The sequence below is a fragment of the Streptomyces sp. NPDC086549 genome (genome assembly GCF_044746205.1).
Classification (GTDB): domain Bacteria; phylum Actinomycetota; class Actinomycetes; order Streptomycetales; family Streptomycetaceae; genus Streptomyces.
In genome coordinates this window covers 103030-160516 of sequence record NZ_JBIVBS010000019.1, presented here as the reverse complement: position 1 = coordinate 160516, position 57487 = coordinate 103030, and the positions used below count along the sequence as shown (strand labels likewise).

Here is a 57487-nt window from a genome sequence, read left to right as displayed (position 1 = left end):
AGAAGGGCGGGAGCCGGGGCGCGACGTCCAGGTTCGCTGCAGGGTCGCTTGAGTCGCTCAACTCGTTCGCGAGGAGCCTGAGTGGAGCGGGTTGTCGCCAGTGGGGCGCTTGAGTCGCTGGCAGCGACTGAAGGGGAGCGACCGAAGATCGCTGCGACCGTTTTCAGTCGCTGAGGAAAAGCCCAGGTCAGAGTGGGTCTGAGCATGGAAAAGCGACTGAAGCGACCGAAGGTCCAGGTATATGGAGACATTCGCGCGTGTGCGCGTGTGCGTGTGCGCGTCATATATAGGGAGCTTGAGTCGCTTCAGTCGCTGTCTGGGTATCTGCGTACCCTGTGACCTGCATGTTCGTTGAGCTACTGGGACAGCGACCGAAGGAGCTTCGGTCGCTGGGGGGTTCACGTTCGGTCGCTTGAGGGCCAGGAGCGACACGCGGGTGTTTTTTGTCTTTCCCTGTGTCCCCTTCTGTCCGTGTGGTTCGCTAATCTGTCTCAGTCGTTGAGTCGCTTCGGTCGCTGGTGGGGGATGTGGATGGCTGCTGAGCTGCGGGTTTCGCGCAGCGACTCAAGGCAGCCGACTCCCGAGCCGCAGGATGCCGCCCGGTCGCTGGCGACGGCACGGTGGTGTGTCGGGCGGGGCTGGCCCGTCCATCCGCTGGCACCGGGGCGCAAGACCCCCGCGGGCAACTGCGAGGCCTGCCGCGAGTCCGGGCACACTCACCGGGGCTGTGGCTGTCCGGCCGCCGGTCGCTGGTGTCACGGATTCCACGCCGCCACCCTCGACTACGCCAGGGTCGAGCAGTGGTGGGGGGCGAACCCCCGCTTCGGCGTCGGGATCGCCTGCGGTCCCGCGGGCCTGGTGGTCGTCGACATCGACGCGCACGCCCAGGCGCTGCCGGACCGGGACCGTCTGCTGCCGGGGATAGAGATTTCCGCCGGCGTCGACCTGACGGGCCTCGCCAACGGCTTCCACACCATCGGCGTGCTGGCCGCCCTGCGCGGCCAACGGAGCCCGGCGGACGACGAGACCACCCTGCGCGTGCGCACGCCCTCAGGGGGCCTGCACGTCTGGTACCGGGCGCACAGCGGGCAGCGCTGGCAGTGCTCCGCCGGTTCGGGTGGGGGCCGTTCGCTGGCCTGGCAGGTCGACATCAGGGCGCACGGCGGGTACATCATCGCCCCGGGGACCGTGACCGGGGCAGGGGTGTACGAGCCCGTCGGACCGGTACGGGAGCCCGCGCCGTTGCCCGGCTGGCTGGCGCGCGAGCTGGAGCGCACCGGGCATCTGCCGCCCGCGCACGTGCCCGTGCCGCGCCCGGTGCCACCGAGAGCCCGGCAGGCCGTGCTGGCCGCCGGGGGCGGGCGTGCCAGTGCCGACCGGGCCCTGACCGCAGTACTGGCCGAGGTGGCCGCCTGTGCTGCCGTCCCCGAAGGGGCGGGCTTCTCGGAGAAGCTCAACAGGGCCGCCTACACCGCCGGGGGACTGGTCGCCGGCGGGCACTTGACCGAGGAGGAGGCCGAGCGGGTGCTGGACCAGGTCGCGGAGCACGCCAGGCCGGGGCAGCAACGGCGCTACCGCGCCATCATCCGTGGAGGTCTGAGTGCGGGTCGGCAGCGCCCGCTGTCCCCGGGAGGCCGTGGGTGACCGCCGACGACAACGCGCTCTTCGACGCCCAGGCGGTAGCGGCGCAGATCCTTGCCCAGCGCAGTGCGCCGGTGCCCAGGCAGGCGGGGGAGAGCCGGCTCGGCGCGGGCGGAGACGGGGAGGCCACCGCCGACGGGCTGCTGCCCGACACCCTCAGCGACCGCGGCAACGCCAAGCTGTTCGTGAAGCTCTACTCCAACGACTACCGGCACGTGCCCGGGCTCGGCTGGTACCGCTGGGACAGCACCCGCTGGCAGATCGACGAGGACGACACGGTGATGTGGGCCGCGGGGGACCTGGCGGAGTCCTTGGCGACCGACGACCCGCGCGGCGCGCACACGTCCTCCGCGCTGCTGCAGCACCGTCGGCGCGCGCTGAGCACCAGTGGCATGAACGCGATGCTCGCGCAGGCCAAGTCCGCGCCCGGCATGGTCCTCAACGCCGCCCGGCTGGACGCCGACCCCTACGCGCTGTGCACTCCGGGCGGCATCGTCGATCTGCGCACCGGTCTGATCCGTACGCCCGACCCGGACAAGGACTTCCACTCCCGCTCCACCACGGCCGCCCCGCAGGCGATGCCGACCCCGCGCTGGGACCGGTTCCTCGCCGACACCTTCGGCGACGGGCCCGAGGGCGCGGAGATGATCGACTTCCTGCATCTGCTGCTGGGCTACTCCGTCACGGGGGACGTCGGCGGCCAGGTGATGCCGTTCCTGTTCGGCTCCGGCAAGAACGGTAAGTCGGTGCTGCTGGACGTGCTGATGAAGCTCGTCGGTGACTACGCGGATGCCGCGCCGCCGGGCTTCCTGATGGCCCGGCCGTACGAGGGGCACCCCACCGACCTGGCCGAGCTGCACGGCCGACGGGTCATCGTGTGCAGTGAGGTGAAGCCGGGGGACCGGTTCGACGAGGCGCGGGTGAAGCTGCTGACCGGTGGCGACCGCATCAAGGCGCGGCGCATGCGTCAGGACTTCTTCAGCTTCCAGCCGACCCACAAGCTCTGGCTGCTCGGCAACCACCGGCCCGAAGTCGGCACCGGCGGCTTCGCGTTCTGGCGCCGGATGCGGCTGATCCCGTTCGAGCGGGTCGTCCCCGACAACCGCAAGATCGACAACCTGGCGGACATCCTCGTCACCGAGGAGGGCCCCGGCATCCTCAACTGGCTCATCCTGGGTGCTCGCCGCTATCTGAGCGGTGAGAAGGACCTCGCCGGCCCCGAGCGGGTGCGCATCGCCACCACGGCGTACGCGGAGACCGAGGACCACACTGGGCGCTTCCTGTCGGAGTCGTGCTGTCTCGGGCCGGATCTGAGGGCAGAACAGGCCCAGCTCTACGCGGTCTACAAGACGTGGTGTCAAAATGAGGGGGCTCCGGCGATATCGTCCCGGGCCTTCGCGGCGCGGGTCCGAGAGGTGGTTGGGCTGGCGTCTCCGAAGGAGATGATCCTGTCCAACCAGCGCAAGTACTACCCGGGCATCGGACTGATCGCCGATGAGGAGACAGCATGAGTGCCCTCATAGAAGAGGACGAAATCATCCACGAGGTCGACTTCGTCTGGCTGGAGGACGTCAGCAAGCTGGACTACGTGCGCCAGAGCCTGGACCGGCTGCCCACCCGCAGGGGCAGGCCCGCCTACCACCGCGACGGCCGTATGGTCGGCTACGCACTGCTCGGCCCAGGGGCCAAGCCGTCCCGGTCCTCCGGCACCTTCCGCCGCCGGGTGTTCTGGTTGCTGCCGCACGACCGGGATGCCGTCCCCGACGGGCTGTACGCCACCGGGGCGCCGGCCGAAGCGGTGGACCCGCGCACATTGGCGCCGGGCAGCAAGGGGCGCAAGACGGAGCGGTCCGAGGGCGGGCCCACGTCGGCGCAGTCGCAGGAGTGCGGGGTGTCACTGCCGCTGTGACGGCAGCGGCAGTGACACCCTGGACGGTCTGTCACGGGAGGTCTTGGGGCACGACTGTCGGAAATCGTCCGTGTCCCCCGCCAGGGAGTCGTGTTCTGCGGTGCGGTGCCGACGCTTTTCCCGTGAGGGGGCGGGCGGTGCCGATCGGACTCGGACACACCGTCCGGTCGGCTCAGGGCGTGCCGTGCGCGCCCGTCCCACCGGCGCCCGGCAGACGCAGCGTTCCGGTGAGAAGGGATGTGAAGACCACGTCTTCGCCCTGGCGGCCGGTGACCAGCACGGTGGGTGAGCCGGCGGCCTGGGTGGGCGGCAGCGAGGCCTCGATCCAGCACGGCCTGTCGAACTCCGCGTAGCGGTGGAACTCGGTGTGGGCCGAGGACACGGTCAGTGTGGACGGCTGGAGCAGGGCGCTGGCCGCCTGCCGGGCCGCTTCCAGCAGCACCATGCCGGGGAAGTGGTCCCCGCTGTGGTCGAACAGGATGGGGTGGCGCGGGTCAGGGTTGAGCAGCCAGCGGCGGCCCTGTTCGGTGGGCGAGAGCACCACGTCGAAGGGCACGAGCTTGCCCAAGGTGTGCGGCCGGACCTCGGACGGCCACGGCTTGCGGTTGTGCCACTTGTCGCCGCCCGCCGACCCCCGCAGCCGGCGGTATGTGGCCGGTGACAGACATGTGAACCGTCCCCCGCCGACGGCACACAGCTGACCGGCACGAACGATGCCGATGTCCAGGGTGAACTCGGCGACCCGCGCGCCGCGTCGCCGCATCTCGGTGACGTTGGCGGTGAGCGTCAGATCGCTGGGCCCCGCGCCGATGTCCATGTGTTCCTGGTGTGTGGTGGTGTGGATGTCCCACAGCAGGAACTGGTGACCGAGCGGGACGTCGAACTCAGCGTGCGCCAGGAACAGTCCGACCTGGCGAATGGTTTCAGCAGCCTGCATCGGATCATGACTCAGGCCGTCCGGGCTGGTGAAGAACGTGTGCGCACGCGGCCATTGCCCGGCCAGGGTGTAGTGGGTGTCGCTGTGCTTCTCGCAGCCGGTGAGGAAGACCTCGGCGTGGGACGAGCGGTGGACGTACTCGCGCGGCACCGTGGTCGTGAGCTTTGGCGGGAGGTCGGTGTCGACCCGGGCTGCCTCCCTGCCCGGGATCGATATGGGTGGTTTTTCCTTCTGGAACGTCAAGGCAGTCATCTGGGATCTCCGCTCGTTGCCGAGAGGTTGTAGGCCAGTTGTCCATAAGATACGAACCTACCGGTTTTCTTTTCAAGGCTTATACGAGAGTGTTCGTCCGGCGAGTCGTCCCGTTCTCAAGCGAAGTTTGAGAACGGAACAATCTCTCCCGATACGCAAGTGATCCCAGTTGAAAGCGGGGGGAACCATTCCGTTCGCCGGGACATCTCGTGCAAAGGTTCGGGATCTGTGCCACTCTCTCTCCGGTAGGAGACGACCGCGTAGCGCAACTTTGAAGACTGTGATAATACCGGTCATGCGGTTTGCTGTGTGGCCGCTCCAGGTGCAGTTCCCGCCCTCTTGGAGACACCCTCATGCCCCGTCAGCAGGAATGCCCGTACGCGATCGACCCGTCAGGCCGGGACATCCACGGCGAAACGGCCCGTCTTGGTGAGCAGGGGCAGGTCAGCCGCGTTGTGCTGCCCGGCGGAGTGGAAGCCTGGTTCGTCACCGGCCAGGAAACGATCAAGCAACTGCTGACCGACCCTCGCGTCTCCAAGGACGCGTACCAGCACTGGCCGGCGTGGACCAATGGCGAGATCGGCGAAACCTGGCCGCTGGCGATCTGGGTGTCGGTGCAGAACATGGTCACCGCCTACGGGGAGGACCACAGACGCCTGCGCGGGCTCGTTTCCTCGGCGTTCACCGCGCGCAGGGTGCAGGAACTGCGCCCCCGCGTCGAGGAGATCACACGGCACCTGCTCGACGAGCTCGCGCAGGAGCCGCCGGAGCGGCCGGTCGACCTCCGGCTCCGGCTCGCGCACGAACTGCCCACCCGGCTGGTGATCGATCTCTTCGGCATCCCCGTGGAGTTCCACGCCCGTCTGAACCGGATCATCAACGGCTTCTTCGACACCACGGCCTCCCTGGACGCGGCGCGGCAGAACCAGCTCGATCTCTACCGGACGATGGGGGAGCTCCTCGCGCTCAAGCGGAGCGTGCCGGGCGACGACCTGACCAGCGCGCTGATCGCCGCGAGGGACGAGCGGGACGGGAGCCGGCTCACCGAGAAGGAGCTGGTCGACAACCTGATCCTGCTGTTCACCGCGGGCTACGAGACCACCGTGAACCTGCTGGACCACGTCATCTGCCTGCTCCTGAGCCATCCCGAGCAACTCGCGCTCATCCGGGCCGGGCGGGCCACTTGGAGCGACGCCGTCGACGAGGCCCTCAGGCTGGAGGCGCCGGGCGCGAACGGCATCCTGCGCTACGCCGTCGACGAGATGGTCGTCGGGGGGACGGTGATTCGCAAAGGCGATCCGCTGGTCATCTCCTTCGCGTCGGCCGGGCGGGACCGCGCGGTGCACGGCGGCGACGCCGACCGGTTCGACGTCACGCGCGTCACCCGCCGAGAGCACCTCGCCTTCGGCCACGGCCCCCACTTCTGTGTGGGGGCCCAACTCGCCCGACTGGAGGCGGAGACCGTCCTGCGAGGTTTCTTCGACCGGTTCCCCGACGCCGCCCTGGCCGTCCCCGCCGAGCAACTGCCCCGCCTGGAGTCGTTCATCTCCAACGGACACCAGGAGCTGCCCGTCCTGCTCGGGCGGCGGAGCGCGGAAGCCTCAGCCGCCGGCGCGCAGTGAACCCAGTTGTTCCCGGTACCACCGCGCGTGGCGGGCCAGTCCCCGTACGGGATCCGTCCCCGGGTCGCAGCCCAGCAGCCGCCAGACGTCGTCGCCGGCGAACCAGTGGTCCGTCGCCAGCATCTCGAAGTGGTGCAGCGCCCGAGGGTCGTCCGCGAGGCGGGCCTTCGCCAGGTCCGGTACGACGGTGCCGGTGACGCCCTGCCGCAGGTGGGCCAGGACGGCCTCGACCAGGTCCTGCCCCCGCACCGGGCACGGATGGTTGACATGGTGGACTCCCGCCGGATCACGGTCCGACAGCGCCGCGGCGAGCGCGGCTCGAGCCAGCGCGTCGACGTCCACGGCGGAATGGCTGGACGTGCACGTCGGTGCCGCACCCAGCCGCAGCATCAGCCAGGCCAGACCGGGGATCACCCAGCGGTCGCCGGTTCCGTAGACGAGGTGCGGGCGCAGTACCGTGCCCCCGGCGGCCAGCACGTGCCGCTCGGCGGCCGCACGGGTGCGGCTGGCCGCGGAGAGCGGACGGACGGACAGGGAGCGCGCGTCCGCCTCGCGGAAGGGCCCGCGGCCGTAGACGGCGGCGGTGCTCACATACACGACACGGCGCACTCCGTGCCGCAGCGCGTCGGCCATCAGCGCCTCGGTGCCCCGGTCGTTGACCGCGCGCAGGACCTCCTCGTCGCCGCTCACGCGCGAGGCACAGTGCACCACCGCGTCGACGCCCCGGCACAGTCCGCGCACCGAGGCGGGGTCGGAAAGGTCCGCGCGGACGGTGTCGACGCCCCGCCGGGCGGCCGCCGGGGGTGCGTCATGGTGCAGAACCAGCTGAATCGTGATGTCCGGTCTGCCGAACGCGGTGCGGACCACATGCCGTCCGATGAAGCCGCTCGCCCCGGTGATCAGAACATGTCGTGCCATGCACAGCTCCCCCAGTGTCATCGCAGACGTTGCGATTTTTGGTCAGGAGGCGATGACTTCACCCCCCGCCAGCTTGTGAAAATACGGACTACCTGGTTTGGTTTCTAGTGGGCGCGGTAAGTCGGTGAACATTGGACCCGCGCCCGCGGAACGACAGCAGGAGGACTCGTGGCCCAACAGGAGCGGGCGATCCGCACCCGTCAAGCGATCTTGGAGGCTGCGGCATCCGTCTTCGACGAGCGCGGTTACGAAGCCGCCACGATCGGTGAGATCCTCACGAAGGCCGGCGTCACCAAGGGGGCGCTGTACTTCCACTTCCCTTCCAAGCAAGCGCTTGCCGAGGGAGTGATCGCCGAGCAGTTCTCCGTCCTGTTCATGGGTGACAGGACCTGCAAGCTGCAGCAGCTCGTGGATCTGGGTCTGCTCACGGCGTACCACATGCGCCGCGATCCGTTGGTGAGTGCCTCCGCCCGGCTTTCCCTGGAGGGCGAGATGGGCGCGTTCTTCGGGCCCCGGCTGATCAGCGAGTGGATCGGTGCCACGGAGACGATCCTTGTGGAGGCGAAGGGACAGGGCGAGTTGCTGCCCCATGTCGATCCGGCCGAGAGCGCGTGGATCTTCTCGGCCGCCTGGACCGGCGTGCAGGTCTACTCCTCCACCATGGACAAGCGGGTCGGTCTGGAGGAGCGGATAGCGACACTCTTCCAGCACCTGCTTCCCGCCGTGGCGGTGCCGGCCGTGCTGGGCAGGCTGATCGTCACTGCCGAACGTGCGGCCGAGCTGGGTGCCGAGAGCGAGCAACTCGCCCGCGAGGCGGCGTTGCTGGAGGCTGCCCAGGCCGTGGCGGGGTGATCCCCGGCGGTTGCCCCGGATCCGGGCGGCGGGCGGCTCTCGTAGCGCGCCGCCCACCCGGTCGTTCTCGTTGGTCTTTCGCCTCATGAATAGACCAAACGGACGGTTTGCCTGGCGGGACGAAATCTGAGCCGTCATCAGATATCGACGCTGGAGAGCACCTTTCATCTGCGGCTATGAACGGTGCTCAGGCGGTTGCTGCCCTTGTTCAATCGGAGATCACCTTGAGGGCCGCTCGATGGGCTGCCAATCGAGTTCCCAGGGGCAGATAAACATACTTGGCATGCTGTTTAGTTGGGGTGAGGTTGGTCGCTCGATCGTCCATCGACGGAAGCGCTTGCGGAGGGAGCGGCCTGGCACGGAACTGGGAAGAGAGGCGTGATGGTCAAGCAGGTACGGGCGGCGCGTACGCGCCATGCCCTCATCCTCGCGGCGGCCGAGGTGTTTGCCGCCGATGGGTACGCGATGGCCTCCCTCCCGTCCATCAGTAAGCGGGCCGGCGTGAGCGCCGGCGCGCTGCACTTCCACTTCGCCAGCAAGGACGCCTTGGCCAGGGAGGTCGAGACCGCGGCGGCGGACTCGGTCGAGAAGATGGCCGAACGATGCCGGTCCGCCGCCGACAGTTCGTTGCAGTCGCTGGTGCACACCACCTGCAGTCTGCTGCTCGCCGTCACCTCCGACCCCGTGATCAGGGCGGGGCTCAAGCTGAGCGTCGATCCGTCCCGCAAGAACGGTGCGGGGCTGGTGCAGTGGTGGAGCGAGTGGGTTCACGACCTGGTCGTACGGGCCCAGGCCTCGGGGGAACTGGCCGACGACCTCTCGCCGGAGGGGGCGGCGGCCGCAATCGTGGCCGCCACGGTCGGCTTCGAGATACTCGGTTCCCGGGACGGCGAGTGGCTCTCGGGTGAGCGCATGGTCCAGTTCTGGACTTTCCTCCTGCCACGACTGGCGGCCGCGTCCCAGCTGGAGTCCGCGCTGGCGGCGGCTGAAACGGCCGCGGCTACCGCGCCAGGTAAAACCGTCTACTAGGTCTGTTAATGGGCGAGTCAAATCCGCAGGGAAGAGATGATCGGATAGCTGAATTCGCTTTGACTTTGGCCCTATTTGTCACCTATTCAGCGCTTTTGCCTGTGTGAATCTCGCGCCCGGGTCGAGCGCAAGCAGGGTGCCCGGTTTGGTATTGACATACCGCACGTGCTGTTTTTTACTCGGGGATGCTAGGGAACAAGTCCAGAACGGCACCAGAGAACGGGGGAGACGGCGTGGACATCGATGTACTCGGCACACTCGCCGTACGGGAGAAGGGTGTGTCGATCACACCGACCGCACCCAAGCCACGCCAGGTGCTCGCCCTGCTGGCCCTGCACGCCGACCAGGTGGTGCCCGTGGGCGTGCTGACCGAGGAGCTGTGGGGCGCCGAACCGCCCCGCAGCGCGCGTCCCACGCTCCAGACGTACATCCTGCAGCTGCGCGAGCTCATCACCGTGGCGCTGGAGGACGGCGCGGACGACGGCACCGATGACCGCCGCTCGGCCAAGGACGTGCTGCTGACCGTACCCGGCGGTTATTTACTCAAGTGCGGTGAAGGCACCAGTGACGTCCGGGAGTTCGAGCGGCTCGCCGGCACCGGGTACCGGGCCATGGACGCCGAGGACCACCCGCAGGCCGGCCGCCTGCTGCGCGAGGCGCTCAGCCTGTGGACCGGCCCGGCCCTCGCCGACGTGCACGCCGGCCCCCATCTGCAGACCCAGGTCAAGCGGCTGGAGGAGAGCCGGCTGTGCGCGCTCGATCAGCGCATCGAGGCCGACCTGCGGCTCGGCCGGCACCGGGAACTGCTCGCCGAACTGACCGTGCTGGTCAGCCGCTACCCCACGCACGAGAGCCTGTGCGGCCAGTACATGCTGGCCCTGTACCGCTCCGGGCGCCGGGGCGAGGCACTCGACGCCTACCAGCGGCTGCGCGCCACCCTGGTGCGCACACTCGGCCTGGAGCCGTCCGCCGCCCTGGGCAAAATGCAGCGCTCCATCCTCATGTCCGGTCCCGAGACTGCCCCCGTCCGTCTCACGCAGACCGTGTCCGCGGCTCCCGTGGGCTGACCGTCCGGCGCGCCCGGCCCGCCCCCTCCACCAGGGATCGAGCACCGCTCCAGATCCGCGGTGCAGCGTTGATCGCACCTGGAGGAGGGGGGTCACGCATGTCGTCACAGCGAGTGCACTCCGCCCAGCACACGGTCTCCGTGGCCGCTCCCGCCGGAGTGGTCTACGGTCTGCTGGCCGACGCCCCCCGCTGGCCGGTCTTCATGCCCTCCCACGTCCACGTCGAACGCATGGACTTCGACGGCTCGGAGGAACACCTGCGGGTGTGGGACGTGCGGGCCGACCACGTGCGTTCCTCCATCGCCCGCCGCCTGCTGCGGCCGCAGACCCGCTCCATCGAGTTCGAGCAGGAGGACGCCTTCCTGCCCGGCGCGCCGACCTCCGGTGCCTGGACCGTGGAACCCGAGGGCGAGGAACGGTCGCTGGTGACCCTCCGGCACGACCGGCCCTTCGGCCCCGGCGAGCCGCCGGGCGCCCTGGAGGCGGATGTGCGCGCTCAGCTCGCCGTGCTGCGGACGACGGCCGAGCACTGGGACAAGCTGGACGAACTGCTGCTGTCGTTCGAGGACAGTGTGCACGTCGAGGGCCCCTCCGAACTCGTCTACGACTTCCTCTACCGCATCGAGGACTGGGTCGAGCTGATCCCGCACGTGGAGTGGGCCGGCGTGACCGAGGATCAGCCGGGCGTCCAGGTCGCCGCGCTGGACACGTGCGCCGCGGAGACGGGGGAGACGGCCACCACCGAGACCGTACGGCTGTGCTTCCCGCACGCAGGGCGGATCGTCTACAAGGAGACCGTGACGCCCGAGCTGATCGCGGCGCACAGCGGGGAGTGGTACCTGGTCCCGGAGGAGTCCGGGGTACGGGTCGTCTCCGCCCATCACGTGATGCTCCGCGAGCAGGCCGTAGAAGCCGTCCTGGGCGAGGGAGCCCTCCTCGTGGACGCCCGCCGTCATGTGCGCGAGTGGCTTGGCCGGGCGAGCACCGAGGCGCTGGGCCTGGCGAAGTGGCACGCCGAGAGCGCCGTACGCCGGCTGCGATGACGACGCCCGGTACGACCCGTACGGCGACTTGGACCACAGCGACGAGGAGGTCGGCGATGGCCCTCATCCGGCCGGGCTTGAGTGTCGAGCGGCCCGCTCCGACGGCGGCGGCAGACGGCTCCGGGCCGTCCCGGGCCGCGCAGGCGTATGCCGAGGTGCCGCCACCGGTCGGCGTGGCGCTGCGCGCGATGCGGCTGGAGGCGCTGCTCGGCGACCCCCATGACCCCGCCAACCCCTATGGCCAGCCCGCCCTGTGGGCCGCGGGGCGGGGGAGCCTGCCGGAGCCTCCCGCCGACCTGCCCGCGGTCACGGTTCCGCGGCCGGGCGGTGCGCGGCCCGCCGCCGATCAGCTCGCCCGCATTCTGCGCCCGGTCTTCCGACGGGACCTGGCCCTCGGCCACGCCTGGGGCATCCGCCCGCTGCTGGACGCCTCGGACCCGGCCGCCGCGCTGCTCGGGCCGGCGGCGCTGATCGCGGCGACCGGGGGCGTACTGCGCACCGTGACCCGCATCGTGGACGGGCTCAGCCGGCACGAGCCGGGGGTCGGTCAGTGGCGACCCGTGCTGGCCGCGACGTTCGCGGACCTGCTGGCCTGCGAGAGCCTGACGGCCGTGGCGCTGCGGTCCGTTCCGTGGACGCAGGGCGCGGCCGGTGGTGCGTGCGGGCTGGTGTCCGGCGATGCCGTCGGCCCCATGCTCGACGGGTCGTCCGGGCTCGTCGCGGCCGTGGGATACGTCGTGCCGCAGCTGGTCGGTGAGCTGCTGGACGATCTCGAACTGGTGCTGAACGAATGCGGGTTCCGTGCCGACAGCCCCGAGCGGCGCACGCTGGCCAAGCTGGCCGGGGACCGGGCGCAAGCCCAGGTCGACTGGACGGCCGCGGCCGCGTGGCAGGCGCGCGTCGTACGAGGGCTGGCCGGGCTGACCGACCCGGCGCGGCACGGTGAACACCCTGAGCTCAGGGCGCTGTTCCGGCTCGCGGACACCTCCCCGGTGGACGTCGGGACCGGGCAGGCCGACTGCCACGGCGCCGTCGCGGCGACGCTCACCGGCGCGACCGCCCGGCTGGCCGGCGACGGCGACTCGGCCACCGCCGCGCTCGCCCGCGTCGGGCGTCGGCTGGTGACCGAGCAGCGGGCGCTGCGCGTCGCGTGCGGTCCCACCGCCTCGCACGATCCGGCCGACCCGGTGGCGCGTGCCCTGGCGGACCGTCAGGCCCTGTTGCTGCTGGCCGCGTCGGTGCTGGGGGTGCGCGAGGCCGCGGCCGAGGGGTGGGTGCGGTTCCTGGGCGGACCGGACTGGGCACTGCTCGCGCTGAGCCGGATCACCGACCGGCTCGGCGCCCCGCGGCCCGGCGCCGCGCCCGACCCGCAGGCCGCTGTCTGGGCCGAGCTCGCCGAGCGGAGCGGACACGGCGTCGACTGCGACGTGTACGCCACCCAGTTGCTGTGGTGACCGGGACGAGGAACACGAGGGGCCGCATGTCGGACGTACAGCACCATCCACCGCCCGGCCATGTCGCCGGTCCGGACGGACCCTGGGACGAGGTGCAGGAGCGGATCGAGGAGACCGGTCGGGCGGTGGTGCACACCACCTGGGGCCAGTGGCTGACCCCTGCCCTGCTCGACCCCGGGCTGCGCGGGCTGCTCGGCCGTGACTGGCCGCGCTACCGGCAGCGCCCCGCCCCCGCCGGGCGGTTGAGCTTCGCCGTCTCACGGGTGGTCGTCAAGCACACGGCCGCCGCCGCCCTCCAGGTCCCCGCGGACACCCTCGACCTCGCGTACCTGCCGGGCGGGCGGCCCGTCCTGCGCGGCCTGGGCGCGGAGTTGCGCGTGAGCCTCACCCACACCGACGAGCTGATCGTGGTCGGCGTGAGCCGCGCCGGAGCGGTCGGCGTGGACGCCGAGCCCGTCGGGCGCCGGGTCTCCTTCGAGCTGCTGCGCGACCATGTGTGCACCGCCGAGGAGGCCGAGCTGCTCGCCGCCCTGCCCGACACCGAGCGTACGGACCGGTTCCTGCGGTTGTGGACGCTGAAGGAGGCGTACACCAAGGCGCTCGGGCAGGGCATGCGGCGGCGGTTCGCGGCGTTCGGCTTCCGCTGGGACGACGCGGGGGGCGCCGCGCTGGCCGAGGACGCCGCCCACGAGTGGTCTTTCGCCACCCATCTCGTTCAGGGGCGCTTTCTGGTGAGCGAGGCACACCGCCGGGAGGAACCCCGGGCGGAAGTCGGCGCCCCCGTGGTGCCCGTGCCGCTGCCGGAACCGGCACCGGAGCCGCTGCCGGACGCGCGCATCATCGGTTTCCCGGGGCCGCGGGGCTCCGGCAGGCGATGAGGCGGCGCAGGGGCGGGGCGCGGGCGAGACGCCGCGAAGGCCCGGGGCGCCCCGGCGGACGCCGCCCCCCGGACAGAACCCGCGACGGTGACCGCGTGCGTGGGCACCGTGCTGCCGGTGGGCCGCAGCCGACCGTGCGGAAACTCGTGACGCGTCTGCGAACGCTGTCGGGACGAGCTGTGCAGAAACGATTCGAAATGGAGGTCAGGGGGCCGGTCTGCCTTGTCGTGGCAGGGGTACCCGGCGCCCGGGGGAGCGGATGAGCAGTCATCACTCGCACGCGGGCGCCGTCCTCGCGCTGGTCCACGAGCCGTTCGGCACGCAGTCCTGGTCGCCGCTCGTCTTCGAGCTGTGCGGGCTCGGCGCCGCCGAGGCCGAGGCGGTCGCGGCCCGCATCGCCGAACGCCATCGCGGGTACGACATCGAACTGGACGACGCGTCGCACGACGAGCGGTCCGGTCGGCACCTCCTGCGCCTGACCCCGGTCGGCCCGGTGGGCGACGGGGGCCCGCTCACCGCGGAGCTGGTGGCCGACCTGGTGACACCGCCCTCGGGCGGCACGGTCGCCGTGACCGGGCACCAGCGCGAGCTGCTGCTCGCGGCCGTGGCCGGGCGGGGCGGGCCCGGCCGCCATGTGGAGCAGCTGTTCTGGGACTGGTCGGGGCCGCTGGACCTCACCCGCTTCATCACCGCCTGGCAGTCCGTCGCCGAACGGGAGGTCGTGCTGCGGGCGTCCTTCGACTGGGCGGGCGCCGCGCGGCTGGTGATCCACGACCGGGCGGTCGTGGAGGTCGTACGCCATGTGCATACCGCCGTCGGCTGGAGCGAACTGCTCCGGCAGGACCGGGCACGTGGCTTCGAGCTGTACCGGCCGGGGCTGCTGCGGGTGTCCCTGCTGGACGGGCCGCCGGACACGACGGGGGTCGGACGGTCGCCGACCCGGGTGCTGGTGACCTACCACCGGGCCCTGCTCGACGAGCGCGGCGCCCGTCTTCTCGTACAGGAGTTCTACCGCTCGTACCTCTCCGGCGGCGTACTGCCCGGCGGCGACCGGCGGCCCGACATCCGCGACCACTCCCAGTGGCTGGACCGTCAGGATCCAGGCGCCGCCCGGGAGTTCTGGGCGGCCGCCGCGCCGCCCCCCGACGCGGCCGTCAGCCCCGGTCGCCCCGGCGGGCCGCCCCGGCACACCGACGGCGCCGGGCGGATCCAGCGTCGTCTGCGGCCGCCGCAGACCGCCCGGCTGCGCTCGTGGGCGGCGGTCTGGGGAGCGGGGGAGAGCAGCGCGCTGCATGTGGTGTGGGCCCTGCTGCTGTACCGTGCGGCAGGTGTCGACGGGCCGCTTCCGGTCGCCTTCGGCGTGCACCTCTCCGGCCGGGACATGTCGCTGCGGGCCGCGGCCGGCATTCCCGGGCTGCTGGGCAACCCGCTGCCGATGACGGTCACCGTCGACCCCGCCGCGCCCCTGCTGGAGCTGTTGCTCCAGGTACGCGATGCCGCGCTCGACCTGAACCCCTACGCATGGGTCTCCGGCGACCGTATCCGGGAGTGGAGCGGCAACGCGGGCGACGCCGACCTCACAGAGACCACCGTCCGCTTCGACAACCACCCCGAGCTGCCGGAGAACCTGCGGACCGAACTTGCGGCGCAGGGCATCCGGGTGGGCGTCCCGCAGAGCGCCAGCGGCGACACGATCCTGCCGGTCACCCTCGTCGCGCACTACGACGCCGAGGGCGGGCTGGTGCTCACCGCCCTGTACGACCGCGCCCGGTTCGCGGACACCGACGCCTCCGGGACGCTGTCGCAGTGCCTGCAGCTGCTGCGCCGTCTGCCCGACCACTACGACGAACAGGCCACCGTCGCCGACGTGCTGAACCTGCTGCGGACCTCCGAGGTGCCCAGGATGACGCGTCCCGGGCCCGGGGGAGGCCATCTCGCGCTGGCCGTGCTGCGGGCCGGGGAACCGCAGGCGGACGTCGTCTGTCTGGTCGCGGTCCCGGGGGTCACGCCCGGCGCCTACGAGCTGCTGGCGCGCGAGTACGAGGGCCCGGAGCGGATCGTGTCGGTCAGCGTGGCGGGTCCGGCGGGCATGTCGCCCACCGCCCTGTACGAACTGCTGGGTCCCGGGCGGAGGTTGGTTGTGTGCGGGGCCGGGCCCGCCGGGCGGGCCGCCTACGAGATCGCCCGTCGTGCGGCGAGGGAGACGGGTGAGGCGCCGGCCGTGGTCATGACCGGCGTCGGGGGTGCTGCGGAGAGCGCACACGCGCTGTCCCAGGCCCTGCGGGCCGTACGTGCGCGCAGTGTGTGACGGCCGTTGGAGGGCTGTCCCTCGGACCGGCTCCCGGCGGACCGGACGCGGGTCGACCGTGCTTCGAGCGGGCCGAGACCTGCTCTTGAGCGGCATGTCCGACGGTGGCCGAAACGCTGGAGGAGGCGGCATGGGCGACACGGACCGTGACGAGCCGGCCCTGCGTGTCGAGCGTGGTTGGGCGAGCGACGAGGAACTGGCCGCGCTCACCGTCGTACTGCTCGCACTGCGCGGCCGGGCGGCGGACGAGGACCGGGACAAGCGGCCGGTCAACGGTTCCCGGTGGTGGCGACGGCCGGAGAGCCACCAGGGATCGCGCAGCTGGCAGTGACGGGATGCTCCGGCCCTCAGAAAAGGATCTGACGAGATGTCGATGACGATTGCCCCCGCCGCGGCCGAGGCCGGTCCGGCCGACATCCGCGGCCGGGTCGCCGAGCTGCACGAGACCCGTGCGCGGGCGCTGGCGGGCCCCAGTGAGAAGGCGACCGAGGCGCAGCACGCCAAGGGCAAGCTGACGGCCCGGGAGCGCATCGAGCTGCTCCTGGACCCGGGTTCCTTCCAGGAGGTCGAGCAGCTGCGCCGGCATCGTGCGACGGGGTTCGGCCTGGAGGCGAAGAAGCCGTACACGGACGGTGTGATCACCGGCTGGGGCACGGTGGAGGGCCGTACGGTCTTCGTGTACGCCCACGACTTCCGGATCTTCGGCGGCGCGCTGGGCGAGGCCCACGCGACGAAGATCCACAAGATCATGGACATGGCCATCGCGGCCGGCGCTCCGCTCGTCTCGCTCAACGACGGCGCCGGCGCGCGTATTCAGGAAGGTGTCTCGGCCCTCGCCGGGTACGGCGGCATCTTCCAGCGCAACACCAAGGCGTCGGGCGTCATCCCGCAGATCAGCGTGATGCTCGGCCCGTGCGCGGGCGGTGCCGCCTACAGCCCGGCGTTGACGGACTTCGTGTTCATGGTCCGTGAGACGTCCCAGATGTTCATCACCGGCCCGGACGTCGTCAAGGCCGTCACCGGTGAGGAGATCAGCCAGAACGGGCTCGGCGGCGCGGATGTCCACGCCGAGACGAGCGGTGTCTGCCACTTTGCGTACGACGACGAGGAGACCTGCATCCACGAGGTGCGCTACCTCATCTCGCTCCTCCCGCAGAACAACCGCGAGAACCCCCCGCACGTGGCGTGCTCGGACCCCGCCGACCGGCGTGGCGAGGCGCTGCTCGACCTGGTGCCGCTCGACGGCAACCGGCCGTACGACATGACCCGGGTCATCGAGGAGATCGTCGACGACGGCGAGTACCTGGAGGTCCACGAGCGCTGGGCCCGCAACATCATCTGCGCCCTCGCCCGGCTCGACGGGCACGCGGTCGGCATCGTCGCCAACCAGCCGCAGACCCTCGCCGGGGTGCTGGACATCGAGGCGAGTGAGAAGGCGGCGCGCTTCGTCCAGATGTGCGACGCCTTCAACATCCCCATCGTGACCCTGCTCGACGTGCCCGGCTTCCTGCCCGGGGTCGACCAGGAACACGGCGGGATCATCCGGCACGGCGCGAAGCTGCTGTACGCGTACTGCAACGCGACGGTGCCGAGGATCTCGCTCATCCTGCGCAAGGCGTACGGCGGTGCCTACATCGTCATGGACAGCCAGTCCATCGGCGCGGACCTGACGTACGCCTGGCCGACCAACGAGATCGCCGTCATGGGTGCCGAGGGCGCTGCGAACGTCATCTTCCGGCGGCAGATCGCCGAGGCCGAGGATTCCGAGGCCATGCGGCAGAAGATGGTCGGCGAGTACAAGGCCCAGCTCATGCACCCGTACTACGCGGCGGAGCGCGGCCTGGTCGACGACGTCATCGACCCCGCGGACACCCGCCGGGTGCTCATCAAGTCCCTGGCGATGCTGCACCTCAAGCACGCCGAGCTGCCGTCCCGCAAGCACGGCAACCCCCCGCAGTGACAACCTGAGAGACCAGGGGGTTTGTTTAGCGCAACCGAAAAGCCCGTCCGCGGTCTGTTATGACGGGCTGCGGGCTGAGCTCTGGCTCGGGACGAAGCGGAGCATAGTTCCCGAGATGTGGTGCGCTGAAGCATCAACTCGCCTGTTGCGCGAGAGTGTTCGCAGGTGAGTGATGGTGTTGAGGTTCGCTTCACCGTTGCTAGCGAGTTGTTAAAAACAGAACACACGGTTTGGTATTGACATACCGCTCGTGCTGTTTTTTAATCGTGGAGTGCCAGCAGCGCACGCGGACTAGGGAGACGGCGTGGACATCGACGTACTGGGCGCACTGGACGTGAGGGAGAACGGGGTGTCCATCGCCCCGACAGCGCCGAAGCCGCGGCAGGTCCTGGCGCTACTGGCACTGCACGCCGACCGGGTGGTGCCGGTCGCCTCGCTCATAGAGGAGCTGTGGTCGGGCAAGCCGCCGCGCAGCGCGCGCACCACCCTGCAGACATACGTACTCCAGCTGCGCGAGCTCATCGCCGCGGCACTCGCGCACGACGGCGGGCCGGAGCCCGGCGCCGAGCCCGAGCGGCGCACCGCCAAGGACGTGCTGCTGACCCTGCCCGGCGGGTATCTGCTCTCCTCCGGCGGCGGGACCAGCGACGTCCGTGAGTTCGAGCGGCTGGCCGGCACGGGCTACCGGGCCATGGACGCGGGCGACTTCGCGGGCGCCTCCCGCACGCTGAGCTCCGCCCTGGACCTGTGGTCCGGGACCGCCTTCGCCGACGTGCAGACCGGTGTACAGCTCTCCATGGAGGCCAAGCGCCTCGACGAGAGCCGGCTGTGCGCGCTGGACCAGCGCATCGAGGCCGACCTGCGGCTCGGCCGGCACCGCGAAGTGCTGGCCGAGCTCACCGTGCTGACGAGCCGATACCGCACCCACGAGACCCTGCACGCCCAGTTCATGCTCGCTCTGCACCGCTCCGGCCGACGTGGTGAGGCGCTCGCCGTCTACCAGCAGCTGCGCACCACCCTCGGGCGGGACCTGGGCCTGGAGCCGTCGCCGCGGCTGCGTCGGCTGCAGCACTCGATCCTGATGGCCGCGCCGGAGAGCTCGCTCGGTCCGGCGGCGCCCGGCGCCGGACCGCAGGTTCCGCAGGGCGGCCCGCTGGCTCCGACGCGCTGATCCCTCCCGGGAGTGGCCGGGCTCCCTCCGGGGAGTGAGGCGGCGCTCGGCGGACCGTCTCGTACGGCGATGCGGGGGCGGGCGGGGACAGCCACAATCCGTCTACGGGCGGCAGCGACGGTCCGTGCGGGAACGGAAGCCGTGCACGGGCGGTGGCAACAGCCCGTGCGGGTGCAGACGTTCGTGCAAGGAGCACCAGCCGTGGGCGGGAGGACCGGTCCCGTCCCGGGAGAACGGCACCGACCCTTGGAGGCATCCACCATGAGCAGTGAGCCGACGGCACCTTCCGGTGCGCCGGGCGAACTCCTCGCGGAGCTCACGGCCGTGCTGGCCGGTGTCCTGCACGTCGAACCCGACCGGATCGACCCGGAGCAGCCCTTCCAGATCCTCGGCCTCGACTCCATGCTCACCGTCGAGTTCGTGACGGCCGTCAACAACCACTTCGGCATCCGGATCGCCGCCGCGGAGCTCTACGACCACGCGACCCCGGCCGCGCTCGCCCGCCATGTCGAGGATGCCCGCTCGGGGGCCGGGCCCCGGCCGCCCGCCCAGGACCCCGGCGCCGCCGCCGTGGTGCTCCAGGTGCTGCGCGAGCAACTGGCGCGGATCCTGCACTGTGCGCCCTGGGAGATCGACCCCGGCGCGGCCTTCGCCGAGGTGGGCATCGACTCCATCCTGGCCGCGGAGTTCATGGCCGGCATCAACCGCGCGTACGGCCTCACCGAGCGGCCCGTCACCGTCTACGAGCACCCGAGCCTCGCCGCCATGGCGTCCTACGTCGCCTCCCGCTCGCCGGGCCTGGTGACCGGAACGCCGGTGCTGCCCCCGGCCGGGACGGCCGCACCGGCGGCGCCGGGGCCGCAGGAGAGGACGGAGGCCGGTGCCGCGCGGCGGTCGCTGCTGTCGGCGGACGAGTTGGACGCGCTCCTCGACGCGGTCCGCGACGACCGGCTCAGCGTCGACGAGGCGGCCGCCCTGCTGACGGACCGGGCCGCCTGAGGCGGGTAGCGGCACATGGACAACAGAGAGATCCTCACCCGCTTCAAGAGCGGCGTCCTGCCTCGGGAGCAGGCGGTCGCCCTGCTCACCGGAGCGCTTCTCGTCCCGGCGGCCCCCGCAGTGCCGCCGGTCGCGCCCGAACCCCCGCCGGCACGCGCCCTGACGTCCGTGCCGGCGGGCGGAGGGGGCGACGACGGCGGGGCCCACCGGTATGCGATCACGGCCCTGTACGCGCGCTTTCCGCACGCCTCCGGCCTCGATGCCCTCTGGCGCGACCAGCTCGACGGACGTGACGGGACCTCGGCGCCGCCGCCCGGGCGACCCGACGGCGGGCCGGGGTGGTCGGGCCGTTTCCTCGACGGCGTCGACGAGTTCGACGCGGACTTCTTCGGACTGGAACCGCGGCAAGCGGCGCTGATGGATCCTCAGGAGCGGCTGCTCCTGGAAACCGTCTGGCACACCCTTGAGACCGCCGGATACGCCGGGGCCCGGCTCGACGCGCTCACCGCTGCCGACGGAGAGCCGCGCAGCATCGGCCTCTACGTGGCGGCCGGCCCGGCGGACTACGCCGTCCTGGCGGCCGAGCGGGACTTCGGGCAGCGGGGCGAAGCGCGGGGTGAGCCGGGCGTCGAGGGGTGTGGTGCGGCGGAGGCGGTCGGGCTGTTGGCGAGTGGGGATCCGGCCGGGCGGGTGTCCGGGCTGCTTGATCTGCGAGGGCCGAGCCAGGGGGTCGACACCGGCGAGGCCTCCTTCCTCACCGCGCTGCACCTGGCGCTCGGTGCGCTGCGGGCGGGGGAGTGTGCGGCGGCCCTCGTCGGGGCGGTCGACCTGCGGCTGCATCCCGCCCGGCACGGGGCCGACCGTACCGAGGGCGTGGGCGCCGTGCTGCTGCGGCCGCTCGCCGCCGCGCGGGCCGCTGGTGACACCGTCCACGCCGTCGTCCGCGCCAGCGCCGTCGGGCACACCGGGCGCGGTACGGACCGTGACGCCGAGCGGGTGGCGCGGCGGGCACTCGCCGTGGCCGGCGTCGACGCTTCGAGCATCGCCCTGCGGGAGACCAGGGCCACCACGACGGCCGCCGTCGGCGACGCGGGGGCGGCCACCGGTCTCGCCGCGCTGGTCCGCGCGGTGCTGCAGCTGCGGCACGCCACCCTGCTGGCCGAGCGCGGCGCGTCGGCCACCGAATGGCCGCGCCGGCGGGACGACGAGGGTCGCGAACTGCCCCGACGGGCCTCGGTCACCGTGTGCGGTGCGAGCGGCACCTTGGCAGGGGCGGTCCTGGAGGAGTACCCGCGTACCGGGCCCCCTGCACGGCCGTCCGCCGCCGAGCGGCGCGAGGAGCTGGTCCTGCTGTCGGCGCCGACCCCGGAGCACCTGGCCCGCACCGCCGGACGGCTCGCCGCCGCACTGGCACCGCCGGGCGGATCCCCGGGCTCGGTCCCCGACCTGGCCGCCGTCGCCCGCGAACTGAGCCTGGGCCGCGCCACCCTGCCCTGCCGGCTCGTGGTGGCCGCCCGCACGACTGCCGAACTGGCCACCTCGCTCGCCGCGTTCGCCACGGACCCGGGGGCCGCGTCCGCGACGACCGTCCCGGGCGCTGACGGCGGCGGGCTCACGGCCGTCTTCCGCGCCGCCGGTGGTGTGCGCGCCGTCGATCTCCGGGGCCGGGCCGGGCGGGCGCCGCTGATCGTGGAGCTGCCCGAGACCGAGGAGTATCTGGCGGCCCTGTGGCGGGGCCGTCGGCTGGAGGCGCTGGCGCGGTTGTGGCTGGCCGGCGTCGACGTGACCCCGGGCGATGCGAAGGAGCCCGCTCCGGTGGTGCCGCTGCCCCCGACCGCGATGCTGCGCCGTCCGCTGTGGATCGGCGGCCCGAACACGGACGGGCCGACATCATGACGATCACCGCACCCGAGTCCTACAGCGCCGGACCCTCATCGCTCCAGGAGACGGTCGCGCCGGTCAAGCTGTGGATCTGCCCCAACGAAGACCTGGCACCGGCCATGGCCGGGGTCCTGGCCGCGCACTGGCTCGACGACCGGGAGCGGGAGACCGCCGCCCGGTTCCTCTTCGAACGCGACCGCCGTCAGTACCTCGTCGCCCACACCCTGGTCCGGCGGGCGCTGGCGCTGGAGGCCGGGCTTGCCGAGGCCGAACTGGTCATCTGGCGCTCCTCGCGCGGCCGTCCGTTCCTCCAGCCGCTGCCCGGCGGACTGCCGCGCGGTGGCTCGCATCTGGACTTCAACCTCTCCCACGCCGGCGGCTACAACCTGCTCGGCATCGTCCGCAGGCACCGTATCGGCGTGGACGTCGAGGGACTCGACCGGGACGCGCAGGCCATCGAGACCATTGTGCGCACCTTCGCCCCCGAGGAGCAGGCATGGGCGCTCGGCGGGCCCGCGGGCCGGGCCCGGGACCGCCGGGTGCTCAGGCTGTGGACGCTGAAGGAGGCGTACTCCAAGGCCCGCGGACTGGGCCTCGGACTGCCCTTCGACGAGTTCTCCTTCACCCTGGCCGATGACCGCGGGGTGCTCGCCTTCCGGCCGCCCGCCGACGACCGGTCCGGGCGGTGGCGGTTCCTGGAGCTGGAGCCGGTGCCGGACGTCCTGGCCGCCGTTGCCGTACCGGCGGACGAACAGCTCTCCCCCGTGCTGCAGCTGCACCGCGGATTTCCCTGGGGCCGGGCCGCACCGCACACCATCGCGCTGCCCGAACCGGTGGGCGGACCGCCGGATCAGGGGATTTGAACCCGGTAACAGAACAGGGGTCCCGAGAAAGAGATTTCTTGGCCAGGGGTTCCGCTCCCGGAATTCCGTCGGGGGATCAGGGGTGAAAAGAGGGGGCGGAAAAGGGGTGCGGCCCTCACCGAATGGGGGAGGAGCGGCGGTGGGGTGTCTGCCCGCCCTCGTTTCCGGTGCGGGATCTCTCAGCGGCCGGCGAGCGGCGCGGAAGGCGTCCGCAGGGCCGTGGCGACTCCGATGACCACCGCGTCGGTGAGGGCCTCCGGGGCGTCGTGGAAGTAGAAGTGGCCGCCCGGGAAGACGTGCACCGCCAGCAGCCGCCCGCAGCGCTCCGCCCATCGTTCGAGGGCGTCCAGGCCCACCACCGCGTCCCGCGCGCCGCCGAACAAGGACACCGGCACCGGCAGGGGCGTGTCGGCGGGGGCGGGCCGCCAGGTCTCCACCAGCCGCAGATCGGCGCGGATGACCGGCGCGAAGTGCCGCCACAGACCCGGGTGGTCCAGCACCTTCGGTGGCGTGCCGCCCAACCGGGCCACCTGGCGCCGTAGTTCCTCGTCGGACAGCTCGCGCGTCCGGATCGGGACCGGCGGGGCGTCGGCCCGCGGCGCACCGCACGCCGACAGGCCCAGCCACACCGGCACCGTGCGGCCGTCGGCCACCAGACGGCGAGTGAGTTCGTACGCGACGAGGGCGCCCATGCTGTGCCCGAAGAACGCGAACGGCGCGTCGGAGCCGTCCAGTTCGGGGCCCAGGCGGTCGAGGTAGTGACCGACCAGGGCGTCACCGTCGCTGAGCGGCGGCTGCCCCATCAGAGTTCCGTGGCCGGGCGCGTCCAGCGCCACCACCCGCCAACCGGGCGGGAACAGGGCCGGCCAGTTCTGGTACATCAGCCCGGAGCCGCCCGCGTGCGGGAACACGTAGAGGCGCACCGCGGGGGCCGCAGCGGGCCGCCCGCCGACGCGTGGTGCAGAACCGGGCGCTTCCATCGGGACTCCGTTCGCGTCGGCGTGCCGACAAATGAGCGTGGGCACCGCAAGGATATCCATCGATCTGACATTCGGTCCGGAACCCGGAGTTCACTTCCAGCGCCAGTACAAGTGTTCTTGAGTGAGTCGAACGCCATGCGCAACACCGAACTTGGAATGCCGCTAGAAGACCGCTACAGGAAATCGCTTGAGGGGCACGGACACGGCTAGCGTGCGTGACGGCGGAGAATTCTGGCCACCGAAAGGAACTGGACAAGGAACTCGACGAGGTGCGGAGGCCACCGTGAAGATTCAGGTTCTGGGTCCGTTGAGTGCCGAGGTCAACGGGGGATCAATCGTTCCGACGGCCGGCAAGCCGCGACAGATTCTGTCGCTGCTGGCGCTCTATCCGGGACGGGTCATGCCCGTCCCCACGCTCATGGAGGAACTCTGGGGCACAGAACCTCCGCCGAGCGCGCTGACGACCCTGCAGACGTACATACTCCAGCTGCGCAGGCGGCTCGGTACGGCGATGGGCCCCGGCTCGCCGGCGGGAGCCAAGGACGTCCTCGCCACCCGGCACGGGGGGTACCTGCTGCAGATAGACGAGGACTGTGTTGACGTACACCAGTACGAAAAGCTGGCGCGGGAGGGACAGATCGCGTTCGAGGCCGGGGACAACGAGGTGTCCGCCGCCCGTTTCCGCGCGTCCCTCGACCTGTGGACCGGCGGGCCGCTGGTCGATGTGAAGACGGGACCCGTCCTCGACATCGAGGTGATGCGGCTCCAGGAGAGCCGGCTGGTCACCGTGGAGCGGCGCATCGACGCCGATCTGCGACTGGGCAGGCACTCCGAACTGATCGCGGAGCTCACCGAACTGAGGGCCAGGCACCCGCATCACGAGGGGCTGCACTCGCAGGTCATGGTGGCGCTGTACCGGTCGGGCCGGCAGGCCACCGCGCTCGAGGTCTACCGTCGGCTGCGGATGCGGCTCATCGACGAACTGGGTGTCGAGCCCTCGCCGCAGTTGCAGCGCATGCACCAGGCCATGCTGGCGGTCGACCCGCAGCTGGACGTGCTGGCGGGGCCGCGCCGCTCCTCGACGTTCGATCTGTTCGCGGCATGACGACATGCCGCGGGTCCGTCACCCGCGGCATGTCGTGCCACCGACGTACAGCCGCACCGCCGTGCCGCCGTCCGGAGACGGCGGCTTTGGCGCGTCGTCCTCCGTGTGTCAGCCGGCCGTCTGCAGCCGGGTGACCGTCTCCCACAGGACCGCCGGAGTGGCGAACGTGTCCAGTGACAGCGCCTCGTCCACGAAACGGACGTCGTAGGTGTTCTCCAGCGAGCCCAGCAGTTCGACCGCGCCCAGCGAGTCCAGGCCCGAGTCGCGCAGGTCCGTGTCGGCCTCAAGCGGTTCGTCCGCGTCGAGGAACGGCAGGTAGTCGCGCAGCAGTTCCTCGAACTTCTCGTCCCACGCCATTGGTGACCCCACCCTCTGTGTGTCGGTTCGTCGGTGTCTTCGTGCCAGGGCTTGTCGTTCAGGTGTTTTACAGTCGAGCCAATACCGGCCGCACGGGCAGGGGAACCCGTTAGCCACCCCTAACCACTCGGCCGGCCGGTGCGGCACCGCCCAGGGCCAGGTCGACCGGAAGGTCCCCGCGGCCGTTGATCTGCAGCTTGCGGTACACCTTCGTCAGGTGCTGCTCGACGGTGCTGACCGTGAGGTAGAGCTTCGCGGAGATCTCACGGTTCGTCAGACCCTGGGCCGCGAGTGTCGCGACCCGCTGTTCGGAGCTGCTCAGCCGGCTCTCCGGCCGCTCGGCACCGGGACGGTCCGTCCGGTCCGGTGCCTGGTCGGTGAGCGGGGCGTCGGGCAGGATCTCCTTGCACAGCGCCGTGGCCCCGCACTCCTTTGCCAGGTTCCACGCCGCCCTGATCGTCGCCGTGCCCTTCATCGGCGCACCCGCCTCCGACTGCCGCGTCCGGCCGAGGTCCGCCATCGCGCGGGCGGTGGCCAGCCGGTCGCCCGAGCGGTGCAGCTCGTCGACGGCCTGCTCCAGCAGTGTGACGCGCTGCCGGGCGGAGCCCGCGGTCAGCGCCCGCTGGTGCAGCGAGATGCCCCGCACCCAGGGATGGCGGCCGTCGGGCAGCGCCAGCTGCTGCAGCACCAGACGCTCGGCCTGCTGCGGCTTGCCCAGGCGCAGCAGGGCCTGGGCTGCTTCGCTGCGCCACGGCAGGCAGGCGGGCCGGTCGATGCCCTGGGCCTGCATGACGCGGCCGATCGTCAGGAAGTCGGTGAGCGCGGCCTGTGGCTGGTTGCCCGTCAGGTGGTGCAGTCCGCGGGCGTGCAGGAAGGCCAGGCCGTGCAAGCTGTCCAGCAGCCCGCGGTGCACCGGACGGTCGCACAGCCGGGAGGCCTCCGTGTAGTGGCCCATGGCGCTGTGGGCGCGGATCAGCACCGCGGTCGCCGCGTACGGGAACGCCCCGCCGCCCCGCTCCGGGAGCGCGTCCAGGGCCCGGCTCGCGTAGGCGCAGGCCTCGGCCAGGTCACCGATGCGCAGGAGCGCCTGCGCGTGCAGCGTGGCGAACACCGCGGCCCAGCCCGGCGCGTCGCGCCGCTCCGCGTCCTCCAGCAGGGTCCGGCTCCAGGGCACGGCCCGCTCGGGGTGGTCGGACAGCACCAGCGAGCGCAGGGCCTGCACAACGGGCGTCATGGTCGCCTCGGTCGGCGAGGCCGAGCGCAGCAGCCGTTCGGCGGCCACGGAACCGGCGTCGATCACCACGTCCAGGGGTGAGGCACCCGACTCCTCGCCCTCCGCCTCACCGTCGCGCAGCAGTTCGGCCGCGTCCGTGATCCGGCCCTGGAGGAGCAGCAACTGGGCGAGCGGCTGGGCGGGTTCGCCGTCCCGGCGGCCGGAGCGGAGCGCGGCGAGCGGGCCGGCGACCAGGCGCTCGGCGGCGGCCGGGTCGAAGCGCCAGGCGACTCGGGCCAGACGGACCGCCACGGTGTCCCGCTGCCGGTCGTCGGCACACACCTGGTGGGCCAGTTCGAGCAGGCTCAGCGCCCCGCGGCCGTCGTCGGCGGCCAGACGGCTCTCGGCCGCGTCGCACAGTAACTCCGTCTCCGTGCCGGAGGCGGACCAGGGGGCGCCGGACAGGGCCGCGGCGGACAGCAGATGTCCGGCCGCCTCGGCTGCCGGCCGGCCCTGCCGGTGCAGCAGCAGGGCGGCGTGGCGGTGCAGGGTGACCAGTCCGGTGGGAGAGAGTCCGCTCAGGACCGCGCCGCGGACCGCCGGGTGCGGGAAGCGGGTGCCGGCCGCGAGGCCCGCGCTCTCCAGGCCGGCGAGGCTCTGCCGCGCGGCGGGCGGCGCGATCCCGGCCAGCTCCGCGATCCGCTCCGGCGTGGCGGCCTCGTCCAGCAGCGCGGCGGCCTGCGCGACCAGTGCGGCGGTGGGGCCGGCGCGGTGCAGGCAGGCGCATACGGCCTGGACGAAGGGGCCGTCGGGCTCGGGAACGGCCGCGGTCCCGGCGGCCGCGGCACAGGTGGCCTCCGCGGTGCGCGAGGCGGCGGCCGGGAGCTGCCCGGCCGGTGCGCGGCCGGCGGGCTCGGGGCCGGGCCGGATGCCGGCGAAGGGGTCAGGGCGGGTGCCTTCGGGGGCGGACCGGTGCCCGTCGGTTGCCCACGAGGTGCTCATGAGGGTGAGGTCGTCGTCGGTGGGCCACGGGCCGGTCCCGGTGGTGCGGCCGTCGGCCGCTCGGCCGTTGCGGGTCGTGCGGCGGTTCTCGGGGGGTGCGGGGGAGTCGCCGGTGGCGGAACGGTCTTCGGCGGGCCACGGGGCGCTCGGGAGGGGGTGGGCCGTGTCGGCGGTCCAGCGGGGGGTTCCCGTGGCGGGGTGGGTGTGTTCCTCCAGCAGGGCGCGGAGCAGGAGGGGGTTGCCGCCGCTGGACTCGTAGAGGGAGGAGGCCTGTTCCCGGCAGCCCGTGGCCTCGGCGAGGGCGCTCACCTCTGCCGGGGTGAGACGCTCGGTCCGGATGCGGCGGAACGTCGGCTGGCGCATCAGCTCCGTCGCGAAGGCGGGGTGGCCCGCCTCGTGGTGGACCGTGCCGGCGACGACCAGCAGGATGCGGGCCGGGCGCGCATACCGCGCGAGGTACTGGAGGAAGGCGAGGGACTCGTCGTCGGCGTGGTGCACGTCGTCCACGCACAGCACCACCGCGGTGTCCTCGCTCATCTCCCGCAGCTCGGTGCAGAAGGCCTGCATGTCCTCGATGCGCGGCGCGCAGTCGGCGGCGCCCTCCGGCAGCGTGAGCCCGCGGTGGCTGCCCACGAGCTGGCGCAGCACCCCGTACGGCGTCCGGCGCTCGGCGGGGAAGCCCGTCGCGCTCAGTACCATGGCACCGGCGGCCGCGGCCTGCTCGACCACCACGTGGACGAGGGCGCTCTTGCCGCACCCCGTGGGTCCTTCGACCAGGACGGTGCGGGAGTGGCCCTCGATGCAGTCCGCGAGGGAGTCGGTCAACGTCCTTGTCGCCGCAGTCCTGCCGACCAACGTCATAGTCGCCCCGTCTCGGTTGGTCCACCCCTAACCTGGACCAGCCTGGGCAGACCCCCTATAAGGGTGGTCGAGCCGTGGCGGAATCCCGTCGGGGCGGGTCAGAGTTCGGTGCGCACCAGACCGGCGTCGCGCAGCTCGTCGACCCAGATGTCCAGGTCTGCACGGGCGTTGGCGGGTTCGGTGTCCCAAAGCGACGCCAGCATGCGGGCGGCGGCGGCCACGTCCCCGTCGCACTGGCGCAGGGCGAGCCACATCGCCGTACCGACGGGACCGCACCGCACCCGGCGGGCCGGCGCGGCCGGCTCCGGGATTACGTCCAGGCGCCCGTGCGCGTCGACGTTGACGCTCAGCCCGGACACCGGTCGAACACGCACTCGTACCTCCAGCCCGCGAGCGGCCCACAGCTCTCACGGTCGACGTTTTCGTACGCGGCGACGTACGCCCGAAAAGAAAGTCACCCGGGGCGCCGTGGGCGGCGAGAGCACCGAATCCATCGTGGTGCGTGCGGTCATGCGTGGCAACCGCCCCGACCCCCTACAAGGTGGTGCGCGAACAGCCTTGATGTAGGGGTGTGCTGCGCGTTTCACCACTGCGCCCCCGACGCCGGGGAACGGGTGAACGATTCCGGCCGAATTTATTTTCCGAAAAGCGGGGGAATTGGCCGAATGCCGTCGAAAGGCTTGTGCGGAGGCATTGGAAGACCGAGTGGGAATTCGTCCGGAGGCTGCCGAGTTTCACCCGTCCTCCAACGCCTCTCCACCCGGCCCGAGCATCCTCTCGGTGACAGGTGCACGGGACGACGAGTCACGAGGAAGGACGTCCGGTCATGGTGCCGACGCTGACCGAGCCCCTCAGCGGGGCCCTGCACGAACTCCTCACCGCCCGTTGCCTCCAAGAGCGCAACAAGGAAATCGCTCTCGCGCTGGTCGCGGCGGGCAACCAGGGCGAGGTGAACCGGCTCACCCGTCACTGGGCCGACGCCGGTGGTCCGCGGGGGCGTTCGCTGCCCGCCGGGCTGCGGCTGACGTGCGAGAGCGTCCTCGCCGACGGGGACGGGGTCGCCCTGCGGGTGACCGTGCGGGCCGGGCGGGCGGCCTGGTCGCTGGTCGCGGAGCTCCGCTTCGACACGGCCGGCCGGGTCGCGGAGTTCCACGACGTGCTGGCCCCGCGGGCGGCGGCGAGCTGACGGCGGTACGTTGGCGACACGGCGCGCTCCGGCGGGGCCGGACCGGGGCTCGTGCGCATGTCCAGCGCTCCGCGACACGGTCGGGCCCCAACCGCCGTACGGGAGGAGCGCCGGATGACCGCAGCGCCGAGACGGCCCCGGACCGCGGGCGCGCCTTGTGGGGCCGGAGGCGACGGTACGCCGGGGTGGCGGCCTCCTTGCCGTGCGGGCCGGCCGGGGCCGTTCGCGCTCGTGCCGACGTGGTGGCCGGTCGGCGGGGGCCGGCCGTGAGCCGGGCGCCCGCGGGCATGGCCCGGCTGCCGGGGGCCGGCCGGGCCGGGCTATTACGGCGTAATAGCGCCATGGGGCGATCCGCCGTCTCCGGTGCGCCGGTCGTGGTCGACCGGGAGGGCGACACGGGCTTGCTGTTCGCGGCGGGACGAAGCGTCCGGCCGGCCATGGCGCGGGCGCTGTACGGGACGTTCCCGGTGTTCCGCGCCGAGTTCGACGCGATGAGCCGGGTGGTGGACGAGCGGCTGCCGCTGCCGCTGGCCGCCGTCGTGTTCGCTCCGGAGGACGGGGTCGACGCCCGGCTGCTGTACCGGGCCGAGTTCGGGCGGGCCGCCCTGTTCGCGTACCAGGTGGCGCTGTACCGCCTGTGGCGGGACTGGGGTGTCCGGGTCGGCGCGGTCGCCGGGGACGGCGCCGGCGGCCTCACGGCGGCGTACGTGACGGGCGTGCTCGGCCTGGACGAGGCCGTACGGCGGGTCGTGGCGGGGCGCCGGCCGCGTGAGCACGGCGACGCGCGCGCCGAACGGGCCCTGCGCGGTGCCGGTTTCCGCCGGGTCCTGCTGTGCGGGCCGCGCTACGGGGACGGCGCGGCCGTGGACCACGTACCCGCTCTCCTCGCCGCCCTCTCCGACCTCCACCTCAGCGGCGACCCCCTCGACTGGGACCAACTGCGGCGCTTCCGGGGCGGGATGCTGCTCGACCGCGGGTGAACGGTCGTGCGGCGGCTCCGAACACGCGCCGGGGAGAGGGGAGCGCCGGCCGGGGGCGGTGGGGGACAGGCCCCGGGGCGGATGCCGCGGGTGGGACGAGCGCAGGTCGGGGTCCGTTCGGGGAGCGCTGGAGAAAACGGTGGTGAGCGGCGCGGCGGGGCTACCTTGGCGGTGCCGAGCGTGAGGAGGCAGCCATGGAGGAACGGCACGCCACCCTGCACGTACTGCCGCCGGTGGCCGGGTCGGGGGAGCGCGGGGCGCAGGCCCTGCCCGGTGTGGGGCGGGAGCGTCAGGTGCGCGTTCATGTGGTGGGCGCCGATCCGCTGGTCCGCATCGGCATCCGGACGCTGCTGACCGGGCACCCCGGCATCCATGTCACCGGCGAGAGCACACCCGGTCCGCGCGTCGCCGTCGCCCTGCGCACCCAGTGCCCGCACGTCCTCGTCGTCCACGGGCCGCTGACCTGCGAACAGCAGGCGTTCCTGGCCGATCGGGCGGGGGACGAGGTGAAGGTGATCGTGCTCGGGGGAGCGGAGCCCGCCGACGCCCCGGCCGTCGCCCACGGCCAGTTGCCCGGCACCGCGACCGCCGGACAACTCGCCTCCGCCGTCATCCTCGCGGCGGCCGGCTACGCCTTCGGCCCCGCGGCGGGGCGGTCGGCCCACCCCGCGCCCCGCGTCTCCCGCATCGGCCCCGACGAGCTGACCCGACGCGAGTGCCAGGTGCTGGAGCTGCTGGCCCGCGGCCTGTCCAACGGGGAGATCGCCGAGTCGCTCGCCCTCTCCCCGCACACCGTCAAGACGCACGTGCAGAACATGCTGCACAAACTCCGCCTGCCCAATCGCCTCCACGCGGCCATCTACGCCTTCGAGACCGGCCTGCGGCGGCCACCCTGCTGAGCGGCGGGGAGCAGGCGTCCGTTCCGTACGGGGTTCCGCAGGGGGAGGGGGAGGGGAGGCGATGAGCGGCGACCGATCCGCCGGAGTGTGCGCGGTACTCGATACCGAACGGGGCGCCCGGTGCGCCGTGGAACTACGCGGCCCGCTGGACGTCGCCGTCTTCCACCGCGCCCTGCACCTCATTGCCGAGAGTCACCCGGGCCGGCACCTCCCCCGGCCCCGGCTGCTGCGCCACGGCCCGGGCCTGCACACCGTCGAACTCCCCGCCGGCGAGGGCGAATCGACGCCGTACCCCATTGGTCTGCTCGCCGACCTGCTCACCACGCCGCCGGACCCCGGGGCGGACGGCGGTCCCGGCCCCGGGCATCACGCCGGCGCCCTCGCGCGGCCCTGCGGGACGCTGCCGCGCACCCAGGCGGTCACCCCCCTGCAGCAGGAGCGGCTCGCCGACACCCTGGCCCGCCCGGACCATCACGTCGAACAACTCGTCTGGCGCTGGTACGGCCCTCTGGACACCGCCCGTCTCACCGCGGCCTGGCATGCCGTCAGCGAGCGCGAGAGCGTGCTGCGCACCGCCTTCGTCTGGGCCCCGCGCCCGCGCGCCGTCGTCTTCGACCACGGCCCCCCGGACGTGGTCCGCCACAGCTGCGGCACCGCCGCCCGGAGCGCCGCGGTGCGCGCCCGGGAACGCGCCCGCGGCTTCGACCTGCGCCGCCCCGGACTGCTCCGGGTGGCCCTGCTGGAGGGCCGCGAGGACGGGCACGGGGGCGGGCAGGCGGGCGGACCGGTGCCCTTCACCGACATACTCGTCACCTATCACCGCGCCCTGCTCGACAGCTGGAGCGTCCGGCTGCTGATGCGGGAGTGCTGCCGCGCCTACCTCGCCGGCGGGGTGCTGCCCGGCGGCGAGCGCCGGCCCGACCTGGGGGACTGCGCCCGCTGGCTGGGCGGCCAGGACCTGGGTCCGGCCCGCGACTTCTGGGGGCGGCCCGGCCACCGGTCGCCCGACGCCGAGGCACCGCGCCTCGCTCCGCCCGCCCCCGTCGGCAGCGGCGGCAGCGGCGGCACCGGCCTGCACCGCACCGTCCTGTCCCCGGCCGAGAGCGAGCAGCTGGCCCGGTGGGCGGCCTGCTGGGGCGTCGCGGAGAGCAGCGTGCTGCAGGCGGTCTGGGCGATGCTCCTGTACCGCGCGTCCGGCGCGGCGCCCCGGGCCGCCGACGTCGTCTTCGGGCTGGGCTTCGCAGGCCGGGGCCTGCTCCTGGAGGGCATCGAGGGCACCCCCGGGCCGTTCGAGAACGCGCTGCCCATGGACGTCTCCCTCGACTCGGCGCTCGACGTACCCGGGCTGCTGCGCGAACTGCGGGACCGGGCCCTGGACATGGCCGCCTACGAATGGGTCGCGGCCCAAGACTCCGGCGGGGGCGCGGCACACCCGCCGCGGGCCGGCGGTCTGCTCGCCTTCGACTGCGGGCCACGCCCCGAGGACGCGTTCGGGGACGCGCTCGTCGCGCAGGGCGTTCGGGTCGAGGAGCGGGAGTTCGCCGGGGCTCTGACCGGATACGCCCTCGCGCTCCGCGCCGGTCACGACGCCCGCCGCGGGCTGGTCCTCACCCTCGCGTACGACCGGGACCTCGTGGACGGCGGCGCGGCCCGCGTGCTGCTGGCGCACACCGCGCGACTGCTGCGGCTCCTGCCGTGCCGCGCGGGTGCCGCGACGACGGTCGGGAACGTGCTGGAGTGGCTGTCGGGTGCCGTGGTGCCTCGAGTCCCGGACGGTGCCGGTCCCGCCTCCGGCCCGTCCGCCGCGCCGCTGGTGCCGCTGCGCCTCGCCTCGGTGCCCTCCGGGGTCACCGTGTGCCTGGTCGACGTACCGGGAGCACCGCGTACCGGGCACTGGGAGCTCGTACGCCACTACCGTGGCCCGGAGGCGCTGACCGCGCTGCGTCTCACCGCCGCCGAGGGCGGTGCCCGCGCCGCCGCGGCCCTGGGCGCGCTGGCCGGCTCGGGCGACCGTCTGGTCCTCGGCGGCTACTCCGGAGCCGGTGCCCTGGCCTGCGAACTGGCCCGCCACATCGCCCCACCCGGCGTACGCCCGCCCCTCGTCGTGATCGGCGGCGCCCCCGACGACCCGGATGGCGCCCGGGGACTGGCGAGGACGCTTCAGGAGGTGAGCACCTGACCACCCTCCGGGCCACGGCCGAACGGGCCACGGCCGAACGGGCCACGGACGAAGAGCGGTCGGGGAGAGCGTGGGCGGAGTCTGTACCCCGGGTGTTCGGGGGGCGATTTCCGCGGTGTGGGGCCGGCCGGCCATGCGGGTGTCGTCGTCCCTTCGGGGCGGGAGTTCAACCGGCGGTCGTGGCGCGCCGGTTCGGGACCGTCCGGTGGCGGGCGAAGGCGCGTACCGCGATCCAGGTCGCGGACGCGGCTCCGGCCAGGGAGGTCGCCGACGCGAGTCCGGCCGGCAGGCGGGCCTCGTTGCGGTCGAGGGCGTCCTCGCGCGGCCGGACCGGGCAGGGGGCCGACGGTACGGTCACCGTGTCGGGGTGCGGGATCGGGCTGTGTGTCATGATCACCTCCTCGGCCAGCCGATGTCGTCGTCGGCCGCCGCCCTGCTCGTCGGTCCTGGTCTGCCGGCGCGGCCCTGGCGGGCAGCACGGCGTGCAGGAACCGAGTGCTCCATGAACGACTCCCGTGAATATGACGGGGACAGCTCCCGCGAATGTGATGGGTTGGTGCGCAGGTGGCGCCGACTGGCGGTCGAGATCCTGCCCGGATCCGTTCGAGAGCCGCTTGAGGAACGCATGAGAGCCCCGTGAGGTCCGCACGAGGACCAAGGCACAGCGCCTGGCAAAACATTGCCCGGGTGTTGCCCGGCACCCTACGCTCGTCGCGGCTCCGGTGGCCGCCCGATCCCGCCCCGCGGCCCACCCCGTCCGCGCGTCCCAGGGAATGGTCACATGCTGCAGCAGCCCGCGTTCGGCCGCCGTCTCAGGAAACTGCGCCAGGCCCAAGGGCTGTCCCAGTCCGCGCTGGCCGGTGACGGCATGTCCACCGGATACCTCTCCCGCCTGGAGTCCGGGGCCCGCCAGCCCACCGACCGCGCCGTCGCCCACCTCGCCGACCGCCTCGGCCTGAAGCCGGCCGACTTCGAGGAGCCCGCGGGCGGTTCGCTCGCCCACGCGCTGTCGCTGGTCGCCTCCACCGGATCCAACGACGCCATGGAGACGCTGCGCGAAGCACTGGCCGCCGAGGGCCACGAGGTACCCGTGCTGCGCTGGCAGGCCCTGTGGCAACTGGCTCGGCAGCGGCGGGTCCAGGGCGATCACACCGGCGAACGGGAGTACCTGGAGGAGCTGGTGCGGCTCGGCGACGAGGTCGGGCTGACCGAACTGCGGGTGCGCGGCCTGACCCGGCTCGCCCGCTGCCTGCGCTCGCTCGGTGAGATTCCCGCCGCCCTCGACGCCGCCGTCGCCGCCCACTACCTGGCCCGCGACTCCGACCTGGGCGTGGAGGACCGCTCCGCCGTCCTGCTCGCCCTGGTGTCGGTGGAGGCCGAGGCCGGCCGGATGCCGGACGCGCGGGCGCACGCCGACGAACTGGCCGCGCTGGTCGACGGCCGCTCGGACGCGCTGTGGGCGGAGGCGATGTGGACCACGGCCGCCGTGCGCGTCCGACAGGGCGACTACGCGGCCGCGCAGGCCTATCTGGAGCAGGCGCTGGAGAAGTTCGGCAGCAGCGAGGACCTGGTGCTGTGGCTGCGGCTCAGGCTCGCCGCGGGCCGGCTGCACCTGCAGAAACTGCCCGCGGACCCGGAGGCCGCCGAACGGTGCGTCACCTCCGCCGAGCCGGCGCTCGCCTTCGTCGGCACGCCCGGTCTGCGGCAGGAACTGACCGCGCTCAAGGCCGACCTCGCGTTCCTGACGGCCCGGTACGACGACGCCCGCGTCCTGCTCGGCGAACTCGCCCTGGAGGAGCCGCGGATGACCTACCGGGACCGGGTCCGCCTCGACATCCTGCGGCATCAGCTGCGGATCCTGTCCGGCGACGAAGGCGGTGTCCAGGGCCTGCGCGCCCTCGCGGAGCAGGCGCAGGCCGACGCCAACATCGACCTCGCGGCGGAGATCTGGCGCATCCTCGCCGAGGCGCTGGCTCAGTCCCAGGTCCAGCGAGGCTCGACTCCGTCCGGAGCGCCCGGGGCCACGCTCGGGGACCCGGCAACCACGTAAGACGGAGGGACGCGCATGAAGCACTCCCGTACGGCCGCGGGCCTCGCGGCGGCGGCACTGGCCACCGGGCTCGTCCTGGGCGGCGCCGAGACCGCGGCCGCGAGCCAGACCGCACCGCAGCGCATCACCGACCGGCAGCAGCTGGCCGAGAGCCTGCGGCAGGCGGTCGCCCTGGAGCGGACCGGCGGCGACGCGCAGCTGTCCGCGCAGGGCAGGGGCGTGCTGGCCATCACCGACGCCCTGCCGTGCTGAGGGGGCGGCGACCGTGACCGACGGCGCCGCACGGGACGACGGCACGGCACGCCCCGGCGGGGTACGGACCGCGTGGTGCCCGAGCGGCGCCGCGTACGCACCCGAGTCGGTGGTGCTGGGCGTGCGCGCCGGGGTCGACGGCCGGGTGTCCTATCTGGCCGACCCGGTGCCGGCGGCCGAGATCCTCGGCCAGATCCCGGCCGACATCGAGCCGCGGCGGGTGCTGCGGTTCGCCTCGCACTGCGTCGCCGAGTGCGCCAACCGGCGCGGCGACGACTGCACCCTGATCGAGCGGGTCGTGGCCGCCTACCCGGCCGCGTCCTCCGGCCCGGTCCCCCAGTGCCATCTGCGCGCCGACTGCAAGTGGTGGGCCCAGGCGGGCGTCGACGCCTGCCGCCGCTGCCCCGCCATCTCCAGCCGTCACCACACGGACGACGAACTGGCGACCCTGGTGGCCGACCCCGACACCACCCTGGAACAGATCGACGCGGAGTTCGCCCGCAGCGCGTGACCCTGCGGGTCCTGCACCGGGATTCCCGGCGGCGGGACACTGGCCACCGGGGCAGCGACAACCGGGGCCTGGGGCCCGTCCGGACCTTCATGAAGGAGCTCCTCGGCATCTGTTGGTATCTGTCGGTGTCTGAGGGGCACCAGCTTTCGGCCGTGCCGCAAATGCCGTCAACGACAGTCTCGGCCACGATCGTTGAGCGCCGCATTCACCTTCCGGCGGCGAGCGGGAGTTCCCGGCCGCTTCTCACTGCGGGACCGGCTCCGCCGCGGGTGTCCCGGGGGCGGGTGCGGGACGGCCCGTGGTCAGGGAGCGCACCTGGCGGCTGCACAAGGCTGCTGCCGTGACCAGCACGACCAGGGCGGCACCGCCGAGGAGCGTGGTGTGGACACCGAGGCGGCCGGCGAGGGGACCGGCGGCCATCTCGCCCAGCGGGAGGGCCACGAAGGAGCCGAGGGCGTCGTAGGCGTAGACGCGGGCCAGGCGGTCGGCGGGGATGTTCTCCTGGAGCGAGACGTCCCAGGCCACGCCGAACTGTTCGAGCGCCATCCCGTTGGCGAACATCGCGACCGTCAGCAACAGCGCGCCGGGCGCCTCGGCCAGTACCACCAGCGGTACGGCCTCGACGGCGACCAGCGCCACACCGAGCAGCAGCGCGTGCCGGGCCCGTGAGCGGGCGGCGAGGAAGCCGCCGGCCACCGCGCCCGCCATCTCCGCGGCCAGCACCGTGCCCCACACCCCGCGTCCGAACGTGTCGTCGGCGACGACCGGCCCGAGCACCTGCACGCCGCCCGCGATCACGGCATTGACCACCATGAACTGCAGCACCGCGATCCACACCCAGCGGCGCGCGGTGAACTCCCGCCAGCCGTCGCGCAGTTCGTGCAGCGGGCGGACCCGCTCGGCGGCCGGTGCCGCCTCGTCCGCCGGGGCCGTCGTCACGCCGGAGAAGCACAGGGCCGCGCCGCAGAACGCCACCGCGTTGCCGGCCAGCCCCCAGCCGGGGCCGAACACGGCGGCCACCACACCGGCCAGCGACGAGCCCGCGATGGCGCCGAGGTTGATGCCCATCCGCATCACGGCGTTGGCCGGGCGGATCAGGTCGTCCGGCACCGTCTGCGGGGTCAGCGCGGCGGACGCCGGGAGGGACAGCGCGGCGAGGGCGCCGTTGAGGACGCTGAGCAGCACCAGCAGCGGGATCGACGTCGCGTCCAGGAGCACGCTCGCCGCGATGGCCGCCTGCACCGCGGCCGCGGCGAGCGCCGAGCCCTGCAGCACCAGCGTGCGCCGCATCCGGTCGGCGACCACCCCGCCGACCAGCAGCAGCGCCACGTTGGCGAGCGAGCGCGCGCCGACCACGAGCCCCAGGTCGGTCGTGGAGCCGGTCGCGTCGAGCACCGCGAAGGCCAGGGCGACGGGCGCCATCGAGTTGGCGAAGTACACCAGCAGCCGTCCGGCCGCCAGCCGCCGGAAGGACCGGTGCGCGAGGGGTGCCCACGAACTTCCCCCGGAATCACCCGTTCCGCTCGGCCCGTCCTGCGCCCCCGTGTCGGTCATGCCGCCGTCCGTTCCCTTTCGTCCGTGAGGCCCGGCTCCAGGGTGAAGTGCACCCGGGACACCGAGACACCCAGGTCCTGCACCGCGTACGGGCAGAAGTAGTACGCCTGCGGGGTCGCCCCGGGGGACATGGTGACGGTGAACTCGGCGTGTACGCGTTCACCGGGGCGCGTTGCCTCCACCCGGCGCAGTACCGGGCCCACCTTCGCGTCGAGGTACACCGGCAGCACGATGCCGAGGTTCACCGTCCCGGCCCGGCGCGCCACCGCCTCGACCACCACGTGGAGGGTACCGCCGGCCGCCACGTGCGCCGGTGCCTTCACGCTCAACTCGGCTGATTCCGAGAGGGTGTTGGCGATGTCGCCGCAGCGCGGGCAGACCACCTGCACGGTGTCGGTGACGACGGGGACCCGGCCACGCCGGCGGTAGGACATCAGCGGGCGGCCGCAGGCGCAGGGGGCTTCCACCGCGACCGGCTCCTCCGCGACGCTGCGTTCCCCGAAGTACGTCGGGAACCGGAGCACCGGGTCGTCGTGGTGCTTGGCGAAGCGGTGGGCGAGGGCCAGGTCCAGGGACTTCGTCTCCTTGGCGATCTCCTCCAGTGCCGGCGTCGCCGTACGGACCACCTCGTGCAGGAGAGTGTCCGCCAGCGCCCGCAGCCGGGGGCGCAGCGGATAGTCCGCGCCGAGCAGGCCGCTGTCCAGCAGGCCGGAGAGCCGGGCGCCGAGGGCGTGCACGGGGAGCTCCGGCACCGTGTCCGTGGCCGTGGCCGCTTCCTCCCCCAGCCCTGACGACTCCAGGCCCACCTGGGCGAACGACGGGTACGGGTTGATGTCCCGGAGGCTGTCGTTGACGGCGCCCGCCGCGCTGCCCGCGCGGGCCGTGCCGGTGAGCCAGGCCAGGTTCTCGGGGCGCTGGCCGTCGCAGGCGGTGAGGGTGGCCACCACCGTCTGCGCCGGGCCGTCCAGGGCGTTGAGGAGGATCAGGTACTTCGGGTCGTACATGGCGTGCCCGGCCAGCGCGCCGCTGAAGCAGTTGGCCAGCACCAGCTCCGCGGCGCGGACGGAGCGTGCCGGGATCAGCTTGTCCATGGGTTTGGTGCAGCCCAGCCCGTAGGCGCACTTGGGGCCGGGCGCCCCGGGCAGCGCCGCGACCGGGCTCGCTCCGCACAGCGTGAACTGGCCCAGGTTCAGCTGGTCGTCCTTGCCGTTGCCGTGGAACAGCACCCGCCGCCACACCCGGCCCAGCGCCACCTCCTTGATGTCCAGGCGGCGCACGTCCTCCGCGCCGCACCACACGTCCGCGCCCGGCACCGGCTCGGCCGCGTCCAGTTCTGAGACGACGCCCACCGCGGCGCCCGGCACCACCCGGCCGTACTGCTTGGCCACCACCCAGCTGAGGCTGTGCACGTCACGGCCGGTCAGCAGGAACAGCGGCCGCCCGGCGGCGTACGCGGCGTCGACGACCGGCTGCACCTCGTCGCCGCGCAGCTGCCCGTACGTGCCGACCAGCAGGACCGAGCCCTCCTCGGGCAGCCGGGCCGGGTCCGTGACCCACCGGCGGGCCAGCGGGGCGACCAGGGCACGCAGCGGCTCGGGCAGCGGGTCGCCGAACAGGACGCCGGTGTCGGCCGGGTCGGGGGTGCGGTGCCCGCCGTAGACCTGTTCCGCGAGGGCGATTCCGTCCAGGAGGTCGGTGCGGCCGCCGGTCCACACCGGCAGCGAGCCGTACCCGGCCTCCGCGTCCGCCACGGCCCGTGCGTAGTCGTCGAGTTCGGAGTACGGGGCGAACAGCGGTCCGCCGGCGGCGGTCGGGGCGGTCATGATGCTGCCTCCTTGTCGACCTTCAGCTCGAAGTGGCGCAGTACGGCGTGCATCCGCCGTTCGACCTCGTCCGCGGTGGCGCCCTCCACGTGGACGTAGCCGGTGGAGGCGTGCGAGGCGCGGGGCGGGTCCAGTACGTCGCCCGGTGCCACGGTCAGATGGGCGCCGATCACGCCCGGCAGCCTGAGCAGTTCTTCCTCGGAGCTGATGTGGACGACGCGGCCGGGCGCGGTCGGCAGCAGCAGGTCGCCGACGGCGCGGTCGCGGGTGTAGTCGGGCACCGGAACCCGGTCGAGGTAGGTGTCGAGGACGACGTGCAGGAAGTCGAATCCGAAGGCGAGGCCGTGGTTCATGGGCACCTCGCAGCCGCTGAGTCGGGCCGCGACCTCGCTCATCACGAACTCGCCGTCCTCGGTGAGGAAGAACTCGCCGTGCAGGTAGCCGTACGGGATCTGCAGCCCGTCGGCGAGTTGCTGGGCCAGCGCGCGGGCGTCGACCGGGATCTCCTCGCTCGGCGCATAGGTGATGTTGGCGTTGATCTTGCCGTCGAGGACCTCCAGGATCGGGACCGGGTTCTTCGACAGGTACGCGTCCAGGACCACGCCGCGCGAGACGACCGCGCACAGCTGGAACTCACGGCCCTTGACGTACTCCTCGACCATCCACTCCAGATCCGGGTCCAGCGGCGGTATCTCCGCCAGGCCGGCCGGCGAGTCGATGCGGTACGTGCCGATGCAGGAGTCGGAGTCGACCGGTTTGAGGATCACCGGCCAGCCGTACTCCTCGCCGAACCCGGTCACGTCCGCGAGCGTGTGCACCGGGCGGTACCCGGCGTGCGGGATGCCGAGCTCGGCGTACCGGTCCTTCATCGTCATCTTGTTGCGCACCCAGCCGACCTGCTCCTCGGTCAGGTGCGGCAGGCCCACCAGGCCCGCGAAGCGCTGGGCGGCCGCCTGCAGGGCCTCGTTGGGGTTGCAGAAGAACGTCGGCCGCGGCAGGCCCCTGGTGCCCTTCATCCAGCGCAGATAGCGGGCGGCCTCGTCCTGAGGGGCCGCGGAGGTGTCCAGGGTGAACGTCGGGACGTGGGCGGTGCGGGCGACGTACTCCTCGGTCAGCGGCACCGAGTCGAAGCGGAGCAGGACGACGTCGACGTCGTCGCGGGCGAGGACGTGGTCGGTGAAGGTGGCGCGGCGGCTCTCGACGAGCAGGACGGCGGGGCGGGCGGGTGCGGTGCCGGTGGCGCTCATGGTCGTACTCCTGTCAGGTCTGTGGTGGGGGAGGGCGGTTCAGCCGATGACGCGGGTCGAGCCGTCCAGCCGGCCGGGGCGGGTGCGGCGCAGGTCGCGGACGAGGTTCACGCGCTTGAGCCAGCGGTCGCCGCCGTCGAACCCGGCGCGGAAGGGGCGCCGGCCGTGCACCACGTTGCGGTTGTCGACGAAGCAGACCGCGCCGGTGGGGATGACCACGTCGGTGAGGTTGCCGTCCAGGTGGGCGATGATCCAGGCCAGCGCCTCGGCGGCCTCCGGGTCGCCGTCCTGGGCCCGGAAGAAGTCCCGGTCGATGCGGAGCACCGGCAGATCGGCGTGGCCCTCCAGGACCGGCACCGGCTCGGGCACGAACTCGCCCTCGGCGAACTCGTGCGCGGAGTCGGGCAGGGCCACGAAGCGGGGCTGGGAGAGGACGGCGCGGATGCGGTCCGGCAGGCGTCGTACGTCGACGTGCGCGACCGTCGTGGGCACCTTGCCCTCGTTGCGCAGCGCGAACAGGCCCACCCAGTCCGCGCGGTACGGCGAGAAGGCGTCCTCGGTGTGCCAGGCCAGCTCCAGCTCGCTGGAGGCGGAGATCAGGCTGGTCTCGTACCCCTTGCTCGGCAGGATGTCGGTCACCAGGCGGCCGACCTGCTGGGTGGCCCAGCCGGTGACGTCGCCGAGCAGCGCCGCGTACAGCACCAGCAGGCAGCCGTAGACCTGGCTCGCGTCGGTGTCCGCCTCGCTCCAGTGGCCGGGAGTGACGCCGAGGGCCGCCTGGTCGACGACGTTGCCGCGGATCACCGTCGCGTGCGTGGCCTCGTCGCGGCGCGCGGAGTTGAGGTGCCGGCGCACCGTCAGCGGCAGCTCGTGCGCGAGGACGGGGGCCTCGTCGAGGAACCGCGGGTCGTCCGCAGCCTTGTACACCTCCAGGCAGGACGCGGCCAGTGCGTGCGCCGCGCGCGCCTCGCGGAGGGTGAGGTCGAGGGTGTGGTGACGGGTGTCGTCGGCGAGGGTGGCATTCATGGTGTCCTCCGGGGTGGATGGGTGTGCGGTCATCGGGGTGGCCGGTCCGGGGTCCCGGAGTTCCTAGAACGGGTCGCTCAGGTGGTCGTTGATGTGGTCGAGGCAGAGTTCGTAGAGGTCCTCGGCGTGGGTCTCGTACCAGCCCTCGGGCGGTACGGCCGCCGCGGGCCACAGGGCGTGGTGGTTGGTGGCGTCGGCGAGGACGACGAAGGTGGCGAACTCGTCGGCGAAGGGGTCGTCGTCCGCCGGGCGGTCCAGCACCCGGAGGCTGCCGTCGGCGTCCAGGCGGGCGGCGCGGCCGGTGCGCCACATGTGGGCGGTGCCGCCGTCCGGACCGCCGAAGGGGTCGGGCAGGAAGCGCTCGCCGGTCGCCGCGGGTGCCCCGGCGTAGCCCTGGGCCACGCCCGCGCCCGCGATGTAGAGGGCACCGGCCTCGCCGGGGGCCACCGGCCGCAGCCGGGCGTCGAGGATGTAGGCGCGGTAGCCGGGAGCGGGGCGGGACGGGCCGCCGGGGAGCTGGTCCACGACGAGCCGGCCCTCGGCCCAGCCGCCGCTCACGGTCAGCTCGGCGCCCTCGGACCGGGCCAGCGCGACCAGTGCGGTCAGCGCGTCGTCCGCGCCGCCCAGCACCACCCGGGCGTCCTCCTGCCGCAGCCACCGCAGGACCTCGTGCGGCACCGCCTGGGCGAGGGAGCCGTCCGGGATGTGCACCTGGGCGCCGGAGGCCAGCGTGCCCAGCAGGCCCAGCGCGGCGTCCCCGTCCGGGTAGCCGTGCACCAGCCAGGCGGCGTCGGCCGGTTCGGCCAGGGTCGCCGCGGCGACGGCCCCGGCGCCGATCACCACGGTGCCGTCCTCGCCGGGCACCAGCAGCACCGGGTCGCCCTCCTCCAGCGGCCGCGTCCGGTCGGCGTCGGTCACCGGCCAGTGCCCGGCCGACGGAAGCCTGTCGGCGGCGTCGTTCCGGACCAGCCTGGCCGCGCCCGGTACGGCGGGCAGCAGCAGGTCGGCCGTCTCGTCCAGCAGCAGCACCACCGGGTTCAGCGACTCCGCCAGGTCCAGCGACGGGTCGACCGGAAGCAGCGCGGCACCCGTCTTCGCGACGGCCAGCGCGGCCACCGCGAACCCGGTGGGCGAGGACAGCGCGGTCAGCACCGAGGTGCCCGGGCCCGCCTGGTGCTCGATCAGGGCGTGCGCCAACAGGTCTGCGCGGGCGTCGAGTTCGGCGTAGGCCATACCGGCCAGCGCGGGCGCCTGAGGGTCGCGGGCCACCTGCGCCGCGAACAGCGAGGCCACGTCCCGCTCCGGGATCGCGACGCTCGCGCCCGCCCACACACCGCCCTCGGCGGCCGGGCCGGGCAGCAGCCGCAGCCGGCTCAGCGCGGCCGACGGATTGTCCAGGGCCGCTTCCAGTACGGCGGTGAGCTGGCCGACGAGCGAGGCGGCGGCCGCCTCGCCGACCGTCTCGTGCCGGTACGCGGCCGAGAGGGTGAGGCCGGCCGGCGTGCCCGCCGCGGTCTGCCGCTCGGTCAGGATCAGCCCCAGGTCGGCCGCGGGAAGCGGGAGTTCGGCCTCCTCCGGCTGGATGGTCAGCCCGGCCGCCTCGAACCGGCCGACGGCATCCTGCAGCACGGTCAGCGCGACGCCGCCTGGCAGTGCCGCCAGGGCCGCCTCGCCGTCCCGGTAGGCGGCGAGGTCCGTCTCGCGGACCCGGCGCAGCAGTTCGGCGAAGGCCGGGTCGCCCGAGGCGTCCACCGCCAGCGCCAGGATCCGCCCGTACGGGCCGACCGCGCCGCGCAGCGAGGCACTGTCCCGGGCCGGGACAGGTGCGGCCACGGTGACCTCGTCGGCCGCGCCGAGGCGGGACAGCAGGACCGTGAGCGCGGTGTGCGCCACCATGAACAGGGTGCTGCCGTGCTCGGCCGCGAACCGGGTGAGCCGCTCGTGCAGCTCCTCGCCCAGCTCGACCTCGAGGGTGCCGTAGGAGGCGTCGCCGGCCTGCGGCACGCTGCCCGGCAGCGGGGTGGGCTCCAGGTCGCCGAAGATCGCGCGGGGCGCCGCGTCGAGCCCGGCCGGGGAGCGGCGCGGGGTGTCGCCGGTGGCCCGGGCCTCGTAGGCCTGGGCGAGTTCGGCGGCCAGCGGCAGGTGCGACCACAGGTCGACCGCGGCGGCGGGCAGGGCGAGGTCCAGCAGATGGTCGTCGGCGGCCAGGGTGCGCAGCCGCGTGCCGGCCGCGCCGAGCCGCGAGTTGCGCAGCGCCTCGTGGCGCTGGCCCAGGTCCTCCAGGGCCTCCTCCAGGGCCCGCTGGTCGAGCGCGCCGCGCAGCCTCAGCGGAAGTACCGCGCTGTCCCCGCCGGCGCCGGCGGGGCCGGTGGCGGCGGTGGGGGAGTCGCCGAGCAGCGCGGCGAACTCGGCCGGCGTCGGCGCCTCGTACAGCGCGCGGCTGCCCGGGTCGGCGCCCAGCGTCTCGCGGGCCCGCGACAGCAGCCGGGCCGCGGCCAGCGAGTGGCCGCCGATGCGGAAGAAGTCGGAGTCGGCGTGCACCTTGCGCCGCGGCAGTCCGACCACCTCGGCGAACAGGTCGCGGACGATCTCCTGGATCGGCGTGCCCGGCTGGGTGCCGGGGCGGTCCGCGGTGAAGGCGGGTACGGGCAGCGCCTTGCGGTCGACCTTGCCGTTGGCGTTCAGCGGCAGCGCGTCCAGGGGCATCAGCGCCGACGGGATCATGTAGTCGGGCAGCCGCTCCTGGAGGTGGCCGCGCAGGACGACCTCCAGGTCGACGGTCCGGTCGAAGGCGGTCGGCGTGTTGGCGCACTCCTCGACGGCGGCCGTCGGCGCGGCGTACACGCCGGTCAGGGGGCCGGCCGGGATCCGGACGGGGTCGACGAAGACGATGTCGAGGAGCTCGGCGCTCTCGTTGGACCAGGTGGGCAGGGCCCGGTAGCCCAGCCGCTCGGCGGCCGTGCACAGCGCCTCCGGGTCGGGGGCGGGCGCGTCCTGGGCGGCCAGGTCGATGCTCTCGATCGGATTGTCGAGGGCGTGCATCGAGGTGTACTCGTCGTGCACCCGGCGGTTGGGCACCCCGGCCAGCCGCAGCAGGGCCGGCCGGTGCTCGTCCAGGTACGCCTCGGCGTCGGTGACGGAGGAGATCTCCTGGCCCCAGCGGGCGGCGGGCGCGGTGGCGAGGTCGGCGGCCGGCTCGGCGGTGGACAGGACGGCCTCGTAGCGGTAGCGGGTCAGCTCGTTGTGGTGGGCGCCCCGCTTGGCGCGCACGTCCACCGCACGCACCGCGGGCAGTTCGCGGGCGAGGGCCGCGAACAGGGCGGGGGAGAGCAGCAGCTCGGTCTCCATGGCCACGCGCTGGTCGGCGGAGCGGCGCAGGGCGTCGCGGGGGCGCTCGGCCGCGCCCGGCTGGGCGAGCTCGATGCCGGTCTGGAAGCAGCGGGCGAGGTCGAGGTTGCGCAGGTCGCCCAGGAGCAGTGAGCCGCCCGGGGCGAGCAGCGGCAGGGCCCGCTCGATCACGGTGCGCAGGTAGGCGAGGCTCGGGAAGTACTGGATCACCGAGTTGACGACGATCGCGTCGAAGTGGCCCGCGGGCAGTCCGGTGGTGTCCTCGGCGCCCTGGCAGCTCAGCCGGACCTTGTCGGCGAGGGCGGGGTCGGTCTGCGTCTGGGCGGTGAGCGCGGCGACGACGGAGGCGGAGAAGTCGGTCGCCCAGTACTCCTCGCACTCCTTGTCCCGGGCCAGGTGGCCCATCAGCAGGCCGGTGCCCACGCCGATCTCCAGGACCCGGCGGTGCGGCAGCTCGCGCACCCGCTCCAGGGTGGCCTCCTGCCACTCGGTCATCTGCTCCAGCGGGATCGGCAGGGCGTCGTAACTGCTGTTCCAGCCCGCGAAGTTGGCGCCCAGCTCGGCCGCGTCGGCGTCGTCGTACAGCGCCTCGTAGATCTCCTTCCACTCGGTGATCTGCGCGTCCTCCTCGGCGGCGGCCGCGGCGGGAGCCGCGGGCACCACGTGCGCCACGAGCCGCTTGTCGCCGTCCTTCGTCTCGTGCAGGGACACCGCGGCGGCGGACACGCCCGGGTGGGCGGTAAGCACCGACTCGATCTCGCCGAGCTCGATGCGGAAGCCGCGCAGCTTGATCTGGTCGTCGACCCGCCCCACGAACTCCAGCGCGCCGTCCGCGCGCAGCAGCACCAGGTCCCCGGTGCGGTACAGCACCCCGCCGCTGCCGGTGAACCGGTCCTCGACGAACCGCTGCTCGGTCAGCTGGGGCCGGTCCAGGTAGCCGGTGGCCAGCCCGGGCCCGCCGAGCAGGAGTTCACCGGTGCCGCCCGGGGCGACGGGGGCGCCGTCACTGCCGACGACGACGGCGCGGGTGGCGCCGATCGGCCGCCCGATCGGGATCGTGCGGTCGCCCTCCCCGGGCTCCCCGACCTCGTGCCAGGTGGCGAACGTCGTCGTCTCGGTCGGCCCGTACACGTGCAGCAGCCGCTCGGGCACGCCCGCCGCGAACACCTGGCGCACCCGGCGCGGGTCGCAGGCCTCGCCGCCGAACAGGACTGCGCGCAGCGGGGCGAAGGCGGCGGGCCGCTCGCGGGCGATCAGGTTGAACAGCGCGGTCGTCAGGAAGATCACCGAGACGCCGTGCGCGCCGGCCGCCTCCTGGAAGCGGCCCGGGTCGGTGACGGTCTCCTTGGCCAGGCCGACCAGGCGGGCGCCGGCGGTGAGTGTCGTCCACACCTCGAAGGTGACCGCGTCGAAGGCGGGGTTGGCGGCCTGGGCCACCACGTCGTCGGGCGTCAGCCGCAGGTAGTCGGTCGACTGCACGAAGTCGAGCACGGCCCGGTGCGGTACGACGACACCCTTGGGCGTCCCGGTCGTACCGGACGTGTAGCAGACGTAGACGGCGTCGTCCGGGCCGGTCGTCTCCTCGGGCAGGGCGTCGGAGCGCCCGGCGATCTCGGCGGCTTCGGCGTCCACGGCGACGACCACGGCGTCCAGCCCCCGGTACTCCGCGGCACCGGCGCCCTCGGTCAGTACCGCCCGGGCCGCGCTGTCCCGCACGATCAGCCGGCGGCGCTCGGCGGGGTTGGACGGGTCGACCGGGACGTAGGCCGCTCCGGCCCGCACGATTCCGAGGAACGCGGTCACCATGTCCGGGCCCGGCCTCAGCGAGGTCACCACCCGGTCGCCGTGGCCCACGCCACGGGCTCGCAGATGGGCGGCGAGACGGTTGGCCGCCCGGCTCAACTCCCGGTAGGTGAGGGACACGTCGCCGCCCTCGGCGTACCCCGGGTAGGTGACCGCGGTCGCGTCGGGCCGCTCCTGGACTTGCTGCTCGATGAGGCCGGAGATGGACATCAGCACTCGCTCCTTACGACAGCGCCTTCCGCCTTGGCAAAGCCTTGCCAAGATGTTGGCAACCACGTCCTGAGGCTGGGTCTCGGAACGCTGGAGCTGTACTTGAGTCGCAGGTGGGAGCGGGTGGGTTTGTGCCAAGTGGAGGGTCAGGTGTTGCCAGGCGGCGGGCGAGGGCCGGAGCGGCCGGACAGGCCCTGGGCCGGGATCAGTCGGCGAGCCAGTTGCCGTGGAAGCCGAACGGCACCCTGGTCGGCAGGTGAACGGTGGCGACGGGGTCGTCGTCGAGGTGGTCGGCGTCGAGGATGACCAGGTCGCTGCGGTCGGCGGCGGCGTCGTGGACGTACGTCATGAGCCAGCCGGGGCCGCCGGCCGTGTCGTCGGCCGGGGCGAAGGAGGCCTCGCCGGGCGTGCGGCCGGGGCCGAAGTCGTGCGCGGTCGTGGAACCGGTGGTGAGGTCGTAGCGCACCAGTGAGTTGCCGCAGGTCACGTGTCCGTGCGTGGAGTCGAGACCGGTCAGGCGGTCGTCGACGCGGGGGAACTCGCCCGGCCGGTCGTCGATCTGCTCCTCGCGCACCGTCCCGCGGACCGGGTCGACGGTCCACTTCCACAGCACGGCCTGCTGGGGTGCGGTGCTGCCGTCGGCGGTGCGGCGGTACATCTCCGGGTAGCGCATGACGTGCAGGACGATGGTGCCGTCCGGCGCGTCGTAGGCGTTGAGCGCGTGGAAGACGTAGCACGGGTCGATGCCGAACCAGCGCATCGCGCCGTGCGGGTCGTCGCGGCGCAGCACGCCCAGCCGGGCGCCGTGTCCGTCGTCCCAGCGGTAGGGCATCGTCCCGCCGGTCAGGGCGAGTTCGAGGTCGAAGACGACGGGCAGGTCCATGAAGACGACGTGTTCGGCGGTCAGGGCGAAGTCGTGCAGCATGGTCGGCCCGGGCACCTCGACGGGCCGGCTGAGCACCAGTTCGCCGGAGGCGTCGGCCCGGTGGTAGGTGAGGTGGGTGGACTCCAGCATCCCGTAGCCGAAGAAGTGCAGTTCTCCGGTGACCGGGCAGGTCTTGGGGTGTGCGGTCATGGCGGTGTGCAGCCTGCCGCCGAAGTCGTAGGGGCCCTTGGTGTCCAGGTCGCAGGTGAGTTCGTAGGGCAGGGCCGTCTCGACCAGGGCGAGGGTGCGGCCGGCGTGTCGGACGACGTGGGTGTTGGCCGGGCCGGCGGTGAGGTCGCGCCGGCCCTGCTCGTCGTACATCAGTGCCCCGTCGGTGAGCCGGCGGGTGCGGACCCAGCGGTTGCGGTACGAGACGGCCCGCCCGGCCTCCAGCCGGACGCCGTGGATCATGCCGTCGCCGAAGAACCAGTGTCCGGAGGCGGCGTCGGCCGGGTTCGGCCCGTTGCGCAGGTACCAGCCGGCCAGCTCGGGCGGGATCGTGCCGGTCACCGGCAGGTCGTAGGCGGTGAGTTCCTCGGTGACCGGGGCGTAGTTGCCGGCGAGGTGGCGCGGGGTCATCGGGTCACCTGCGCGGCCTTGGCCTGGACGTGGGCGACGTAGCGGACGGTGAAGACCATCGGGACGGCGAAGCCGGCGATCTGGACGAGTGTGGCGGGGGTGGAGTGGGCGTTGCCGGCGTGCGCGACGAGGGCGAGGACGGCGGCGGTCAGGGTGAACGCGGCGGTCCATACGGCGGTGATGACGACGTTGGTGCGGATGAACGGCTTGAGGTTCCAGACCTCTTGCGGGGTGGTGCGCTTGGCGATGCCCAGGGTGAACGGCCTGCGGATGGCCAGTGAGGTGCCGGCGATGACCGCGAGGGTGCCGGAGGAGAGGGCCGCGGAGTAGTCGTGCACGCCCGAGTGGGGGTCGGCGAAGGCGATGACGGCCAGTGCGGCGAAGAAGACCGCCGAGCCCAACTCGATGATCAGTGCGTCGAATTCGGTGCCGGCCCGTACCTGCTGGGCGATGAGCGCCACGGCGACCACGAGTGCGGCCAGCGCTGCCCATTGCCAGTCCCCCGAGGGGAGCACGGCGAAGACGATCCAGGGCAGGAACGTGCGCAGGTAGGACATGGTCTGGTCTCCCCGTTTCAAGGTGTCTCTTCTGACATGTCAAAAGTAGAAGGTCGGTTGGTGACATGTCAATAGTGGAATGTAGAGTGGGGGTCATGAGCCTCAGACACGCACTCCTGGGCCTCCTCTCGGAACGCCCCGCCAGCGGCTACGACCTGCTGAAACTGTTCGAAACCTCACTGGCCACCGTCTGGCCGGCGACGCAGAGCCAGATCTACACCGAGCTGACCAAGCTGGCGGGCGCCGGACTGATCACGGTGGCGGCCGAGGGGCCGCGCGGCCGCAAGGAATACGCCCTCGCCGACGAGGGACTGGCCGAGCTGCGGCACTGGCTGACCGAGACGAAGCCCCAGCGCAACACCCGCAGTGATCTGCTGCTGCGGGTCTTCTTCCTCGGAGTGCTGGAGCCCGAGCAGGCGCGCGCGTACCTGACCGAGCTGACCGAGATGTCCGAGCGGACGTACGAGGATCTCAACCAGCTGGCGCAGTCCATCGACTGGGACGACGACAACCTCTCCGTCTACGGCCGGATCGCCCTGGAGTACGGCCTCCGCTTCAACGCCATGCGCCGCGAGTGGGCGCAGTGGGCGGCCGGGCAGATCGGCCAGGGTGCGGCCAGGGAGGGCTCTGTCCGGGGCGGGGAGGCGTGAGGGCGTCGTTGATCAGCTGTATGCCGGTGTACTCCGTTTCCTCCGCTGCCTGTTCCTCCGCTACCTGCCTTCGATCTTGAGGGTCAGGCCGTCCAGGAGGGCCTTGAGGCCCAGTTCGAAGAGGGTGTCCAGGCGCAGGTCGTAGCCGTCCTCCCCGAAGGCTCCGATCATCCTCGTGAAGGTGGGGAAGCGGCCCGAGTCCGTCAGTTCGCGCAGGGCGGGGGCGCGGCTGGCCATCCACTGGTCCTCCGACTGGCCCGTGGTGGCCTCGGCGTGGGCCTCCCATTCCAGGTGCATGGCGAGGCCCTGGACGTGGCTGTAGAGCAGGACGTGGATGTCGAGCAGGGCGGTGGGACCGAGGCCGTGGCCGTCCAGGGCGCCGAGTGTCCATTCCGCGTGGACCATCAGGTTGGGCAGGAGCAACGGGCGGGTGAGGGAGCCCAGTTGGGCCAGCCACGGGTGCCTGCGGTACAGGGACCACAGGGTGCGGGCGCCCAGCTCGATGCGGGGGCGCCACTCTTCGGGGGGATCCGCGGGGTAGGACTCCTCGCCGAACGCGGCGTCGGCCACGAGCAGGACCAGGTCGTCCTTGCTGGGGACGTACCGGTACGGCGACATGGGCGCGACGCCGAGCCGGGCGGCCACACCGCGCATGGAGAGCGCCGGGAGGCCTTCGGAGTCGGCGATGTCCATGGCGGCGCGGACGATCCGGTCGAGGGTCAGCTCCTGCTCGGTGGCGGGGGGATCCGGGGTGGACGAGGGACGCCTGGCGGGTGGCGTCGCCGGAGCGGGCGTGGCCACCACCGTGCCGGTCCGGGGACGGGTCTCGACCAGGCCCTCCAGGCGCAACGCGGTCAGGGCCTTGGTGGCGGTGGCGAGCGCCACGCCCCAGTCCCGGGCCGTCTGACGGGTTGACGGAATGCGGTCCCCGGGCGCCAGTTCACCGTCGGCGATGCGTCTGCGGATCTCGGCGACGATGCGCTGATACGGCGGCTCGTGCGGCTCGCGCCCCGCGCCTGTGGCCTTCGTCACATCCCCAGCCTCTCCTCGTCTGTACTAGTTCAGAGGCTAGCAGCGAAGATGTCGGGCTGTGGCCAACTGTCCTAGTTCAGAAGCGTAATCAGCCCAGTTGAGGAGGCTGCGCGTACGCCGTACGTTCAGATGCGTACAGCGTACGAGAGGAGCTATCCACATGCAGACCGTTCTGATCTCCGGCGGCGGGGTCGCCGGCCCCGCCCTCGCCTACTGGCTGCGCCGCCACGGCTTCGAGGTCACCGTCGTCGAACGCGCCCCGGGCCTTCGCTCCGGCGGCCAGGCCGTCGACGTCCGCGGTGTCGCGCTCGACGTCCTCGAGCGGATGGGCCTGCTGGAGCGGGCGGAGAAGGTACGCACCCGGATGCGCGGCATGTCGGTCCTCGACGCCGACGGGCGGGAGGTCGAGCGTTCCACCGAGGCCACCTACAGCAGCGGCCGCCTCGACAGCGAGGACATCGAGCTGCTGCGTGAGGACCTGGTGCGGCTGATCCACGAACACACGCGCGCGGACGTCGAGTACGTCTTGGGTGACAGCATCGTCGCGCTGGACGAGGACGACAGCGGCGTCCGCGTCGACTTCGCACACGGTGCGTCCCGTACCTTCGGCCTCGTGATCGGGGCCGACGGTCTGCACTCGACCGTACGGCGGCTGGCCTTCGGCCCCGAGGAGCGGTTCGCCCGCCATCTGGGCAGCTACCTCTCGGTGTTCGGCGCGGACAACTTCCTCGGCCTCGACGACTGGCAGACGTGGCTGCGCGACGGCGACGTGGGCTTCGGCATCATGCCCGTGCGCGACAACACCGAGCTCAGGATCGCCTTCGGGTTCCGGTCGGACCCGCTCGGCCACGACCCCCGCGCTCTCCAGCGGCTCGTCACCGACAGGCTCGCGGCCCTCCGCTGGAACGGCGCCCGCCTGGCCGAGGCGGCCCGGCAGGCGCCCGACTTCTACTGCGACGCCATGGCCCAGATCCACCTGGACCAGTGGTCACGGGGCAGGGTGGCCCTGCTCGGCGACGCCGGCTACTGCCCCTCGCCGCTCTCGGGGCAGGGCACCAGCCTGGCCCTCGTGGGCGGCTACGTCCTGGCCGACTGCCTCGGCCGGGCCCACGGCGACCACGACGCCGCCTACGCCCGCTACGAGCGGCGCATGCGTCCCTTCGTCACCGTCAACCAGGCCCTGGCGACCGAGAATCCCGGCGGACCCGCCTCCGAGGCGTCCGTCACGCACGCCAAGCGCGCCCTCTCACTGGACGACTGATCCGGGTTCAGCCGGTCACCGGCACTACGACCACCACGTCACCTTCGGCGACGAAGCGGTCGGCGCTGACCACGCTCGGGCCCGTGAACTGTGCGGCAAGGGGAGTGAGCAACTCGTCCAGGACGGCGCGCTTGCCGAGGCAGGTGCGGGACCAGGCGGTGGAACCGTTGATCGTCCCGTGGATGTCGTCGGCCTGCGCCCTCGCCCCGTTCGAGGTCAGCGTTCCCCGAGCCGACAGGTGTGAAGGCGGCTTACGCCCAGTCGGCGCGGACTCGCGGGTCAGGCGACCTGGAGGCTGGGATGTCCCTCCGCGGGCGGGACCGAGGCGTAGGCGGGCAGCTTCAGGTTGGGTAGGTCGCCTGCCTTGACGCTGGCGATGGCGGCACGCAGCGCGGTGTCCATTTCCTCGGGGCCGGCGTACTTCGCGGCCAGGGGGTGGAGGCGGTAGGAGTTGCCCTTGCCGCCGTTCTCGTTCTTGGGGCGCAGCACGATGTTCAGCTCGCAAAGGGGCGCGATGAGGTTGCTGACGGTCTGCGGGGTGACACGGTACTCACGGGCCATGTCCTTTTGCCGCACAGGCAGCCGGCCACCGAAGTCGGAGCGGTGGAGCAGGTACTGGAGGAACTTCACCGACGCTCCGGAGACGGGCAGGGCCCAGATGCGCTCGGAGACGATGGGCGACATGACCTCAGCCATCGGAATCCCTTTCTCGTGGCGTGCCGCAGGATGGGTCGACGGGGCGAACGGTGTGTATCACCCGGTTCGCCTTCCCCTTCCCTGGTCCGGGTGTTCGGGGAATTCGAGGTCCAGCTCCTCCTGGAAGACGTCGGGGCCGATGGCGTTGGGGAAGGCGCCGGGATCGCAGTCATGCTGGATGGCGAGCTGATCGAGAACGGTGTTCTGGGCGTTGCTGTTGCCGTGGAACCACAGCCGTACGTTCAGTTGGATCAGGCCGTTGCCGAGTTGCTCGACCCACTTGTAGCCGACCAGAGCTCGGATGGCGCGGTTGACCGTGGACCGGGTGATGTGCTTGCCGCCCTTCTTGGCGGCAAGTCTGTTCAGCCCGTCGGTGATCTCCTGCTGGGTGTACTGGGCGATGCCGGTGCCGCGCTGTTGGCCGCCGGCGACGTACAGGAACACGCACAGCTGGGACTTGGTGATGGAGTTGGCGACGGCCAACTGGGCTAGGAGCTGGGTGAACCAGTTCGACGCCAGGCTGTAGCCGGCGTCGCCGGCCATGTCGTGCACGGTGGCGCGGTCCGGTTCGAACTCGAAAGTGACGTTCTTCAGTCTGCGGCGGGTGCGGGGGTCGGTGCTCTCGCCGTCCTGGCCGAGTTGTTCGCCCAGGACCTGCAGGAGGTCGTCGAAGTCGGCGCCGGACGCAGCGTCAGGGACGGCTCGAGGCCGCCGACTTGCTGGTGGAACAGATACCACGGGACCTCCCTGTTACTGGGACGCTACAGAGAGTAGCCCAAAAATCAAGCAGGGCTTGTCAAAAAATCAAGCACAGCTTGTTCTTTCTTGGCGTCTGTTCAACTGAGGGCCCTCGGGAGCGGGCCTTTCGAACAGACGCCGAGAAACTCCAACGTAGGTTGACTTTTGAGGCCGGTTGTTCGGACTAATCAAGCCCAGCTTGATTTCGTGTGTCGTGATAGCGACACATTTGGCGCCTGGTCGATGCCTGAGGTGAGTGCCTCGGCGGCTTGGGTGCACCTCTGTGACCTGCGGTTCTCTTTTCGGCGCGAGGCGTGAACGGAGATCAAGCGCTGCTTGATTTTTCTGCCGAAATGTGCGCTCCACAGGACATTCCGAGGATGGAAATGTGCTCCCCAGAGCAACACCGCGACATCAAACCTGCAGGTCAAGTGGCCAGTTCCGCGGCGCGCCTCTTCTTAAAGAGCAACCCCTCGTCAGTGCCCGCCACACACCTCGCACCGCACTCATCCACCCCCTCTTGGACCTGCGCCACCGAAAGCCAGCCCCTACGGCGGTGTGCGTGCGCACGAAGGAACGGAGGCCACCCGCACCAACCAGTCGGCTCAGCCACGCTGTCCTGGGTTTGGTGCCTCGGCTCAGGCGGTCGGGCCGGTGCTCGTTGCGAGGTCCGGTGACAGGCCCGCGCGGCCCTGGACCCCCAGCTTGCGGTACACCCGCGTCAGGTGCTGTTCGACCGTGCTCACCGTGAGGTGGAGCCGGGTCGCGATCTGGCGGTTGGTCAGGCCGTCCGCCGCCAGTGCCGCCACCCGGTGCTCGGAGCCGCTCAGGGGCACGGGGGCGGCGGAGCCGGGCATCGAAAGGCGCACGGGGTCGGGCAGGAGTTCGTCGCGCAGGGCCAGGGCGCCCATCTGCTGGGCCAGGTTCCAGGCGGCGCGCAGGGTGGCGGCGCCCTGGGAGGGACTGCCGTCGTCGTGCAGGGCGTGGCCGAGGTCGGCCAGGGCGCGGGCGGTCTCCAGGCGGGCGCCGCTGCGGCGCAGTTGGTCGACGGCCTGGCGGAGCAGGGTGGTTCGGTGTCCGGAGCCACCGGCCGCGGCCAAGACCCGCAGGGAGGTGCCGCGCACCCAGGGGCGGCGCGCGTCGGGGAGCGCGAGCTGTTCCTCCGTCAGCGTCCTCGCCTGCCGGACCTTGCCCAGGCGGAGCAGCGCCTGCGCGGCGTCTGTACGCCACGGCAGGCACGCCGGCCGGTCCGCCCGCCACAGCTGCAGCAGGCGGCCCGTCCGGCGGAAGTCGGCGAGCGCGGTGTGCGGCTGGCCGAGCGCGAGGTGGTGCAGGCCTCGGGCGCGCAGGTACTGGAGGCCGTACAGGCTCGTCAGGACGCGCCGGGTGACGGGGTGTTGCACGTGCTGGGCCGCCTCGTCGTACCGGCCCAGCGCGCCGCAGGCCTGGATCAGCACCGCGGCCGGGGCATAGCGGAACGTGCCGCCACCGCCCGCGGGCAGCGCGTCGAGCGCCGCGATCGCGTGCTCGCGGGCCCCGCGTACGTCACCCACCCGCAGCAGCGCCTCGGCGTGCAGCGTGGCGAAGACCGCGCGCCAGCCCGGCGCCCGGCATGCCTCCGCCTCCTCCAGCAGCCGCCCGGTCGCGGGTACGGCCCGCTCGGGACGGTCGGAGTACAGCAGGGTGCGCACGGCCAGGACGAGCGGGGCCAGGGTGGCGTCCGTCAGCCGCGCCGACCGCAGCAGCGTCTCGCAGGCCGAGGCGCGGGTGTCCAGCAGGGCGTCGAAGCCTTGTGGTCCGGACTCCTCCATCTCCCGCAGCAGCGCAGCCGAGTCGGAGATCCGCCCCTGCGCGAGCAGCATCCCGGCCAGCTCTCGCGTGTGCTGGTCACCGGGCCGGGTCGAGCGCGGCCCGGTGACCAGCGCGGTGAGCCGCTGCTCGGCGGCCTCCGGGTCACGTCGGGCGGAGATCTGCGCGAGCCGCAGGGCCACGGCGGTGCGCGCGGCCTCGTCGGGGCAGATTCCGTGGGCGAGTTCGAGGAGACGCTCCGCCTGTTCGGTGCGGTGGTCCGTGGGCTCCTCGGCGGGATGCTCCGTCAGCAGGTCCTCCGCCGTGTGCGCGAGCAGCGTGAAGTCCTCGGGGCGTGCGGGCGCGCGCACGCCGTCGGCCAGCGGGGCGAGCAGGTGGTCGGCGACCACCCCGGCCGGGGCGCCCGCGCCGCGCAGCACCAGTGCGGCCCGCCGGTGCAGGTCCGTGCGGGTGCGGGGGGAGGCGTCGGCGAGTACGGCGGCGAGGACCGAGGGATGCCGGAAGCGCAGGCCGTCGAGGAGACCGCAGGCGCGGAGGGGGGCCAGACCGGGAGTGCCCGGCTCGGCGTGCAGCATGCGGGCGACCAAGGGCTCGGTCGCCAGGTCGGCCAGGGTCGCCACCGCGCGGGCGGTGACCAGGGCGTTCGGGCCGCTGCGGTGCAGGCAGGCGATGACGGCCTCGGCGAACGGGCCGTCGGGAGCGGGCGCCGGAAGCGGTGAGGCGGAGACGGCAGCATCTGTTGCGGCGGCGTCCGTGGCGGCGGCGTCCTCTTCCAGCAGGGTGCGCAGCAGGAGGGGGTTTCCGCCGGTGATGCGGTGCAGTTCCCCGGGCGTACGGCCGGTCCGGGCCGGTCCGGGCCACTCCCACGGGCGGGCTGTCGGAACCTGCGCCGTCTCCCGGGGGGACAGCAGGCCGAGCCGGATCCGGCGGAAGTGCGGCTGGCGCGTCAACTCGGTTGAGAACAGCGGTTCCTGGAGTTCCTCGGCGTACGAGGACACGGTGGCGACCAGCAGCACCGGGGCCGGGCGGGCGTGCCGTACGAGGTAGCGGAGGTGGTGCAGGGACTGCGCGTCGGCGTGCTGCACGTCGTCCAGGCACAGCACCACCGGCCCGTCGAGGGCGAGGTCGCACAGCTCCGCGCAGAACGTCCGCATCGCCTCTCCGGGCGGTACGGCGTCGTCGGCGCCGGTGCGGGTGAGTGCGAACACCGGTGCGCTGCTGACCAGTTGGCGCAGGACGCCGAGTGGCACCCGGCGTTCGGCCTCGGTGGCGACCGCGGTGAGCACCAGCGCTCCGGCGGCGGCGGCCCGTTCGGCCACGGCGTCCAGGAGATGGCTCTTGCCGCAGCCGGCGGCTCCCTCGATCAGCACCACGCGGGAACGCCCTACCGCACAGGTGGCGAGGACCGTATCCAGAGCACCGGCCACCGATGCTCTGCCCGCCTCCGTCATGTGCCCGCCCTTCGCCGAATCCGCGCTGGTCCGGGCCATGATGAGAGTCGCGCCTCTAACAGAGGTGGAGTGGGGACGGAGGTGTACGCCCGGCCCCCGGAATGCCGAAGCCCCCGCTGCGGCACGGTGGCCGGCGGGGGCGTCTCGGTGGAGAGGGCTCCGCTGAGCAGGGGCGGTTGTCAGACGGCGGCGACGGTGGGCCAGCCGATGTCGTCGGTGCCGTTGGTGGAGACGGTGGTGGCGGTCGGCCAGCCGATGCCGTCCGTGGACTTGGCGGAGACGGTGGTGGCGGTGGGCCAGCCGATGTCGTCGGTGCCGTTGGCGGAGACGGTGGTGGCGGTCGGCCAGCCGATGCCGTCCGTGGACTTGGCGGAGACGGTGGTGGCGGTGGGCCAGCCGATGTCGTCGGTGCCGTTGGC

General features: G+C 72.7%; 46 protein-coding genes. 27 read left to right on the top strand and 19 right to left on the bottom strand.

From position 1 onward, the window contains the following. The first annotated feature begins 531 nt into the window (after positions 1–531). Genes ACIPSA_RS41540 through ACIPSA_RS41530 form a run of 3 tightly spaced genes read left to right on the top strand, consistent with a single transcriptional unit; the run spans position 532 to position 3550 of the window. Positions 532–1644 carry a bifunctional DNA primase/polymerase gene (locus ACIPSA_RS41540; protein WP_402644878.1) on the top strand — a complete coding sequence of 371 codons (1113 nt, stop codon included), beginning with the start codon at positions 532–534 and terminating at the stop codon, positions 1642–1644. After that, the gene (locus ACIPSA_RS41535) at positions 1641–3152 is read left to right on the top strand and encodes a phage/plasmid primase, P4 family (RefSeq protein WP_402644876.1); all 1512 of its coding nucleotides are present in this window, start codon (positions 1641–1643) and stop codon (positions 3150–3152) included. Before ACIPSA_RS41540 ends, ACIPSA_RS41535 begins: the two co-directional genes overlap by 4 nt. Then, positions 3149–3550 carry a DUF6009 family protein gene (locus ACIPSA_RS41530; protein ID WP_402644873.1) on the top strand — a complete coding sequence of 134 codons (402 nt, stop codon included), beginning with the start codon at positions 3149–3151 and terminating at the stop codon, positions 3548–3550. Before ACIPSA_RS41535 ends, ACIPSA_RS41530 begins: the two co-directional genes overlap by 4 nt. 172 nt (positions 3551–3722) lie before the next feature. On the opposite strand, the gene ACIPSA_RS41525 is transcribed toward ACIPSA_RS41530, so the two are convergent. Continuing rightward, complete coding sequence (locus tag ACIPSA_RS41525) at positions 3723–4739, bottom strand: ScbA/BarX family gamma-butyrolactone biosynthesis protein (RefSeq protein WP_402644871.1); 1017 nt, start codon at positions 4737–4739, stop codon at positions 3723–3725. 353 nt (positions 4740–5092) lie between these two features. On the opposite strand from ACIPSA_RS41525, the gene ACIPSA_RS41520 reads away from it, so the two are divergent. Next, a complete protein-coding gene (locus ACIPSA_RS41520; RefSeq protein ID WP_402644869.1) occupies positions 5093–6361 on the top strand; it encodes a cytochrome P450 in 1269 nt (422 codons plus the stop codon). Here the strand turns inward: ACIPSA_RS41520 and ACIPSA_RS41515 are convergent. Then, entirely contained in the window at positions 6341–7279 is a 939-nt protein-coding gene (locus ACIPSA_RS41515) for an NAD-dependent epimerase/dehydratase family protein (protein ID WP_402644867.1), read from the bottom strand. The genes ACIPSA_RS41520 and ACIPSA_RS41515 overlap by 21 nt on opposite strands. A gap of 168 nt (positions 7280–7447) precedes the next feature. Here ACIPSA_RS41515 and ACIPSA_RS41510 point away from each other — a divergent pair, with 168 nt between their 5' ends. From ACIPSA_RS41510 to ACIPSA_RS41450, 13 genes are all read left to right on the top strand, one after another. Then, positions 7448–8131 (top strand): ScbR family autoregulator-binding transcription factor, encoded by a 684-nt coding sequence (locus ACIPSA_RS41510; RefSeq protein ID WP_402644865.1) that lies wholly within the window; start codon positions 7448–7450, stop codon positions 8129–8131. 381 nt (positions 8132–8512) lie between these two features. Continuing rightward, a complete protein-coding gene (locus ACIPSA_RS41505) occupies positions 8513–9160 on the top strand; it encodes a ScbR family autoregulator-binding transcription factor (protein WP_402644862.1) in 648 nt (215 codons plus the stop codon). Between the two features lie 233 nt (positions 9161–9393). Next, positions 9394–10227, top strand: coding sequence for a BTAD domain-containing putative transcriptional regulator (locus ACIPSA_RS41500; protein WP_402644859.1), 834 nt, complete (start codon positions 9394–9396; stop codon positions 10225–10227). Between the two features lie 98 nt (positions 10228–10325). Further along, positions 10326–11270: an SRPBCC family protein gene (locus ACIPSA_RS41495; protein WP_402644856.1), complete on the top strand. Its 945-nt coding sequence runs from the start codon at positions 10326–10328 to the stop codon at positions 11268–11270. Between the two features lie 56 nt (positions 11271–11326). Further along, positions 11327–12724: a hypothetical protein gene (locus tag ACIPSA_RS41490; RefSeq protein ID WP_402644854.1), complete on the top strand. Its 1398-nt coding sequence runs from the start codon at positions 11327–11329 to the stop codon at positions 12722–12724. A gap of 26 nt (positions 12725–12750) precedes the next feature. Beyond that, positions 12751–13602, top strand: coding sequence for a 4'-phosphopantetheinyl transferase family protein (locus ACIPSA_RS41485; protein WP_402644852.1), 852 nt, complete (start codon positions 12751–12753; stop codon positions 13600–13602). A gap of 259 nt (positions 13603–13861) precedes the next feature. After that, positions 13862–15910 (top strand): condensation domain-containing protein, encoded by a 2049-nt coding sequence (locus ACIPSA_RS41480; RefSeq protein ID WP_402644849.1) that lies wholly within the window; start codon positions 13862–13864, stop codon positions 15908–15910. A 130-nt stretch (positions 15911–16040) separates the two neighbouring features. After that, positions 16041–16241: an acyl-CoA carboxylase subunit epsilon gene (locus ACIPSA_RS41475; protein WP_402644847.1), complete on the top strand. Its 201-nt coding sequence runs from the start codon at positions 16041–16043 to the stop codon at positions 16239–16241. Positions 16242–16277: 36 nt separating this feature from the next. Then, positions 16278–17870, top strand: coding sequence for an acyl-CoA carboxylase subunit beta (locus ACIPSA_RS41470; RefSeq protein WP_402644845.1), 1593 nt, complete (start codon positions 16278–16280; stop codon positions 17868–17870). 304 nt (positions 17871–18174) lie between these two features. Next, positions 18175–19041, top strand: a complete 867-nt coding sequence (locus ACIPSA_RS41465) for a BTAD domain-containing putative transcriptional regulator (RefSeq protein WP_402644842.1) — start codon at positions 18175–18177, stop codon at positions 19039–19041. A gap of 261 nt (positions 19042–19302) precedes the next feature. After that, positions 19303–20040, top strand: coding sequence for a phosphopantetheine-binding protein (locus tag ACIPSA_RS41460; protein WP_402644840.1), 738 nt, complete (start codon positions 19303–19305; stop codon positions 20038–20040). Between the two features lie 15 nt (positions 20041–20055). Beyond that, positions 20056–21936: a beta-ketoacyl synthase N-terminal-like domain-containing protein gene (locus ACIPSA_RS41455; RefSeq protein ID WP_402644838.1), complete on the top strand. Its 1881-nt coding sequence runs from the start codon at positions 20056–20058 to the stop codon at positions 21934–21936. After that, the gene (locus ACIPSA_RS41450) at positions 21933–22784 is read left to right on the top strand and encodes a 4'-phosphopantetheinyl transferase family protein (protein WP_402644835.1); all 852 of its coding nucleotides are present in this window, start codon (positions 21933–21935) and stop codon (positions 22782–22784) included. Before ACIPSA_RS41455 ends, ACIPSA_RS41450 begins: the two co-directional genes overlap by 4 nt. 179 nt (positions 22785–22963) lie before the next feature. On the opposite strand, the gene ACIPSA_RS41445 is transcribed toward ACIPSA_RS41450, so the two are convergent. Continuing rightward, positions 22964–23764, bottom strand: coding sequence for a thioesterase II family protein (locus ACIPSA_RS41445; RefSeq protein WP_402644832.1), 801 nt, complete (start codon positions 23762–23764; stop codon positions 22964–22966). A 283-nt stretch (positions 23765–24047) separates the two neighbouring features. Here ACIPSA_RS41445 and ACIPSA_RS41440 point away from each other — a divergent pair, with 283 nt between their 5' ends. Then, positions 24048–24869: a BTAD domain-containing putative transcriptional regulator gene (locus tag ACIPSA_RS41440; protein WP_402644829.1), complete on the top strand. Its 822-nt coding sequence runs from the start codon at positions 24048–24050 to the stop codon at positions 24867–24869. A gap of 108 nt (positions 24870–24977) precedes the next feature. Here the strand turns inward: ACIPSA_RS41440 and ACIPSA_RS41435 are convergent, their stop codons facing one another. From ACIPSA_RS41435 to ACIPSA_RS41425, 3 genes are all read right to left on the bottom strand, one after another. Then, entirely contained in the window at positions 24978–25226 is a 249-nt protein-coding gene (locus ACIPSA_RS41435; RefSeq protein ID WP_402644827.1) for a phosphopantetheine-binding protein, read from the bottom strand. 109 nt (positions 25227–25335) lie between these two features. Beyond that, the gene (locus ACIPSA_RS41430) at positions 25336–28302 is read right to left on the bottom strand and encodes an AAA family ATPase (protein WP_402644826.1); all 2967 of its coding nucleotides are present in this window, start codon (positions 28300–28302) and stop codon (positions 25336–25338) included. A 98-nt stretch (positions 28303–28400) separates the two neighbouring features. Beyond that, entirely contained in the window at positions 28401–28676 is a 276-nt protein-coding gene (locus ACIPSA_RS41425; protein ID WP_402644823.1) for a PqqD family protein, read from the bottom strand. Between the two features lie 452 nt (positions 28677–29128). Between ACIPSA_RS41425 and ACIPSA_RS41420 the strand changes: the two genes are divergently transcribed. The 4 genes from ACIPSA_RS41420 to ACIPSA_RS41405 all read left to right on the top strand — a co-directional run bounded on the left by ACIPSA_RS41420 (position 29129) and on the right by ACIPSA_RS41405 (position 33546). Then, positions 29129–29488 (top strand): hypothetical protein, encoded by a 360-nt coding sequence (locus ACIPSA_RS41420; RefSeq protein WP_402644821.1) that lies wholly within the window; start codon positions 29129–29131, stop codon positions 29486–29488. A 341-nt stretch (positions 29489–29829) separates the two neighbouring features. Continuing rightward, positions 29830–30468: an acyltransferase domain-containing protein gene (locus ACIPSA_RS41415; RefSeq protein WP_402644818.1), complete on the top strand. Its 639-nt coding sequence runs from the start codon at positions 29830–29832 to the stop codon at positions 30466–30468. Positions 30469–30662: 194 nt separating this feature from the next. Further along, entirely contained in the window at positions 30663–31367 is a 705-nt protein-coding gene (locus tag ACIPSA_RS41410; RefSeq protein WP_402644817.1) for a response regulator transcription factor, read from the top strand. Positions 31368–31428: 61 nt separating this feature from the next. Further along, complete coding sequence (locus tag ACIPSA_RS41405) at positions 31429–33546, top strand: condensation domain-containing protein (RefSeq protein ID WP_402644815.1); 2118 nt, start codon at positions 31429–31431, stop codon at positions 33544–33546. Positions 33547–33712: 166 nt separating this feature from the next. Here ACIPSA_RS41405 and ACIPSA_RS41400 read toward each other — a convergent pair whose 3' ends face one another. Further along, entirely contained in the window at positions 33713–33937 is a 225-nt protein-coding gene (locus ACIPSA_RS41400) for a hypothetical protein (RefSeq protein ID WP_402644813.1), read from the bottom strand. Positions 33938–34327: 390 nt separating this feature from the next. Between ACIPSA_RS41400 and ACIPSA_RS41395 the strand changes: the two genes are divergently transcribed. Genes ACIPSA_RS41395 through ACIPSA_RS41385 form a run of 3 tightly spaced genes read left to right on the top strand, consistent with a single transcriptional unit; the run spans position 34328 to position 36359 of the window. After that, positions 34328–35596: a helix-turn-helix domain-containing protein gene (locus ACIPSA_RS41395; protein WP_402644811.1), complete on the top strand. Its 1269-nt coding sequence runs from the start codon at positions 34328–34330 to the stop codon at positions 35594–35596. A 15-nt stretch (positions 35597–35611) separates the two neighbouring features. Continuing rightward, on the top strand, positions 35612–35848 hold the full coding sequence (locus ACIPSA_RS41390) for a hypothetical protein (RefSeq protein ID WP_402644808.1): 237 nt from the start codon (positions 35612–35614) through the stop codon (positions 35846–35848). 13 nt (positions 35849–35861) lie between these two features. Then, entirely contained in the window at positions 35862–36359 is a 498-nt protein-coding gene (locus ACIPSA_RS41385; RefSeq protein ID WP_402644806.1) for a hypothetical protein, read from the top strand. Positions 36360–36602: 243 nt separating this feature from the next. Here ACIPSA_RS41385 and ACIPSA_RS41380 read toward each other — a convergent pair whose 3' ends face one another. The 7 genes from ACIPSA_RS41380 to ACIPSA_RS41350 form a co-directional block, all read right to left on the bottom strand. Next, positions 36603–37913, bottom strand: a complete 1311-nt coding sequence (locus ACIPSA_RS41380) for an MFS transporter (RefSeq protein WP_402644803.1) — start codon at positions 37911–37913, stop codon at positions 36603–36605. Next, a complete protein-coding gene (locus ACIPSA_RS41375; protein ID WP_402644801.1) occupies positions 37910–39736 on the bottom strand; it encodes a hypothetical protein in 1827 nt (608 codons plus the stop codon). Before ACIPSA_RS41375 ends, ACIPSA_RS41380 begins: the two co-directional genes overlap by 4 nt. Beyond that, on the bottom strand, positions 39733–40983 hold the full coding sequence (locus tag ACIPSA_RS41370) for an ATP-grasp domain-containing protein (RefSeq protein WP_402644799.1): 1251 nt from the start codon (positions 40981–40983) through the stop codon (positions 39733–39735). Before ACIPSA_RS41370 ends, ACIPSA_RS41375 begins: the two co-directional genes overlap by 4 nt. A 39-nt stretch (positions 40984–41022) precedes the next feature. Next, a complete protein-coding gene (gene gntD / locus ACIPSA_RS41365) occupies positions 41023–42009 on the bottom strand; it encodes a guanitoxin biosynthesis L-enduracididine beta-hydroxylase GntD (RefSeq protein WP_402644797.1) in 987 nt (328 codons plus the stop codon). A gap of 63 nt (positions 42010–42072) precedes the next feature. Further along, the gene (locus ACIPSA_RS41360; protein ID WP_402644795.1) at positions 42073–47370 is read right to left on the bottom strand and encodes an amino acid adenylation domain-containing protein; all 5298 of its coding nucleotides are present in this window, start codon (positions 47368–47370) and stop codon (positions 42073–42075) included. A gap of 205 nt (positions 47371–47575) precedes the next feature. Further along, on the bottom strand, positions 47576–48874 hold the full coding sequence (locus tag ACIPSA_RS41355) for a carotenoid oxygenase family protein (protein ID WP_402644792.1): 1299 nt from the start codon (positions 48872–48874) through the stop codon (positions 47576–47578). Further along, entirely contained in the window at positions 48871–49431 is a 561-nt protein-coding gene (locus tag ACIPSA_RS41350; protein WP_402644790.1) for a hypothetical protein, read from the bottom strand. Before ACIPSA_RS41350 ends, ACIPSA_RS41355 begins: the two co-directional genes overlap by 4 nt. 95 nt (positions 49432–49526) lie before the next feature. Here ACIPSA_RS41350 and ACIPSA_RS41345 point away from each other — a divergent pair, with 95 nt between their 5' ends. Next, complete coding sequence (locus ACIPSA_RS41345) at positions 49527–50081, top strand: PadR family transcriptional regulator (RefSeq protein ID WP_402644788.1); 555 nt, start codon at positions 49527–49529, stop codon at positions 50079–50081. A gap of 60 nt (positions 50082–50141) precedes the next feature. Here ACIPSA_RS41345 and ACIPSA_RS41340 read toward each other — a convergent pair whose 3' ends face one another. Then, positions 50142–51113 carry a TetR/AcrR family transcriptional regulator C-terminal domain-containing protein gene (locus ACIPSA_RS41340; protein ID WP_402644786.1) on the bottom strand — a complete coding sequence of 324 codons (972 nt, stop codon included), beginning with the start codon at positions 51111–51113 and terminating at the stop codon, positions 50142–50144. Positions 51114–51273: 160 nt separating this feature from the next. Here ACIPSA_RS41340 and ACIPSA_RS41335 point away from each other — a divergent pair, with 160 nt between their 5' ends. Further along, a complete protein-coding gene (locus ACIPSA_RS41335; RefSeq protein ID WP_402644783.1) occupies positions 51274–52374 on the top strand; it encodes an FAD-dependent monooxygenase in 1101 nt (366 codons plus the stop codon). A 279-nt stretch (positions 52375–52653) separates the two neighbouring features. Here the strand turns inward: ACIPSA_RS41335 and ACIPSA_RS41330 are convergent, their stop codons facing one another. The 4 genes from ACIPSA_RS41330 to ACIPSA_RS41315 all read right to left on the bottom strand — a co-directional run. Then, a complete protein-coding gene (locus ACIPSA_RS41330; RefSeq protein ID WP_402644780.1) occupies positions 52654–53070 on the bottom strand; it encodes a hypothetical protein in 417 nt (138 codons plus the stop codon). Positions 53071–53127: 57 nt separating this feature from the next. Beyond that, a complete protein-coding gene (locus tag ACIPSA_RS41325) occupies positions 53128–53808 on the bottom strand; it encodes a hypothetical protein (RefSeq protein WP_402644777.1) in 681 nt (226 codons plus the stop codon). A 638-nt stretch (positions 53809–54446) separates the two neighbouring features. Continuing rightward, positions 54447–57107, bottom strand: a complete 2661-nt coding sequence (locus ACIPSA_RS41320) for an AAA family ATPase (RefSeq protein ID WP_402644774.1) — start codon at positions 57105–57107, stop codon at positions 54447–54449. Positions 57108–57247: 140 nt separating this feature from the next. Then, positions 57248–57487, bottom strand: a 240-nt coding sequence (locus ACIPSA_RS41315; protein WP_402644771.1) for a hypothetical protein, incomplete at its 5' end; no start/stop codon positions are given.

Coding starts and splice junctions, on each gene's coding strand:
- ACIPSA_RS41540 (WP_402644878.1), top strand. CDS start 532: ATGGCTGCTGAGCTGCGGGTTTCGCGCAGCGACTCAAGGCAGCCGACT.
- ACIPSA_RS41530 (WP_402644873.1), top strand. CDS start 3,149: ATGAGTGCCCTCATAGAAGAGGACGAAATCATCCACGAGGTCGACTTC.
- ACIPSA_RS41525 (WP_402644871.1), bottom strand. CDS start 4,739: ATGACTGCCTTGACGTTCCAGAAGGAAAAACCACCCATATCGATCCCG.
- ACIPSA_RS41520 (WP_402644869.1), top strand. CDS start 5,093: ATGCCCCGTCAGCAGGAATGCCCGTACGCGATCGACCCGTCAGGCCGG.
- ACIPSA_RS41515 (WP_402644867.1), bottom strand. CDS start 7,279: ATGGCACGACATGTTCTGATCACCGGGGCGAGCGGCTTCATCGGACGG.
- ACIPSA_RS41505 (WP_402644862.1), top strand. CDS start 8,513: ATGGTCAAGCAGGTACGGGCGGCGCGTACGCGCCATGCCCTCATCCTC.
- ACIPSA_RS41495 (WP_402644856.1), top strand. CDS start 10,326: ATGTCGTCACAGCGAGTGCACTCCGCCCAGCACACGGTCTCCGTGGCC.
- ACIPSA_RS41490 (WP_402644854.1), top strand. CDS start 11,327: ATGGCCCTCATCCGGCCGGGCTTGAGTGTCGAGCGGCCCGCTCCGACG.
- ACIPSA_RS41485 (WP_402644852.1), top strand. CDS start 12,751: ATGTCGGACGTACAGCACCATCCACCGCCCGGCCATGTCGCCGGTCCG.
- ACIPSA_RS41480 (WP_402644849.1), top strand. CDS start 13,862: ATGAGCAGTCATCACTCGCACGCGGGCGCCGTCCTCGCGCTGGTCCAC.
- ACIPSA_RS41475 (WP_402644847.1), top strand. CDS start 16,041: ATGGGCGACACGGACCGTGACGAGCCGGCCCTGCGTGTCGAGCGTGGT.
- ACIPSA_RS41470 (WP_402644845.1), top strand. CDS start 16,278: ATGTCGATGACGATTGCCCCCGCCGCGGCCGAGGCCGGTCCGGCCGAC.
- ACIPSA_RS41460 (WP_402644840.1), top strand. CDS start 19,303: ATGAGCAGTGAGCCGACGGCACCTTCCGGTGCGCCGGGCGAACTCCTC.
- ACIPSA_RS41455 (WP_402644838.1), top strand. CDS start 20,056: ATGGACAACAGAGAGATCCTCACCCGCTTCAAGAGCGGCGTCCTGCCT.
- ACIPSA_RS41450 (WP_402644835.1), top strand. CDS start 21,933: ATGACGATCACCGCACCCGAGTCCTACAGCGCCGGACCCTCATCGCTC.
- ACIPSA_RS41445 (WP_402644832.1), bottom strand. CDS start 23,764: ATGGAAGCGCCCGGTTCTGCACCACGCGTCGGCGGGCGGCCCGCTGCG.
- ACIPSA_RS41435 (WP_402644827.1), bottom strand. CDS start 25,226: ATGGCGTGGGACGAGAAGTTCGAGGAACTGCTGCGCGACTACCTGCCG.
- ACIPSA_RS41430 (WP_402644826.1), bottom strand. CDS start 28,302: ATGACGTTGGTCGGCAGGACTGCGGCGACAAGGACGTTGACCGACTCC.
- ACIPSA_RS41420 (WP_402644821.1), top strand. CDS start 29,129: ATGGTGCCGACGCTGACCGAGCCCCTCAGCGGGGCCCTGCACGAACTC.
- ACIPSA_RS41415 (WP_402644818.1), top strand. CDS start 29,830: ATGGGGCGATCCGCCGTCTCCGGTGCGCCGGTCGTGGTCGACCGGGAG.
- ACIPSA_RS41410 (WP_402644817.1), top strand. CDS start 30,663: ATGGAGGAACGGCACGCCACCCTGCACGTACTGCCGCCGGTGGCCGGG.
- ACIPSA_RS41405 (WP_402644815.1), top strand. CDS start 31,429: ATGAGCGGCGACCGATCCGCCGGAGTGTGCGCGGTACTCGATACCGAA.
- ACIPSA_RS41400 (WP_402644813.1), bottom strand. CDS start 33,937: ATGACACACAGCCCGATCCCGCACCCCGACACGGTGACCGTACCGTCG.
- ACIPSA_RS41395 (WP_402644811.1), top strand. CDS start 34,328: ATGCTGCAGCAGCCCGCGTTCGGCCGCCGTCTCAGGAAACTGCGCCAG.
- ACIPSA_RS41390 (WP_402644808.1), top strand. CDS start 35,612: ATGAAGCACTCCCGTACGGCCGCGGGCCTCGCGGCGGCGGCACTGGCC.
- ACIPSA_RS41380 (WP_402644803.1), bottom strand. CDS start 37,913: ATGACCGACACGGGGGCGCAGGACGGGCCGAGCGGAACGGGTGATTCC.
- ACIPSA_RS41375 (WP_402644801.1), bottom strand. CDS start 39,736: ATGACCGCCCCGACCGCCGCCGGCGGACCGCTGTTCGCCCCGTACTCC.
- ACIPSA_RS41370 (WP_402644799.1), bottom strand. CDS start 40,983: ATGAGCGCCACCGGCACCGCACCCGCCCGCCCCGCCGTCCTGCTCGTC.
- gntD (WP_402644797.1), bottom strand. CDS start 42,009: ATGAATGCCACCCTCGCCGACGACACCCGTCACCACACCCTCGACCTC.
- ACIPSA_RS41360 (WP_402644795.1), bottom strand. CDS start 47,370: ATGTCCATCTCCGGCCTCATCGAGCAGCAAGTCCAGGAGCGGCCCGAC.
- ACIPSA_RS41355 (WP_402644792.1), bottom strand. CDS start 48,874: ATGACCCCGCGCCACCTCGCCGGCAACTACGCCCCGGTCACCGAGGAA.
- ACIPSA_RS41350 (WP_402644790.1), bottom strand. CDS start 49,431: ATGTCCTACCTGCGCACGTTCCTGCCCTGGATCGTCTTCGCCGTGCTC.
- ACIPSA_RS41345 (WP_402644788.1), top strand. CDS start 49,527: ATGAGCCTCAGACACGCACTCCTGGGCCTCCTCTCGGAACGCCCCGCC.
- ACIPSA_RS41335 (WP_402644783.1), top strand. CDS start 51,274: ATGCAGACCGTTCTGATCTCCGGCGGCGGGGTCGCCGGCCCCGCCCTC.
- ACIPSA_RS41330 (WP_402644780.1), bottom strand. CDS start 53,070: ATGGCTGAGGTCATGTCGCCCATCGTCTCCGAGCGCATCTGGGCCCTG.
- ACIPSA_RS41320 (WP_402644774.1), bottom strand. CDS start 57,107: ATGGCCCGGACCAGCGCGGATTCGGCGAAGGGCGGGCACATGACGGAG.